Here is a 57,671-nt window from a genome sequence, read left to right on the forward strand (position 1 = left end):
TCTTTCTTTTGGAGTATTTTCATCTATAAGAGTATAAAAGTTTCCACTTCTTGCCACACCCAAAAAAGACACCAAGCACTCTATTGATTTTGATAGTATTATCAATACAGGCTTTCTGCTTACATCATATTCTAATATCTTACTAGCTACTTTTTTGCTTGATATATTAAATTCCAAGTAGCTTATATTTCTATCATCTTTAACAAAAGCTATTTTATCTGGATATAAACTACATGTATTATCTAAAAAATCACAAACACTTGTTATCATCAATTACGCACCATATGCTATTTTAAGCATATTTTGAATACTTTCAAAACTTTCAAAATTACTTTCATCAATAAAATTGGCACTTAGAGGTTTTTTATACAATGCTTCTATTTCATTAACCAACATAACAATATCAAATGAATCTATATGTCCATCTGTTATTAGATTTTTCATATTTTCATTAATATCACTTCTGTCTATCTTAACAAAAAGGTTTTTTATTTTTTCCATGATCAACCTTTATATAATTTTACTATTGTAATAATATTATTTAAAAGCTTATAAATATATATTTATTCTTATTTTTTAATTATTTGATATAAATTTTTTGCTTTATTGTTTATTATATCATTTTCTATAATATCAAAAGCCATAGCTAAATTTACTGTCCTAATTTTTATTCCATAAAAGTAATCTATGCACATAGCTTTATTCTGAATAAAAATATTTTCTAAAGGTTCAATGTTATTAATCACTCCAAGTTCAAGGTTTCTAACATACATATCATATTGTCTTATTTCTGTTTTATTTTCTATGTCAGTATATAAAGCAGTAAAGGTTTTATTAAATCTATAACTTACGTTATTAATTGTTTCTACATAGTGTGAAAAAGTAAAAGAATCTTTCAAAGACATATCTATAATAATTTGTTTTCCGTTTTTCTTGTGTAAAAAACCAAATGGAGAATCACACGAAAAAGAACCCTTATTATTAAGATTTGATAAATAATATGCATATTTTCCATAAACAGCAAATGAATAAATTGGATGCTGTGTTCTTAAAAAATCTTCTCTTTCTAAAGCTATTTTTCCAAGTATGCCCGTTTGACATTTTGATCTTTTTATATCAAACGCAAGCCCTTTACAAAAATCCCAATTAAAGGCATGTATTAATAATGTTCCATCTTTACCTATTTTTTTGATTATGATATCTATTATTTGATTTATAATTTTTATTATTATTTTTTTATTATTATTTTTTTGAATAATTTTTAATAACAAAGATGTTAAATCTCCAGTTAACAATATAATATCACCTTTGTTTATTTTAAGCGAATCTACAAAATATGACACAATCATAGTATTTCCATAAATTTTTTGTTAAAATAATACTATTTTTTTCTTCAAATAATTTAAACTATGATTTAATGTTTATTTATAACTTATTATTTTAAATAGTTAGCAAGTTAACCCTTGCAAAATTTTAAAAACCATTTAAATATTTTTGCGATACAATAAATGATTGCATGCAACATAAAAGACAAGGAAGTATATAAAAATGAATTTAAATAATAAAATGGAACTTATTGCTGAATTGTTAGATTTAAAAACTAGCGATTTTAAATCAGAAACTATTCTAAGCGAACTAGACGAATGGGACTCTATGGCAGCTATATCTTATGTTGTTATGATGGATGAAAAATTTGGAAAAATTATAGATACGAAAGATGTTAAAAATTTCAAAACAATACAAGACATATTAGACAGCATGGAATAGCAATTTTATGCAAACGATTTTTTACGGCAAAAAAATATCAGGCATATTAACTCTTTTGCCAGAAACAGAGTATAGTTTTGAAAAAGATATGGAATTTAATTCGCTATCGCAAAAACAAAACATAAAGCTACAAAAAACTATGGGATATAATAAACATAGGATTTTTAAAGATAACTCATATGTATCAAAAATAGCTGGATTTGGTCTTAACTATATGTTTAAAAAAAACATGCTAAGAAAAGAAGATATATCAGCTATCGTGCTTTCAACTACTACACCAGATTTTTTAATACCACCAACTTCTAATCTTATTATGAACGAAGCAAACTTAGACAATAGTGTATTTTGCATGGACATCAAACAGCAGTGTGCTGGTTTTACAAACGGTCTTTTGCAAGCTTTTATGCTTTTAAATAATATTATAGATGCAAAAAAAAGTAATATTAATAACAGGAGATGTATTATACAAAAAACCAGACAGAAGTAATACATCTAGCTATCCTATGACAGGTGATGCGATATGCATAACAGTGCTTGAAAACACAAGCGAAAAAGAACCTATTTACTTTCATTCCGTAGTAGATGCAAAACTTTATGATGCATTGGTTTTTCCATCTCTTGGTTTTAGAGATTTAACCAACGATGAAAAAGAAAAATTTAGCAGCAAAAAATACGGAAAATGTGATTCTTTAAATTGTTTACATATGGATGGCCAAGAGGTGTTTCAATATGTTATGCATAATGTATCAAAATATATAAATGAGACTATAAATTTTTCTAATTTTAGTAAAGATGAAATAGAGTATTATTTTTTTCATCAACCAAATAAATTTATGGTTGACAAACTAGCTCAAAAATTAGAACTTCCACACGAAAAAGTTCCTAGTAATGTTGTAACTTATTATGGCAATTCAAACAGCTCCACTATACCTGTTTGCATATGTCATAATGCAAAAGATGAATTAACTTATAGCATGAAAAAATGTATGCTGGCTGGCTTTGGCGCAGGACTGACTTATTCTGGAGTTATAATAAATCTTGGAAAATTTGATTTTTGTGAAATGTTAATAACTAAATTTTAATAAAAAATTTATACCTAAAAAATACTTTTAAAGATTATCTATAGTAATTTTTATATTATTTTGATTATATAAATTTAAAACTATAGAATTATTAGTAATTTCATAACTTATAATTTCATACTTATTAGAAAACAAAATAATCTGTGGAAGTGGAATTGTTTTAAAAATTCCAATATTCATAGATCTTAAAAAAGAAGAAATCTTTTTTTTATCCCATGTTAAATCAAGTATGCCATTATTTGGGATATCTTTCTTTTTATGTATGCTTGATAGCATATTACTATCCCAATTATTGCTTATAAAATCATTACTCTGAAGTTTATGCAAACAAAGCTCAAAAGAAGAAATAGCTAATTCATGCTGTTTATACAGCAATTTTCCAGATGTTATATTATCATCCAATATAATCTTTTCCTGAACTATAATATCACCAGTATCAATACCATTGTCAACAAGATGCCAAGTTATACCACTTTCAAAATCGTTTTCATAAACAGACCATATATGTGCCCCCGCGCCTCTATGTCGTGGTAATAAAGAATTATGATAATTTATAATTGTATTTTTATCTATAGCTTCTTCTTTAAATATATAAAAATTATTAGCACTTATAATTAAACTATTTTCCAATTTATTAAAAAAAGAATCGGCTTTAAAACTATCAGTAAATGATATTTTTTGGACATGTTGATTAAAAAAGCTAGATGCTATAGCTAAGCATTTATCGGCCACTCTTCCAATTCCAACAATAAATATATTATTATATTTCATCGCGACACTCTTATCAAATCATTTTCAACTAAAGCTTTTATTATGTATTCAAATTCATTCAGTTTCATGCCATCGCCCATTTTATCCACTATATCGATGGCATCATTTTTGCCATCACAAAATGCTAAAAATTTTCTATAAAAATAAGCTCTATTGTTTTGTATAGCCAAAGAACCTGAATTAAATGTCGGATAAAGACCTCTTTTGCCTAGATTTGGCTCACAAAATACATTTGATATAAACTTTTTATTAAGCTCTAAAGACATAATTATATCTTTCATAGTTTGCAAGCTATTTTCAAGTCCTTTTTGACTTACATAGTTTAAATCATCTTTTGAAGTATGATACTGCTCAAACTCGCCGTATTTTGTCCTACAAATCCCGCAAACAGGCAAATCAACCAAAGGCGAGCAATACTGTCTCTCATCACTACCAGCATCTGAAAAACTAAATTCTTTAAAGTTCTGCTTATCTTTCATTATGTGAAAAGCTACTTTTTCGGCTAGATTGTCCTCACTAGGTGAATGTATAAGCGAATAAGCATCATTATCACCCACACAAGATAAAACAAAACCAGCTTTTACATTTTCTTGCAAGAGCTTTAAATTTCTTGATAGATAAACGATAGAGCCGATGGTCTCAGGTATAAAGACAAATCTATAATTATATTTCAAATCATCTCTTTGCATAAGCCATTTTGCAAGGTAAACACTAACAGCTGGACCACTTAGCTCATTATTTGCCATAGATGGATGACAAAGATATGTTGATATCAAAATTTCTTCTTTTGTATCCCTGCTAGATTTTATCACAAAATCACCATAGTTTAAAACACCATCTTTGTTAAAGCTAGAATCTATAAAAACTCTGTATTTGCCATCTTTTAGCTTTTGTCTTTCATTGTGAGTTATACAAAAACCCCATCTTCTTTTATAATAACTTGTAGTATAGGGTATAGCATCTGGTAAACTTGGTAAAGAGTATAGATGCTCTTCGAGTTCTTTTAGATCTATAACCTTATCTATAGGCTCAGAGTAGTTTAAAACATGTAAATTATTTACTTTAAAGTCACAAATTTTATTACCATCTGGGTCTATTATATAAGCATCATTTATATTCCACTCATCAGGAACAACCCAGTCAAAAACCTCACTACCGCTTTTTATCTCGTATAAATTTACAATGCCACCTAGCTCTTGATTTATTATATCAAGGCTTTTTCTAAATCCTTCTCCGGTTATAGAACGACAAATTGGAAAAAGTTTTTTTATAAGTTCTTGCAATTATTATACCTTTTTTATAACCTCTAAAATCTCTCAAAAAAATGCATCTGTGCTAGTATATTTTCAATATCCATAACATACTCAAGTGCAAATTTATTTAGTTTGCTTTTACTTGTTATATATTTTTTATTGTCATCTTTTAGTGTTATGTTATTGTTTTTTAGATATTTTATAAAATCATCTGCTATATCATGAATAGTGTTTTTGCCATCAAATTTTAACATGATATAAAAATCATATTTTTTGGTATCTATAAAAAGCTCATTAAACTCAGTTGCAAAGCCTATGACAGGATTATCTGTTTTAAAAAAATACCTTATGTATGGTACAAGCTCTGGCTTTAGTCTAGTTTTATTTATCTCATAACGAATAGTTTCGTATGGTTTTGATAAAAATACAGTATTTTTTTTAAGAAGTTCTATAAAACCTAGATATGAGTCTAGTTTTAGCTTTGGGTCTATCAAAGTCAACACATCGGCTAGATTTATACTAGATGGATACATGCTATTAAAAAGCTCATATAGCCAATTGTAAGAATTTGGCATTATCTGTTTTTTCTTGTTTGTGTATATATCATTATCTTTTGTAAAGTGTTCGATGATATGAAGTTTGCTTATCTCATTTACTCCTATATCTTGTTTTAGCTCCTTAAAGGTATCACTATGGACAATAAGACTTTGTCTAAATGCCCTAAAAGTAGCAAAGTCCATAAACTGCTCTTCATCTATCCTATCTTTAAAGTTTTGTTTCATAAACTCATCTGCACATTCACTATCTCCAAGCATTGGAGCAAATATATCATTCATATCAACCTCACACAGATATTCCAAAGAATGTTTTGAAAGATCATTTGCAAAATCTTTAAAATAAAAGGGATTATTTATACTTTCAAGATATTCGTGTGCTATATACGAAGTGTCATATTTTAAAATTTTCTCTATCCACTCTAATGATATTTTTGACTCATTATCATCTTTTTTTAAAAGATAGTCTTTATATACCCGTAACCCTTCTTTGGCTAGACTCAGCTTTTCACTGAGTGTTTGTCCATCTTTTGAAACAAACTGCATATAGTCTTTAACAACTTCTTTAAATTTCCACCCAGGATAGACATTGTAAGATACATAGGCCACTCCATTTTTTGCAAGGTAATCTTTTATAGTTTTTAGTATAGCCTCTTTTACAAAATCAGGTACCCAGCTATATACCCCATGACATATTATATAATCAAACTTTTCATACTTAGATAAAATCTCATCTGCTTTTGTTATATCAGCACATATAAGCTCTAGGTTTTGAAGCTCTAAGCCACCCCCCCCCACTATCTCTTTGCCTTGCTTTATCTGCTCACGACTTAGATCAATGCCTACTATGGTAGCATTTGGATTGTGCAAAGCAAATGGTATGAGATTTCCACCAAAAGAGCATCCTATCTCAAGTATCTTTGCATTTTCTGATGGTTTTGCATCAAGTGATAAAAGCTTAGCACAAGCTTCAAGTTTCAAAGGGGAGCACTGAGGAAATGCAATTGATTTATATGTCATCTCATCATAGGAGGTTGAAAGCTCATCTACTATATCTTGTTGTTTGTCTATGTCTGTCATTTTATATCCTAAAAAATATTTTAGGAATTATACTATAAAAGTATCCCTACCACCAAGAGCAGTAGGGATAAAAGAGTATTTAAAAACTATTGTAATAATTTTAATACGTTTTGTTGAACACTATTAGCTTGACTCATAGCATAAGAGCCTGATTGAGCTAGTATGTTGTATTTTGAGAAGTTTGCTGATTCTGCTGCAAAGTCTACATCTCTTATTTGTGATTCTGCTGATTTAACATTTACTTGTGTTACTGTTATGTTATTTACAGTAGCCACTAGTTGGTTTTGGACAGAACCAAGGTCAGATCTAATGAAGTCTAGTGTTCTTTGAGCTGACTCTGCTATATCCATAACAGCCATAGCACCACGTAGTGTCATAACACCAGCTGATTGAGCAGAGGTCATTTCTGATTTTGTCATTCTTTGAAATCCCATAGCTGCAGCTGTGTCTGATGCTATCTGTCCTTTTATCTCTCTAAGAGAGACAGATTTTTGATTTCCACCAGCGTCACCATTCTGTCCAGCACTAAATGCTACAGAAAATTTACCACTATTATCACCACTACTTATCTTGATATCTCTACCATCAAGACGAACAAGGTTAAGGCGACCGATAAACATGTTTTTACTTAGCGAAATCTTATCTGATACACCTAAACGTGCGCCGATTTTATTCTCACCTGCTTTTGCTCCACCAGAAATTTTTATAGCACGGCCATCACGACTTGTAAGTACTAGCTTACCTTGCGGGTCTATAGATGCTTCTACTCCTGTTTGATCTTTAACAGAGTTTATAGCATTTACAAGAGTTCCGTTTGAGTCATTATCTTTAACTTCAAGATCGCCTATTTTTATGCCGTTTATATTTAATGAGACTATAGATCCAGCAGTAATAGCTTTACTAGCTATAATGGTTACATCAAATGTAGCCCTTACACCTGTTTGATCTGCTACTTTGTTGATGTTTTCAGCTAAAGCACCAATACCTTTACCAAGACCATAAGATAGTTCTGTAGCTGCAACCTTTACATTGTTTATACCATCTACGTTTATAAATGTAAGTGATACTTTGCCAGAAGCAGCTGTAATTAATTTACTACTCTCAAACCTAGTTAAACCTATCTTATCAGATGTAGTAGCACCAATACTAGCTTTTACTGTTTGGTTTGAGTATGCACCTATTTGAAACTCTTTATTTGAGAATGTTCCATTTAGTAGTTGTTGACCGTTAAATGATGTAGAGTTACCTATGTTATCTAGTTCTTCCATAAGTCTTACTATGTCAGCTTGTAGTGCTTGTCTTGATCTTGTAGTTTGACCATCTTGAGCTGCTTGAGTAGCTTTTACTTTGATAGTATCAAGTATTTTAAGCTGTTCATCCATAGCTTTATCAGCTACTTGTATGATACCTATAGCATCATTACCATTTGCTATAGCTTGACCTAAAGCACTTGCTTGTGATCTTAAACTATCTGCAATAGCTAGACCAGAAGCATCATCTGCTGCTGTTTGAATTCTCAAACCTGATGAAAGTCTACCTAGTGAGTTAGCTAAATTTCTGTTGTTACCAACTGCATTAGCATGTGAGTTCATAGCATTAACGTTTGTATTAATTCTAAAGCTCATTATAAATCCTTTTAATGTTTAATTAATAACCTATCCTTATGGTTATTTGATAATTAAATCGGTTCAAAATTTAGAACCTTTAGGGGGGGGGGAGCAAGAAAATGCGAAAAAAATGCAAATTTTTTAGGAATTTTGTGAATTTTTTAAAATTTACATGAGAATTTGTTAAAGATAAAATTAAGTTTGTGAGTTTGTTAAAAATAGTAAGACTTGGCAGATAAAAGTAAAATTAAACTCAAAAATACAACTCGCCATACAAAAGTTATGTATTTTAAGTCTCTTAAAGATTTCTCATAATCTTTAAGGAATTATTAAGTTAAAGTTTATTGTATAGAAATTGTAAGCTCTTTAAGCCCTACCGCCTTAGCATATCTTAAAATCGTGCTAAATTTTGAGTCTATTGATTGTTCAAATCTAGCCAAATTTGACTGTTTCATATTCATCTTTTTGGCAATTTGAGTTTGTGTCATATTACTTTTGATTCTAGCTTTTATAAGTTGTTTTTTTAATTCAAACTCTGGTATCAAAGCTTCATACTCTTTTTTAAACTCTTCATCTTTTATCATCTCGTTAAATACACTATCAAAACTAATTGTTCCCATTTTCAAATTCCTTTAATCTATACTTTGCTATTTGCATTATTGATTTTGGTAGTTTATCTTTTTTCTTAACTACACTTATAAGTATTAAAATTTGTTTTCCTTTTTGATAACAATAAATACTTCGTGCTATACCTTCACTTGATTTTGCTCTTATTTCAAAAAACCCATCCTGTAAACTTTTTGTATGTGGTTCGCCAAGTTGGTTTCCTTGTATTTTTAAAAGCTCAAAGATATGAGTTAATCTAGACCTTATATTTTTAGGTATTCCTAAAAATTCATCAACCGCCTTTTGATTAACAAAGTCTATGCTCCACATACTACTACTTTATAATATTTTTCTTGATTATATCATCAATGATATAAAAAAGTTCTAAAATATATTAGATTTTTAATTTTTGCTAAACAAGATTGTTTGCAGACTTATTTTCTATAAATTCTTACTATTGTTATAATATTTTTTCTAAATCCATATCAAAAAATCTCTACAATCCAGCCTCTTAATCCATGCTATTACTTTTTTATATTTATGTTATAGATAGTGCTTTAAATTTGATTTTATGGATTTGTAATTCTAATTTATTTTATTAAAACCTATAATAATACTTTTAAAACTCATAAATAATAAAAAAGCCAAAAGGTTTACCCCTTTGGCTAAAGATTTATATAAATTAAAACTATTGTAATAATTTTAATACGTTTTGTTGAACACTGTTAGCTTGACTCATAGCATAAGAGCCTGATTGAGCTAGTATGTTGTATTTTGAGAAGTTTGCTGATTCTGCTGCAAAGTCTACATCTCTTATTTGTGATTCTGCTGATTTAACATTTACTTGTGTTACTGTTATGTTATTTACAGTAGCTACTAGTTGGTTTTGAACAGAACCAAGATCAGATCTTATAAAGTCTAGTGTTCTTTGAGCTGACTCAGCTATATCCATAACAGCCATAGCACCACGTAGTGTCATAACACCTGCTGCTTGAGCAGAGGTCATAGCATTACCACTCATTCTATGAAAGCCCATAGCAGCAGCTGTTTTTGAGTTTATCTGACCTTTTATCTCTCTAAGAGATACTGATGCTTCTGCACCACCATTGCTTTCAGTTGTCGCTTTGCTAAATGCCGTAGAAAAAGCACCATTATTTTTACCATTTGCGCCACCACTTATCTTTATATCTCTACCATCAAGACGAACAAGGTTTAAACGACCTATAAAACCTTTACTTAAATCGGAAGCTGGCATATTTTCAGCTTTACCATTATAACCGAACACAGCAGATATTTTACCACCATTATCTCCGCTAGCCGTGGCACTTATAACCCTACCATCTCTACTAGTAAGTCTAAGTCTTCCTTGTGGATCTATAGAAGCTTCTACACCTGTTTGATCTTTAACAGAGTTTATAGCATTTACTAGTGTTCCGTTGCTATCGTTTGCTTTAACTTCAAGGTCACCTATGTTAACACCATTGATTTTAAGATCTTTCATATTTCCATCACGAACAGCCACACCACCGATCCATGTTACATCAAATGAAGCCCTTACACCTGTTTGATCTGCTACTTTGTTGATGTTTTCAGCTAAAGCACCAAGACCTGTTCCAAGACCTGTTGATATAACAGTTCCAGCTACTTTTACATTGTTTATACCATCTACGTTTATAAAGGTAAGTGTTACTTTACCAGCAGCTGTTATAAACTTACTACTCTCAAACCTAGTTAAACCTATCTTATCAGATGTAGTAGCACCAATACTAGCTTTTACTGTTTGGTTTGAGTATGCACCTATTTGAAACTCTTTATTTGAGAATGTTCCATTTAGTAGTTGTTGACCGTTAAATGATGTAGAGTTACCTATGTTATCTAGTTCTTCCATAAGTCTTACTATGTCAGCTTGTAGTGCTTGTCTTGATCTTGTAGTTTGACCATCTTGAGCTGCTTGAGTAGCTTTTACTTTGATAGTATCAAGTATTTTAAGTTGCTCATCCATAGCTTTATCAGCTACTTGTATGATACCTATAGCATCATTACCATTTGCTATAGCTTGACCTAAAGCACTTGCTTGTGATCTTAAGCTATCTGCTATCGCTAGACCAGAAGCATCATCTGCTGCTGTTTGAATTCTCAAACCTGATGAAAGTCTACCTAGTGAGTTAGCTAAGTTTCTGTTGTTACCAACTGCATTAGCATGTGAGTTCATAGCATTAACGTTTGTATTAATTCTAAAGCTCATTATAAATCCTTTTAATGTTTAATTAATAACCTATCCTTATGGTTATTTGATAATTAAATCGGTTCAAAATTTAGAACCTTTAGGGGGGGGGGAGCAAGAAAATGCGAAAAAAATGCAAATTTTTTAGGAATTTTGTGAATTTTTTAAAATTTACATGAGAATTTGTTAAAGATAAAATTAAGTTTGTTTTAAAATGATATTTACAAAATTTAAATACTTTACTTTTTTTATCAAAATATTCAATCTTTTTGCAAATCTTTTTTAGTTTCTTTTAAAACTTTTTGTATGCTTTTTTTAAAATTTGGCAATATTTCACGAATAATTTTTTCTATGATTTCGTTTTCTATGTTGTCATAATCATGCGAAGACCAATTTCTAATACTTCTTATTCCCTTTAAATCTTTTTGATCAAATCTACTTAATGTTTTATACTCTTGTGCTTTTTCCATTTTTTCAAATTGCTGATGAATGACATCAAAGTGTTTCATTATAGCTGGTTTTGCAAGTTTTTCATCTTTTAATGCTTCAACCGTGCCTTTTTCTTCACAAATATCAAATATTTGATCTATTTTTTCTATAGCTAAACACAATCTATATACTACTTTACTAGACAAAAATAGCTCCTTTTGTAATCTTGTTGTTATATAGTCTTTCTTTATTGTAATAATCACAAATATCAACAGATTTGTGAAATTTAGCTGAAATTTTTGCCTTTAATTTTTCTAAATATTCAAGTATACCATAAACATCAAGCCTATCTAGAAAACCTATCTTATCTGCAAAAATAACTATATCAATATCCGAGTTCTCATCTGCATATCCTTTAGCATAGCTTCCAAAAAGTCCTATTTCCTTGATACCATCTTCTTGAAGCTGTGGCTTTATTTGAGCTAAATATTTAAGTATCTCTTCTTTTGTCAAAACAGACATTTTATATCCTTAATTGTTTTTTAAATAATTAAACCCTTTGTTATCTATAATTTACAAGTTTTTCTTAAGTAAAATCTATTTTTGATCAACAAACAATATAATAAATTTTTAGAGATAAAAATAAGCTTATAAAACCATATGATGATAAGAAAAATTTAATTTTTGCTTTTTGTGATATAAATTTTACAGCCAAAACTTTGGCTGTAAAGAGTGATTAAATTACTGAAGTAATTTTAATACGTTTTGTTGAACACTATTAGCTTGACTCATAGCATAAGAGCCTGATTGAGCTAGTATGTTGTATTTTGAGAAGTTTGCTGATTCTGCTGCAAAGTCTACATCTCTTATTTGTGATTCTGCTGATTTAACATTTACTTGTGTTACTGTTATGTTATTTACAGTAGCTACTAGTTGGTTTTGAACAGAACCAAGGTCAGATCTAATAAAGTCTAGTGTTCTTTGAGCTGACTCAGCTATATCCATAACAGCCATAGCACCACGTAGTGTCATAACACCTGCTGCTTGGGCAGAGGTCATAGCGGCTTTAGACATACGTTGAAATCCCATAGCGGCAGCTGTGTCTGATGCTATCTGTCCTTTTATCTCTCTAAGAGAGACAGATTTTTGATTTCCACCACTACCATCAGCAGCAGCAGTAAATGCTACAGAAAATTTACCACTATTATCATCGCTTTTAACTTTTATATCCCTACCATCAAGACGAACAAGGTTAAGGCGACCTATAAACATTTGTGAGCTTAGCGAAATTTTTTCTGATACACCTAAACGTTTACCGATTGCTTTGCCACCATTTGCTCCACCAGAAATTTTTATAGCACGACCATCACGACTTGTCAACACAAGCTTACCTTGTGGATCTATAGATGCTTCTACTCCTGTTTGATCTTTTACAGTATTTATAGCATTTACTAGTGTTCCATTTGAGTCATTATCTTTTACATCAAGGTCACCTATCTTAACACCGTTTATATTTAACGAGACTATAGATCCAGCAGTAATAGCTTTACTAGCTATAATGGTTACATCAAATGTAGCCCTTACACCACTTTGATCTGCTACTTTGTTTATGTTTTCAGCTAAAGCACCGATACCTTTACCAAGACCATAAGATAGTTCTGTTGCTGCAACTTTTACATTGTTTATACCATCAACGTTTATAAATGTTAAGCTAACAGCGCCTTTTCCTGTTGCTGTTATCAGCTTACTACTCTCAAACCTAGTTAAACCTATCTTATCAGATGTAGTAGCACCAATACTTGCTTTTACTGTTTGGTTTGAGTATGCACCTATTTGAAACTCTTTATTTGAGAATGTTCCATTTAGTAGTTGTTGACCGTTAAATGATGTAGAGTTACCTATGTTATCTAGTTCTTCCATAAGTCTTACTATGTCAGCTTGTAGTGCTTGTCTTGATCTTGTTGTTTGACCATCTTGAGCTGCTTGAGTAGCTTTTACTTTGATAGTATCAAGTATTTTAAGTTGCTCATCCATAGCTTTATCAGCTACTTGTATGATACCTATAGCATCATTACCATTTGCTATAGCTTGGCCTAAAGCACTTGCTTGTGATCTTAAACTATCTGCAATAGCTAGACCAGAAGCATCATCTGCTGCTGTTTGAATTCTCAAACCTGATGAAAGTCTACCTAGTGAGTTAGCTAAGTTTCTGTTGTTACCAACTGCATTAGCATGTGAGTTCATAGCATTAACGTTTGTATTAATTCTAAAGCTCATTATAAATCCTTTTAATGTTTAATTAATAACCTATCCTTATGGTTATTTGATAATTAAATCGGTTCAAAATTTAGAACCTTTAGGGGGGGGGAGCAAGAAAATGCGAAAAAAATGCAAATTTTTTGATGATTTTATGGAAAATATCAAAATTTGGTTATTATTTATAATAAAAAATATAAACTAAAACCATCAAGGATTTTTTGAAGCAAAAGAAAAAGTTTACTATAGAAGAACAAATCAAATATATGAAAAGTCTAAACATAAAATTTGATAACAATGAAGATGGGGCAAAAGAATTTTTAACATACAGCAATTATTATTTTAAAGTAAAGTCATTTGCAAAAAATTATAAAAAGATAGATGGAAAATATGCAAATTTGCATTTTGCATATCTTAGAAAATTTAGTATCTTAGATACAGCTTTTAGGGAATTAGTCCTTGAATTGTCGCTTTTATGTGAACATCTAATAAAAGTCTTAATTTGTCGCAGCTGTAGTCAAAACAACAATGATAATGGATATGAAATCGTTAAAGATTATTTTCTTTTAAAAGAAATTCCATCTAATATACAAAAATACGATAAAGATAAAGATAAATTTAGTGTATACTCAAAACCGCTTTTAGATAAATATAGAGATGATATGCCTCTTTGGGTTTTGATAGAGTTATTAAATTTTGGTGAGTTAATTTCATTTTATAAATTCTATAAAGAAAATTATAGTATAGAAAAAATATCAGTTTTTAATTTATATGCAATAAAAAGCTTAAGAAATATTGCCGCACATAATAGTTGTATACTACATACATTAACAATACATCCAATAAAAAACATGAAAATATCCACAAAATTAAGACAATTTTTAAAAGATAAAAAATTATTATCTAGAAATGAAACAGAAATTAAAATTCCATTGATACACGATTTTATTTGTTTGGTTTTAGTATTTTCTAAACTATGTCCAGATACGGAAATGAAAAAAATACTAACTAAAAAAATAAGAATATTTTTCAAAAGATGTAAAGAAAAAACAGAGTATTTTGAAAACGAACCCCTTATAGTAAAAAGATATCTATTTATTAAAAAGGCAACATATATAATTTTAAGAAACAAATAAAGTTTTTTGTGTATAATTACACTAAGGATAAAAATTTATTAACTCGTTGATAGGTTTAGGCGGACGGCTTTTTGCTTGACCGCCTTTTTTTATATCTCTTCATCTTCCATCATCTCATCAAATACACTATCAAAAGTAATTGTTCCCATTTTCAAATTCATTTTACATACCTTGTAAGCTTTTTATAGGATTATTTGCCAGCAAAAAGATATATTTCACTAGCAAGATATAAAATCAAAATGGATTTACTATCATAATCCAAATAATCACAAGCATACAAACAGTAGGAACTTCGTTGTATGCTCTAAAAAACATACCATCTCTTTTACAGGTTTTGTTTTTTAGCTGTTTCATATAGCTACCAAGATGAAAATGATAAGCCGCCATAAGTATAACTATCATAAGCTTTAGATGAATATGTCCTGTTTTAAGCAAGTCGGGCATAGCCAAAAGTATCAAAGCACCAGTAGCAAAAGAACCTATAAGCGCTGGATAGCCTATATACTTATACATCTTATACTCCATCACTTCAACGACCTTTACATACTCAGGGTTGTGGATATTTTCAGCGTGATACACATAAAGTCTTGGCTGATAAAAAAGCATAGCCATCCAAGATATAAAAAATATGTAGTGCAAAAACTTAAAATACAAATAATAATCCGCCATCTTCTCCTCCTATCTAAATAGAATTTCTTTTTTGGCCTCAAGTTCGGCTTTTGTTATCTTGTTTTGTTCGTAAAGTTCATAAAGCTTTTTTAGCTCTTCTTCTTTGTCTTTTAGCTCTAAGTCTTTTTTGAAACTATCTTTTTTTAAGTTTTGTTCTATACAAACACCTATCAAAAACACATCCATAAGCCACCAAATACCCCAGATGATTAAAAATATCCAACCGATAAATATCCAAGCAAAAGCACTTCCGACAAAAAATAGCCCCATCATAAAAAAGCCACTTATAAACTTTCCAAGATAGAGCCTATGTGCGCCAAGCCAACCCACAAAAAACCAAAGAGCATAAGCTATATAAGGGTTATTCATCTTTTTCCTTTTTAATGAAGTTTTTTATAATGATCAAAAATACAGATATGTTTATCATAACATCAGCGAAGTTAAATATCGCAAACTCAAACCACTTATGCCAAAATACATAATCAACCACCGCACCATAAGTAAATCTATCTAATATGTTCGATATCCCAGAGCCAAAAATCATCGCGAAATTTATTAGATTTGATTTTAGGAGTTTTTTCTCATACAAAAGATAGCCAAATAGAGCAAAAATAAGTGCAAGTTGAACAAATTTCAAGTTTTCAGCTAAAAATGCAAACATAGAAAAAGCGACACCGGTATTGTAAGCAAGGACAAGCGAGATATATTCACCGTTAAGCTGATAATTTGTGCTTACAAAAAAGTATTTTATGGCCTGGTCTATAACCAAGATAACAACAAAAACCGATAAAAAAGTATAAATTTGTCTTTTCAAGGCTTATCCGTTTAGGGCTTTTTTGAAAAATGCTTTAACTTCTTGCATTTTTGTATCAACCAATGCTTCGTTTTTGCCTTCAAGCAAAAGCCTGATGACATTTTCTGTCCCAGAATACCTAAAAAGTGTCCTTATAGACTGTGCTTGAAGCTCTTGCTCTAGCTCTTTAAGCCCAGCTATCTCTTCAAGTGGTTTTTTGTCCGTAACTTGAAGGTTGCATAAAATTTGCGGATATGGCTTTAGTTCGCTAAAAATTTTACTTACTTTCTTGCCTTTTTTAAGTATCATAGCAACCACTTGCAAGGCAGTAACCAAGCCATCGCCGGTCTTTGCATAATCATTAAAAATAACGTGTCCGCTTTGTTCGCCTCCAAAGTTTATGCCATTTTCTTTCATCATCTCAAGCACATATTTATCGCCTACATTTGAACGAAGTAGCTTTATGCCATTCGCTTTAAGATAGTCATCCAAAGCTTGATTGCTCATTATAGTTGCTACAAGTGCATTGCCTTTTAGCACCCCTTGCTCTGACAAAAACACGGTCAAAAACCCAAGCAAAGCATCTCCGTGAACTATCTCGCCAAGCTCATCAACAACGACCAATCTATCAGCATCGCCATCAAAAGCAAAGCCTATATCAGCCCTAAGTCTTTGCACCTCACTAGCAAGGTATTCGGGGTGCAATGCACCGCAGTTTTGATTGATATTGATTCCATTTGGCTCATCGTTTAGCACGATAACATCTGCTCCAAGTTCGCTAAATACAGTCGGAGCTACCTTATAAGCCGCACCATTTGCCACATCTAGGACTATCCTCATATTTTTTAATGTTAGCTCTTTTGGAAATGAGTTTTTTATCTGAACGATATATCGACCTATCACGTCATCTATCCTTTTGTTTGCGCCGATTTGTGACATAGTTTTTTGAGCGTTTAGTATCATTTCATCATCAAAATATATATCTTCTATCTGTTTTTCTATATCTTTTGCAAGTTTATCGCCGTTGCTATCAAAAAATTTTATGCCGTTATCATAGTAAGGATTGTGGCTAGCGCTTATCATTATACCAGCATCACATCTCATATCCTCAGTCAAAAATGCGACCGCAGGTGTCGGCATAGGGCCTATCTGAAGGACATTGTACCCAACCGCTGTAAGTCCAGCGACTATAGCTGTTTCTATCATATAGCCACTTTTTCTAGTGTCTTTTCCGACTAATATCGTATTTGTATTTGAATGATCTCTAAAGTAAATTCCGGCTGCCATTGCGAGTTTCATAGCTGTTTGAGCTGATAGCTTTTCTCCGGCTTTTCCTCTGACACCATCTGTTCCAAAAAGTTTCATAATAAATCCTAAAGATTATAAATTTGGTATAGATTTTATCAAAAAAATGATAAAAATAAGGTATTTGTTGTTTGTGAATTTGAGATTTTGAGTGGTAATTGGATATGAATTCGGCTACTACAATATAGTAGTTGTAAGTTATAATTGTCTTTATAAAACATCCTAGCAAAAATTTATTTTAGTAATAAAAAGCTTTCATAATAAGACTTGGTTGACCCATATCTTTATATGATGGATAAGCATATCGTTGTTAAATGTAATAAAAAGAGTGTTTGGTTTTATATTTATTAAGATACGACAAACAAAGATAGTCTATGCTTGTCTTATAAATTTCTTGTTCGAGAAAGACCCCGAACAAGAAAGATAGAAGTTATACTACCCTGATTAATGTTTATTTACAAACTCATCTACAGAATTAACTTCTTGTAATGGCTGAACATTGTCAACACCACCAACATCAGTGTCTGAGTGTGTTGTACTGATTGTTTTTTGAGTTTTATTAGACAATAAATTCTCAACTTTTTGCTCCAGAGTAAGCTCAGAAGCTGGGCTTATCTCAGAAACTTCTGCTTTAAGATCTTGAACTTCTTTAGTTTCAGGCAATACTGTATCTAAAGAATTTTTATCATCATCTAAGCCTACATGTATAGACTTAACCTCATCAATGCTTGGCTTGATAGGTTTATCATCGTTTTTAATGCTATCAAGTTTTGACAAATCCACACTACCACCATCTACATTGCCAAGTAATGTATTTGTAGTTGCAAAAGACTTGGCATCATCTAAGAATTCGATATCTATTTGTTCATAGTCATTTTCAATACCATGAGATGAAGCCATTCTTGGTTGAGGATGAGAAACGATGCTAGAAGCATGCTCATATGAAGCACCATCATAAACATAAGAATTTGTATCGGCATCATAATGAGCATTTTCAGGCACAATAAAGTCATCATTATATACTTTTATATTAAGACCTGTATGCTCTTCTCCCAATGGAACATGGGTTTTATCTGGTGCAATAAAGCCTACTTTAACAGGAGTAGTAGAATATCTATTCATGCCAGACTGAGATATTATAACTTCAATATTATGCTCTCCCTTGCTTCCTAAATCAACATCAAATTCATAATTCTCTTTACCTTTACTAACATAACGACCAACAACTTTTCCATCGATCTTAATAATAGCAGCATTATATGCTTGTCCGAAGTCTACAAACATTTTATTAGCACCATCTGAAGCAAGCAATTTACCAGTAAATTTAAATATAGTATCACGACCATAGTCTAATGTAGGATCGTTATTTTCAACTATATCGTGGATATTAGATTGTTTTTCTAATCCTGCTTTTAAACTATCTTGATAATTATATCGAGGAAGTGTGTTAGGCTTATTTCCATGCATAGCCTCTAGCTTATCTAATTTAAATGTAAAGTTTGGCTTTACTTCATAAGAGCTAGAAACACCGCTTAAATGATATTCTGCATTTGTTATCATGTCAATGTTTGTTAGATTACCATATTTTGTATAATCTTTTGTAGCTCTAAGACCGTCTTTAACTCCGTGAACTTCATAAGCATCATTGTTACCCGTAAAGTAATACTTATATAAATAAACCTCACCTGAAAGTCCTTTGTGAGAATTATCAACTTCTATTTCTTTTTGAGTAGAATCATTATCATTTTGGGTATCTTTTTTGCTGTCAGAAGAATTATCTTTAGTATCATTTTCTTTTTTAGATGGAGGTGTAACTTTGCCATCTGTCTCTTTTTCCACAGATGACTCTTCTTTGTTATTTTCAGAATCCGCCATATGCTTAGTTTCATTCCATTCTGCGTTTTTAAGATCTATATCTTCAAAATTTCCACCTTCGATCTTAATAACTTTTGCATTGATACTGAATTGGTTAGAACCATCATTTTGTTTAATTTCTGAAAGTTTAACTTTTACTATTCCTTCACCTTTTTCATCAAGATCAACTTCTCTTCTTACACCATTATTTAGTTCAATAACTGCTGTTGCCTTATGGTCGGCTTGTGGTGGAACTGAGGTTTTAACAGTAAGTATAACATCACTATTTTCTTTAATGATCTCTTTAGTAATATTAGTATCTTTATCTATAGTGATAGTATTTACTTTTATTTCGTTGATTAGATAATCATCGCCTGTTTTGGGGGCTGAAAATACAACTTTATCAAAGAAAGTATTATTATCTTTACCTTCTGGTCTTAATATCCTTGTTTCATCAACACGATCATTACTATTTTCTCCCTCTATAGTTTGTGTTCCAACTAGTTTGCCTTCTCTATAAAACTCAATTTTTGCACTTTCTTGTGAATTTTTCCAAGCAAATTTAGCTTGAATACTATCAGCTTGGTTATCTAATTTTAGTATAATTTTTTCACTGCCTGTATCGGCTAAATATCCAAGCTCTTTACTGTCTGCACCGCCATCAGAATCAGTTTTATCATAATATCTAGAAGTAATGCCTTCAACCCCAAATCCATCGTGTTCTGTATCTTTTACAGTAGAAATATTAGCTGATTCTCCATATGGACCTTCCGCGGTTAGTGTTATACCTTCTACTTTTTTGTCTGTTACTGTATCCACTGTTATACTTGTTGATTTTGTTATAATGCCTTGCAAAGTAACATTCACTACATCAGAGTCATCATCTAATGTATCTCTAGCATTAGCACCAGCAGAAGTGGTTTTCGCTTCTATTTTTACACTTTCAAACGGATGACCTTCAACTTTAGTAATATTACCATTAAAAGTTTTATGATTTTCCATATCTTTGATTTTACCTATGCCGCTAGCACCATCTATATGAACTTCTTGCGTAGTTCCGTTTACATCAACTGTAACTACAGTGGTATCATTATGTGGAGGATTAGAAGTTGTAACAACCCATTCTACATCTTCTGAATGATTTTCTATCAAATCTTTGATAGTTTCACTATCTACAACTTTTTCTTTATAAACTATTTTGTGAATTAAATAATCATCATTTTCATTTGGTGCTGTAAATTCAGCCTTTTTAAACTCATATCCAGGTGAAAAAGTATATGGCTTATCATTTTCATCAGTACCGCCAGATATATTTTCTTCTGCATGAGTTTTATTTCCATTTATATCATAGTATTGAACCGTGGTTGCATGGTTGTCATCTATACCGTTTTCACCACCTGATATTGTAGCACTTCCTTTCTCTTTACCTTCGGCATCTTTAAATATAATTTTAGCGGTCTCAGATGAGCCATTTCTCCATGCAAATGCTACATCTAGGCTGAATGTTGATTTAGGAAATGTAAATTCTAAAGATTCACCGTGTTGCAACTCTCTTATATCTCCACTAAAGTCACTTTTTTTGACACCATTTTCACCATCCACACCAAATCCGTCGCGTTGATAATCATTATATGTAGAAATTTTTGCATCATGTCCATTGGCACTTGTAGCCTTAACAGTAACACGACCTGAAGAATCTTTTCCAATATTTCCTATTGTTATCTCGGATGATTTTACTAACTCTATAGAAACAGTTGTAGGATCATAATCGTCTACTATTGTAGTGATAGGTCTATCTTTTGTTATTATAATTTTACTACTATTAGCTGATGTGACAGCTACATTAGAAATACCTACATTTATGTTGCTGTCACGATATGGGTTATCACTTCTTGGAGAAGCAACATTTATAGTAGCTTCTGTTTCACCAGCTTCTATAGCAACTGTTCTAGTCATAGTTTTACCATCATTTGTTACAAATTGAAGGTCTACTGTTGTCTTAGTATCTACTGGTCTAGACAAAGTAAATGTATAAGGAATTTGATCTCCTTCCACTTCTGTTTTTGGAGCGGCTATGGTTAATTCGACTGTTGTATCAACATTGCCTGAAATTTTAGCAGTTGTTGTATTATGAGCTTCATCTTGAGCAGTTGCTGTAACAGTATAGTCACCGTCAGCCAAAGGATTTTCTGGAGCAACTGAGAATTGACCATCTTTGACAGTAGCTTTGATAATTTGAGGGTTGTTATCACTATCTACTATTGTTACATCAACAATTGAACCATTAGGTAGATTTGTAACACCTTTAATTGTAGGTGTATTATCATGTATATCATTGGATGTACTTAATGTTAATTCTGGTGGTGTTAAGTCAACTGTTGTTGTATCAACATCACTATAAAATCCTTTTGTTCCATCTGCCGTTTGAATATAAGCTTTTATATTCATAATACCTTCTTTAACACCAGGCAATAAAGCTTCAAATGTTTTATGCTCACCAATTCCTTGATTGTTATAGCCAATTGTGTAATACACTGTCTTAGAAAGTGTATTATCATTATAATCTATAGTTACAAAAACTTTATCTCCAGCAACAACACCATCGGGAACCGTTATGCTTACTTTTGTTTCTGAAGTATCTCCATCATCTGGATGGTTATTTTCTTCTTTATTTAAGATATTATCTTCACCATCGTTTACAAAACGAATTGTTGGAGCAGATACTATTCTGTTTGCTACTATGTTTGTAGCTTCAAATTTATCACCTTCGATACTTACTATATTGGCATCAAATGTTTTAAGGTCTGTTTTGCCTTCTATCTTGCCTATACCGCTATATTCATCTATATGAACTTTTTGTATCACCCCATTTACATTAACATTTACTACAGTAGTATTGTTATGTGGGGGGTTAGATGTTGTAACAACTAATTCTAAATACTCTTCCTTTTGTGAATTTTCTACTTTTGATGAACTATTTAATAAAGTTTCAATATTTTCACTTGTTATATCAACTTTTTCCTTGTAGACTATTTTATTAATTAAATAATCATCACCTTCTCTTGGTGCTGTAAATTTAATTTTACTAAACTCATATCCAGGTGTAAATGTATATAGAGGATCAACTCTATCACTGCCACCAGGAATATTTTTAGGGTCAGTTGTTGGTTTATCGGATTCATCAAAATATTGAACGTTGGCCATACTATTAGCTAAGCCTGACTGACCACCAGATATAAGAGCACTTCCTAATTTAGTGCCATTATCATCATAAAATTCAACTTTTGCATGCTCTTGACCAGCTCTCCAAGATAATGCAACATCTAAACTAAATACTGGTTTTTTAAATCCAAATTCTAAAGACTCGCCTTTTTGTAATTCATCTGGATGACCAGTTGAACCATCGCTATTATGATTTGATATATCACCTTTTACGCCAAAACCTTCAGGATCTATATGATGAGATATACCTTCTCCTATACTATTTTTATTTGTAATATCTACGCCTTGTTCATTTTTAGCTATAACTGTTACTAGGCCATTATTATTAATGTTGCCTGATGTAATTGTAGATACTTTTATTAATCCAAGAGATATATCTGTAACATCATGATCGTCTTTTATATTTGTTGTAACATCTCCAAGCATTACTTTGATATTGCTATCTTTAACACTAGCATTACTTATAACCACATTAGTTTGTGACTCTTTATATACATCATCAGGTCTAAATAAGCTTGTATCTAAATCAATTTTAACACTTGTTTCACCTTTTGGTATAGTAACTTTTACACTTTGTGTTTCTCCATGATCATTATTAAAGTTAACAATTAATGTTTTATCTTCGCTTAAAGGCTTATTGAGAGTTGCTGTATATGTTGTATTATTTCCTTCCGTTATCTCATCCTTGTCAACTACTATATTAATAACCGGATTAGCTATATGCGTAGAATCATTACTTATATTTCCTGCCTTATCAGTAGCAACAACTGACACATCGGTATCATTTTTTATATCTTCGGGATTAATAGTAACCTTGCCCGTATTAGGATCAACATGAACTTTTGAATCATTGCTTATCCAATTTCCATCGCTATCTTTGCTTATTGTTGCGGTTACTGGAGTATTGCCATCTGCTGGGGTGTATGTTATAACGGCTTCTTTGGCATCGCCTGCTTTACCTGTATCTATGTCGATATTTATAGTACCATTTTCATTTTCTGTTACTTTTGGCAATAATGGTGTTGTATCAACATCAACTTGGTCCACTCCTTCTTTTGATTTATTTCCTGCATTGTCAATTACAGTTGCTGTTACTTTTATGGGAGTATTATTTGTTGGAACTTTATCTGAAGGAATAAGAAATTCAATGTCTTTTTCTCCATTTTTGACAATTATAGGAAAATCTTCGCCATTAATTTTAATATTTACTTTTTCGCCTTCTGCCAAAGGTTTATCTAGTGTAATTTTTACCTTAACACCATTATTAGCTTCATTGATATTGATAATATTATTACTATCTAGAATTTCTACTGTTGGTGTATTTGGAGCTGTTGTGTCAACTATTACATTATCAGTTCCTGTTGCACTTTCATTTCCTGCCGGATCAACTACTTTAGCTGAAACAGTTGTTTTTACTCCTTCTGGGAAATCTGATTTTGGATATTCTTTTGTATAACCTTTATTGATTATATCTTCTGTGACAGGAATTTTATCTACTGAACCGTTTGGGTTAGTAATAACTAGTGTGTCTCCAACTTCTGTATTAGCTGGTATATCGATTTTAACAGTAATGGTATCAGTTAATTCTTTAGCGTTTATAAAGCCATCATTATTTACATCTCCTGTAATAGTTACTACTGGAGCGCCACTGTTATTATCACTACCATTTATTTGACCATCTTTGTTACTATCACCTGGGATTACTGTGTCAACACCATAGGCTTTAGTAGCTGTTATTTCGCCTTTATTTCCAGCTTCATCAGTAGCAATAACCTTACCATCAATTATTTTATCACTTTCATTTGCTAATTTTTCACCTGGAATAGAAACAATAAAGTTACCATCTCTATCTACAGTAGTTTCATATGGTGTATTATCTACTGTTATAATTACCTTATCGCCTTCTTTGAATTCTCCTGTTACTTTACCAGTAACTTTAATATTTTCACTTGCTTCTTTTGCATTTAATATATTGTCTGGAGTAATATCATCTATAATTAATTTTGTAGTGTTACCATTTGGAGCTGTACCATCAGTTATATCTGTAGTATCTTCACCTTTATTACCAGCTCCATCAGTAGCTGTTGCAGTAACCTTATCACCTGTTTTAGTTTTTGTTGGATCAACAGGAACTGACCAGTTGCCATCACTGTCTGAAACTGTAGGTATTTTAGTTCCATCTACTAATGTTACTTCTACAGAAGTATTTGGTTCTGTTGTACCTGTGATTGTATTATGATTGTTGCTAATGGCATTTATGGTTACAACAGGAGGAGTAATGTCAGTATTGGTGCTTCTTCCGCCATCTACGCCATTGATATTATTTAAAGCTGCAACTGTAGCAATGTTTCCTAGATCTCCATAATCAGCATGAACATTCGACTCATGTCCGCCTTGTGCAAAAACACTATCATTAAGCTGGCCTGTTCCTTCACCACCATCTCCAGCAGCACTATCGCCACCAGCAGCAGTCTCTTCTAGTTGAGTTAAATCAGCACCACTTAAAATTGCTTGTTGTAAAGAATTAGCATCGGCAATTGCATCATCTCCAAAACTTTGAACCTGAGTAACACTATTATCAAAACTAAGCGTGTCATTGCCTAGTAATGTTATATCCTTATCATCGTTTGTAGATATAGTAACCTTGCTTGATTCGCCTATCGTTTTGATAACTTCACCCAAAACTACTTCATCGCCTACTTGGACAACCCTTTCTTTTCCGGTCGCATCAATTGCGACAACATTTCCTACTAACTGTATTATAATACCTGATGTTGCCATGTAGTATCTCCTTTTCAATATCTATGTTTATAATACTATTAAAAAACAAATGATACCATTGTACTAAAGTACAATAGCTAAAATTTTAAAGAGAATCGGAAGGTTGAGGCTTGCCTAGCAAGAAGCCTTGTGCAAGAGGTATTTTAAATTTCTTAATTTGTTCTAAAATTTCTTCAGAGCTAACATACTCTGCAACAACATTATATCCTTGTTTTGAAGCAAAATTTAATATAGTTTCGACCAAATACTGGGAATTTTTATCATAAGGTAATTTTTTGATAATAGAACCATCTATTTTAATATTATCAATATCAAGTTCTAAAATTCGATAATAGTTTGAATATCCTGAGCCAAAATCATCAATAGAAATTTGAGACCCATGGCCTTTTATGTGTTTGATAAATGAATTTACTATACCATAGTCACTAACCTCTTCGCTTTCTAATATCTCAAAACAAATACGACTAGGATCGGAACACAGTTCTAATTTTTCTTCTAAAAACTCACGAACAGAACTATCTATGATATCTATTCCGGAAAGATTTACAGAAAACATATAATCAGGATATTTTTCTACAAGCAAAAAGGCGCGACTTATAACTTTTTTAGTTATCTGAGTATAAAGCTGCGCTTGCATTGCAATTTCCAAAAATTCTCCAGGATATCTTATCTTTCCATTTTCATCAATAATACGAACCAAAATTTCATAATATGTCGCTTTTTCGCCTATTTTTGATACATCATAGATACCCTGACACTCAACAACTACAGTATCATTTTCAAGCGCATACTCTATAAGTTGAGTTATAGTTTGATTTTTATAATACCTTAATTCTATTGCATCATTTTCTTTATAGGCATATATATCTACAGCCTCTTTTCTTGCTTCTTGGTTGGCAAGAATTGCTTGCATAAGCCTATTTGTTTGCTCTGTATCATTTAAGGAGCTTACGCCTATCACAATCTTTACACCAGGTAAATTTTCTATCTTATTACCAACCTTAACTTCTATAGTATTAAAGCTAAAATAATCCTGTATATAACCTATATCTTTGTCTATATCATCTCCGATATACCACATAAAAAACTCATCATCTTGAAACCTAAAAAGCTCACCTTTAATCTCTGAAGTATCAACACAAAGCTTAAGTGTATTTGCGAAAGCTTTTAGCATTGCTTCAGTTGTATTTGTTTGATAAAAAAAGCGTAAATTATCAAAATTTTTAATATTTATACTAACAACAATACCATCTTTCTTCTCTTCGAGTCTTTCTGTCATCGCAAAATAATTTCCAAAACCAGTGAGTTTGTCTATACCTGATTGTACTTTTAATTGTTCATTTTTTAATTCAAGTTCATAGACCATACGAGTTTCTTTTGTTCTATCCATTTTCAAGCCTATAAAACCAGAAAGTTTATTTTCATATACAAAAGGTAAAAATTTGACTTTTTCGTGTATGTATCGGCCACTTTTAGTTTTACTTACAAGTTCATTGGCGTCCCATTCCTCAAGGTTCATAATACTACTTCTAATATTCTCATAAAATTCATCACCATGCAATGAAGATTTTAGCATGCTCGGATTTTTGCCTATAATCTCACCTGATTTGTATCCACTTGATCTTTCAAACTCTTTATTTACATAAGTTATTTTATTTGAAATATTTGTAAAAATAACCGAACCAAAACTATTATCAACAGCTGTTTTAACCATAGCCAATTCTTTTAAAATCTTGAAATATGACAAACTTTGAAGAGCAATAAAAAACAAAACAAAACAAAATATAGAAAAAGATAAAAGCATAAAAATTTGCAATAAATCAAGAATACGAGCATATTGATGATCATAAGCTATAAGTATATTGTCTAAATAACTAGATAAATTTAAGATAACATTTTGTTGGTGAAGTTCTTTTAGTAATTTTAATGAAAAAAGTATCATTTGTGTTTTTTGCAAAATATCTTTATAATATTTTGTATTTATATCGATATCATTTTTTAAGTTGATTATATCTTGCTCGATCCCCTTGATAGAACGAGTATTAGAAAAATCAACATATTTTAATTTCAAAAATAAAGGTTCGAATTTTTTAAACTCAGAATTTTTATCAAGCATATATTCATACTCAAATAAAAAAGACACGATGCTTGAATTTACATAGTTTAATCTATCTAGCAACTGAAGCTTTTTTAAATATATATTTTGTATAATAGCTATATCATTGTCGTTACCGTATATGTCTGACAAAACAGAAAAGCTATCTACATTTTTTAATTGATCGAGATTTGTTTTAAAATCAGCAAAAACTGTATTAATTTCATCATAATTTGTATTTACTAAGCTATTTTTAAAATAAGCATCTATTTCTTTATTTAAGAGCCTTAAATTCATTATTGCATTTCGCCAAATGCTATTATTTTCAGTTGCTTTACTTAATTTAAAAACAAAAAACGAAGAAATACCAAAAAATACGATAAAAACAAATAATAAAAATCTAATTTTTTGTGTATTCATTTAAGTATCCTTGGATATTCTCCATTTAACGACAATAAAAACTTATAAAGCAAATCTACATCTTTTTTATCAATGTTGTGTATAGATTGTAAATTAACAATATGAATTATTGCATCTTTTAAATATAAAATAGATCCATCTGACATATATGGTGCTGTTCTGGCTATATTTCTTAAAGAAGGGACTTTATATATTTGTTCTTTAAATATCCTTGAACTATCCATATTACTAAAAATTTCTTCATAAGCTCCTATATTTTGCATTAAATTACCGCCTAGATTAATTCCATTATGGCATGCAACACAACCTATATTTTTAAAAAGCTCAAAGCCTATTTTTTCTTCTTCACTTAAAGCATTAGAATCCCCCATCAAAAATCTATCAAATGGAGAATTTACAGACAAAACTGCTCTTTCAAACTCAACCAAAACATCAACTATATTTTCAAATGTAACACCATCTTCATATATCTTTAAAAAGGCTATCCTGTATTCATTTACATTGGAAATTTTTGTTATAATCTCATTTTTATCAACTCCAAGCTCATGCTTAGAAGTTACCGACTTTAAAACTTGATCATATATATTTCTATGGTCTCCATTCCTAAAAAATATATAATTTAAAGCCGCGTTTAATATGCTAGGTGGATTTATTTTATTATTTTGTAAATTAGTTCTTATAGTGCCGCTAAAGTCCCAGTATAAATTATGACAAGTTTCACATGATTTATTTTCGTTGGCGCCCAAACGATTATCAAAAAATATCTTTTTTCCTAAGTTTGCTTTAGCTTCGTTATACAAAATTCCAAGTGAGGGAGCAAATATATCTGCATACAATAAACCAACAAAAAAGAATAAAACCAAAATCTTTTTCATAATATCTCCATAAAGCTTAAGGACTAAATTATACAATTAAAACACAAAAAGAGTTATTAAGCTTTCTATTTTTTCGGAAAATTTATCGTTTTTTGAGTCATTTAGCATATCTAAAACTAAATTTTTATTGTAATTTGCATTATTAATATCCAAATGCCAACATATATTTTCAAACGCCTCATCTTTTGAGCGTATTACATTTCTGCTCTCTCCAAAAATTATTTTTTTAAATTTTATATTATTTTCCATAAGCCATTTTTCAAGCCTAGATGATGAGTTAAAAGCAAAAGGTTTAACGCCAAATCTTTCAAAAAATGGCTCCAAAAGGGTTGATTTTCTTGGTCTTGAAAAGTTCAAATATATCTTAGTATCGGCAATATCGCTAAATTTTTGAAAATCATCATTTTCACCGATAGCCGGGCTCATCGTGCTTATAGCTATATCGTAATGCTCATTTGGTTTAAAATCAACCCAAGAAGAACACAAGGTATCAATGTTTTTTATATTGTGAGTGTTTGCATCTTCTTTTAATATCTCGAGCATATTTAAAGAGCTGTCTACGCCTGTTATGTGATTGCAAATTTTAGCTAGATAAAGTGTCCAAATACCAGTCCCGCAACCTATATCCAATGCATCTTTATCTTTAAAATCAACACCGAAATCTTGCAGATTTAAAAATATAGCCTCATTAAAAATTTCCAATTCCGGTTTATAGCGAGGGTATTTGCTTGATTTTTTATCCCAAAGTTTATCTTTCAAATTAAAATCCTTATGAACATGAATTGCAAATTCCCTTTATAACAGCACTTTTTATACTTTTTGCACCAGATACATTTGGAATTTCTATATTTGTTATTTTATGACAGATATCACAGACAAAATAAGCCTTTGCTTCACTACCAAGCTCATAAAACGCCTTTCTGTCATGTTCGCTTTTTATGACAAGTGAATGCTTTTCAAAAAGCTCAAGACTTCTATACACAGTTGTTTTATTTACTTTTAGCTTTGATAAAATTTCATCGTAAGCTATAGGATGTTCACTTTTGCTTAAAATATCAAGTATCTGAAGTCTAAGTGGAGTAATTCTAATGTTAGTTTTTTTTAAAATATCTAATACTTCCATGTGTAAAATGATAGCCTGAAAAAGCTAAAAAATATATTATTTTAGATTTTATGATATTAAAAGCAATAATATACTAATATTTTCGCCAATTTTAAATCTAAATTCAAAGGAAAAATATGGATATTTCAAAAATAAAAGTTGGCTCAAATCCTGATAAAATAAATGCCGTGATAGAAATCCCTTATGGCTCAAACATAAAATACGAAATAGATAAAGAAAGCGGAGCTGTTGTAGTAGATAGAGTGCTTTACTCAGCTATGTTCTATCCTGCAAACTATGGCTTTGTTCCAAACACACTAGCTGCCGATGGCGACCCTGCTGATATATTAGTTTTAAATGAATACCCTCTACAAGCTGGTAGCGTTATACCGTGCCGTTTAATAGGTGTTTTAGTTATGGAAGATGAAGCTGGTATGGATGAAAAACTACTTGCTGTTCCTGTAAGTAAAATAGATCCTAGATATAACAATATAAAAAGCTATGAAGACTTACCAAAAGCTAGTTTAGATAAGATCAAAAATTTCTTTGAAACTTACAAAATGCTTGAGCCAAACAAATGGGTAAAAGTTAAAGAATTTAAAGATGCTAAAACAGCGCAGGATATACTTCAAAACGCTATAAACGCTTACAAATAATAATCAAAAACGCACTTGTTTAGTGCGTTTTATTTTATTAAATTTGATATCTCTTTAAATTTTGGATGTTTTGAATCCTTTAAAATTTCAAACAATACACTTTGCACACTACTTATCTCAACACCAAGTGTTCTTATATGATTTATAGCTGTTTTTTTATCTTTTTTTGACCTAGATGATGTGCAAGTATCTATCAAAGTAACCTTTTTACCAAGACTTACTAAATCTTTTATAGTTTGCAAAACACAGATATGAGCCTCTATTCCAAAAACTATAAACTCATCAAATTTCATACACTCTTGTTTGATTTTTTCATTTTTTATACAAGAAAACTCTATCTTTTCAAAGGCTGGATTTTTCAAAAACTCACTAAATTTTTCACTAGTTTTACCAAGACCTTTTGGGTATTGCTCTGTTGCGATTAGATTTATATCTAAAATTTCAAGACCCCTTAGCAAAAGCATAGTCTCATCTATCAACTTGTCTGAATTATACATAACATTAAGCAAACTATCTTGCATATCTATCATAATAGCTGTCTTCATAAACTCACCTTTAATTTTTATTTGATAAAAAGTCTATTTGAATTTTACATTTTTATTTTTAAGAAAAATTAAAACTTTTATTGGTAGTATTGGGTAAATAATTTTTTTGAGGTTAATGTGTTAAAAATATTTTTTACGATCGCGATTGGCTTATGTTTTACCTACGCATACAACAATGGCTCCATAGATATGCATGGCGGTAAAGAGCAAAAATATCGTGGTTTTTCTACTAATCAAAAAATGGATACAAACAAAACTATACAAAGATAAATCGTTTGTGACATAATCGATACTTTAAAGTGTAAGGAAAATTATAAAATATGCAATTAAATTTTAAATTAAACTGTTTATTGGCATTTCGCGAATTTTTAGTTTATCACCATAAATCACTAGAGTTTAGAGCCAAAGTCTTTGCAGCAATAATAGGCTCTAAATTTGATCCTAGTGAAGATGACTTTGTAATGCTTTATGATATTGCTAATGAGATTTATTCAGACGATGAAACAAGAAAAACATTTTTGGTTAAAGCCACAAAAGAGTATGTAGCAAAGGTAAAAACTAAAGATAGACTTACACTAGACTCGCTTTTAATGAGCATAGACAGAGATTTAAAAACACACAAAAGATATGCGAAAAAGATAGACTTTGCACACCTAAGAAGACTTATGAGTGGGTGTGAACATGAAATGCTTATACAACAAAGAGTTTATGAATTTCTTATAAGCGAAGTTAAGAGGTATCTACATATCATTTAGTTTTTATAGCTAAGCGCTACTTATTTTATATAAAACAACCCCTAAAAGGGGTCGTTTATCTAGACATTAAAACTTATAAGAAAGTCCTACAGTTCCATTGTAGTATTTTGATTCTGATTTAGCTTTTACGCCAAAGTTTATATTTGTAGATAGATTATCAGTTAGTTTCATCTCTGCACCTGTTTTAAGTGTAAAGAATGTATGCTTATCTTTTTTAGATGCATATTTGATATTTTCTGTTGAGTTTACAAATGCTAGTTCTGTATCTTTCATACTTTTACGTAACTCTTTTTGGATACCTGGAGTTATGTATAAGAAGTTACCGTTTGCTATGTATTTTCTAAACTCTACTGCTGCTTTAGCTGATAGTGTTTTTACAGTAGTTCCTTTAAAGCTTACAGGAACTTTACCAGTTTCTTTAAAGCCTTTAGTACTTACATGGCTATATTCTAAACCAATCATTGGTTTCATAAAAGAGTTGTTGTTTGTATCAAATATATGACCATAATCAATACTTGCATCAAAGAATTTAGTATTATATTTACCATTAGCATCAAAGTCTGGGTTTGTAGTTACTTTTCTATCTAGTTTGTTTTTACCTTTACCATAAGATACTTTAGCATCTATTTCGTTTTGATCAATATACATTCTAGTATAAGCACCAAAGTGGTAGTTATCTGATTTGGTTGTTAGTGTATTGCTTGATGACTTAGCATTAGTATATCCAGCATATCCACCAATTATCATATTATCAAATGCTTTATCATAACCTAGCATAAATCCATAAGTATTTGTATTTGCTTGAGATTTTAATTTAGCTTTACCACCCATGATATTTCCCCATAGGTTACTGTCATAGTTAAATCTATTTGTATACTCTTTTACTACACTTGAAAGAGTATCTGCATTATCTGCAAATTTATTATCACTTAGATTTTTTATAGCATAAGCTAAAGCTAAATCATCATTTAATGGATTGCTTAGTTTAGCAAGTCTTGAGTTTGTAGCCAATCCAGTATTTGATATTATAGCATCTATAGTATCGATATTGTTAAAGCCACTGGTAATATCTTCTAAAGATTTGTTTAACACTTTACCTAACATAGCTATATCTTCAGCATCATAGTCTTCTTCTATAATACCAGAAAGTTTTTTATCATCTTTAACATTTAATAAAGATGATACTGTTTGAGCTTCATTGTTATTTAATTCATTAGCTGTTACTATAGCTTCAGTTAAAAGCTTTTTATCTGCATCTTTAAAATTATCTTTTTTTAAAGCTTCTTCTGCATACTTATCTGCAATTTTTTTTACTTCTTTGTTTATAAAATCTTGTAGTTTTAAATATGAAGACTCATCTAATGGTTTATTGGTTTTCTTGTATTTTCCTAACGGTTTATCATCACCACCTTTAAATACTATCCTATTTCCCTCTAACTCAGCTATTTTTTCACCATCAAGATAAACTTCATTTTTTTTGACATCAATAGCAAAAAGACAATCGTTTGTGTTATCTTTGCAGGTATCTTTACCATTTTTAGGTATAAAAACACCTTTTTTATCTTTGTTGATCACATCAAAATATTCAGTTAATTTAGTAGCATGACTATGTAATTCTTTAAGTGATGGATTTCCCTTGTCGTCATAAAAATCCTTTGGAAATTTAGAACTATAGTTTTTAAAAAGATAACTACCAGCATCTACACTTTTTAAACTATCTTTAAAAGCTTTAACCTCTTTAACAATATTATCTTTCACGTCTTTTATGGTAAGATAATCTTGCTTCTCTTTATTTGCATCTGCAAAAGCACCTGTAGCGATAATAGCACCTAATAATGTGCTACATGCAATCTTTGAAATTTTCATTTTTTCTCCTTTTATATAGATTATATCTATATTTAATATGCATTTATAGATATAAAAACTATATTTTACCCCCCCCCCCTATTAAAATAAGCTAAATATTTGATATAAATTTGTATGTTTTATAAGATTAGTGTTGTTTATGTATTGTGTGATAACCACAACCCTTGGTTAGAGTTGTGGTTTGTGTAATTAAAACTTATAAGAAAGTCCTACAGTTCCATTGTAGTATTTTGATTCTGATTTAGCTTTTACGCCAAAGTTTATATTTGTAGATAGATTATCAGTTAGTTTCATCTCTGCACCTGTTTTAAGTGTAAAGAATGTATGCTTATCTTTTTTAGATGCATATTTGATATTTTCTGTTGAGTTTACAAATGCTAGTTCTGTATCTTTCATACTTTTACGTAACTCTTTTTGGATACCTGGAGTTATGTATAAGAAGTTACCGTTTGCTATGTATTTTCTAAACTCTACTGCTGCTTTAGCTGATAGTGTTTTTACAGTAGTTCCTTTAAAGCTTACAGGAACTTTACCAGTTTCTTTAAAGCCTTTAGTACTTACATGGCTATATTCTAAACCAATCATTGGTTTCATAAAAGAGTTGTTGTTTGTATCAAATATATGACCATAATCAATACTTGCATCAAAGAATTTAGTATTATATTTACCATTAGCATCAAAGTCTGGGTTTGTAGTTACTTTTCTATCTAGTTTGTTTTTACCTTTACCATAAGATACTTTAGCATCTATTTCGTTTTGATCAATATACATTCTAGTATAAGCACCAAAGTGGTAGTTATCTGATTTGGTTGTTAGTGTATTGCTTGATGACTTAGCATTAGTATATCCAGCATATCCACCAATTATCATATTATCAAATGCTTTATCATAACCTAGCATAAATCCATAAGTATTTGTATTTGCTTGAGATTTTAATTTAGCTTTACCACCCATGATATTTCCCCATAGGTTACTGTCATAGTTAAATCTATTTGTATACTCTTTTACTACACTTGAAAGAGTATCTGCATTATCTGCAAATTTATTATCACTTAGATTTTTTATAGCATAAGCTAAAGCTAAATCATCATTTAATGGATTGCTTAGTTTAGCAAGTCTTGAGTTTGTAGCCAATCCAGTATTTGATATTATAGCATCTATAGTATCGATATTGTTAAAGCCACTGGTAATATCTTCTAAAGATTTGTTTAACACTTTACCTAACATAGCTATATCTTCAGCATCATAGTCTTCTTCTATAATACCAGAAAGTTTTTTATCATCTTTAACATTTAATAAAGATGATACTGTTTGAGCTTCATTGTTATTTAATTCATTAGCTGTTACTATAGCTTCAGTTAAAAGCTTTTTATCTGCATCTTTAAAATTATCTTTTTTTAAAGCTTCTTCTGCATACTTATCTGCAATTTTTTTTACTTCTTTGTTTATAAAATCTTGTAGTTTTAAATATGAAGACTCATCTAATGGTTTATTGGTTTTCTTGTATTTTCCTAACGGTTTATCATCACCACCTTTAAATACTATCCTATTTCCCTCTAACTCAGCTATTTTTTCACCATCAAGATAAACTTCATTTTTTTTGACATCAATAGCAAAAAGACAATCGTTTGTGTTATCTTTGCAGGTATCTTTACCATTTTTAGGTATAAAAACACCTTTTTTATCTTTGTTGATCACATCAAAATATTCAGTTAATTTAGTAGCATGACTATGTAATTCTTTAAGTGATGGATTTCCCTTGTCGTCATAAAAATCCTTTGGAAATTTAGAACTATAGTTTTTAAAAAGATAACTACCAGCATCTACACTTTTTAAACTATCTTTAAAAGCTTTAACCTCTTTAACAATATTATCTTTCACGTCTTTTATGGTAAGATAATCTTGCTTCTCTTTATTTGCATCTGCAAAAGCACCTGTAGCGATAATAGCACCTAATAATGTGCTACATGCAATCTTTGAAATTTTCATTTTTTCTCCTTTTATATAGATTATATCTATATTTAATATGCATTTATAGATATAAAAACTATATTTTACCCCCCCCCTATTAAAATAAGCTAAATATTTGATATAAATTTGTATGTTTTATAAGATTAGTGTTGTTTATGTATTGTGTGATAACCACAACCCTTGGTTAGAGTTGTGGTTTGTGTAATTAAAACTTATAAGAAAGTCCTACAGTTCCATTGTAGTATTTTGATTCTGATTTAGCTTTTACGCCAAAGTTTATATTTGTAGATAGATTATCAGTTAGTTTCATCTCTGCACCTGTTTTAAGTGTAAAGAATGTATGCTTATCTTTTTTAGATGCATATTTGATATTTTCTGTTGAGTTTACAAATGCTAGTTCTGTATCTTTCATACTTTTACGTAACTCTTTTTGGATACCTGGAGTTATGTATAAGAAGTTACCGTTTGCTATGTATTTTCTAAACTCTACTGCTGCTTTAGCTGATAGTGTTTTTACAGTAGTTCCTTTAAAGCTTACAGGAACTTTACCAGTTTCTTTAAAGCCTTTAGTACTTACATGGCTATATTCTAAACCAATCATTGGTTTCATAAAAGAGTTGTTGTTTGTATCAAATATATGACCATAATCAATACTTGCATCAAAGAATTTAGTATTATATTTACCATTAGCATCAAAGTCTGGGTTTGTAGTTACTTTTCTATCTAGTTTGTTTTTACCTTTACCATAAGATACTTTAGCATCTATTTCGTTTTGATCAATATACATTCTAGTATAAGCACCAAAGTGGTAGTTATCTGATTTGGTTGTTAGTGTATTGCTTGATGACTTAGCATTAGTATATCCAGCATATCCACCAATTATCATATTATCAAATGCTTTATCATAACCTAGCATAAATCCATAAGTATTTGTATTTGCTTGAGATTTTAATTTAGCTTTACCACCCATGATATTTCCCCATAGGTTGCTGTCATAGTTAAATCTATTTGTATACTCTTTTACTACACTTGAAAGAGTATCTGCATTATCTGCAAATTTATTATCACTTAGATTTTTTATAGCATAAGCTAATGCTAGATCATCATTTAATGGATTGCTTAGTTTAGCAAGTCTTGAGTTTATAGCTGAACCAACACTTGATAAAAGTGTATCTACTGTTTTATTGTCTTTAAACTCTTTTGAAACTTCTTCTAATGTGCTATTTATATTTTTAGCTAAAGTAGCTATGTCTTTGGCTTTAACATTAAGTAGTAAATTCTCAACCTCTTTATTATTAACAACAGATAATAAAGATGATGTTGTTTGAGCTTCATCTTTGTTTAGTTCTAAATTTTTATCACTTGATATAGCTTCTGCTCTATCTTTTTTGGCTTTTTCTAGTTTTTTATCTAGTTCTGCTATTATTTTAGCTTTTGCTTCTGGATTTTTTGCTTTACGAGCTAGTTCTTGGGCTTCTTTTAGTTCTTTTTCGGCTTGTTCTAGTTTTGGTTGTAGTTCTTTTAGTTTTTGTTCGGCTTCTTTTTTGGCTTGTTCTAGTGCTTTTTCAGCTTTTTCTAATTCTTCGGTTTTTTGTTGTGCTAATTGTGCTTGTTTTTCTGATTCCTTAGTTTTTTCTGTGATTATTTTTTCTTTTTCTGTTTCAATTTGCTTTTGTCTTTCAAATTCTTGTTGTTGTTTTTCAAATTCTTGTTGTTGTTTTTCAAATTCTTGTTGTTTTTTATTTTCTAAACTTTGTTGTTTTTTAATTTCTTGTTCAAAACTTACTATTTCTTCTACTTTTTTTTGAATTTCATTTTTGATAGTAATTATTGTTTCAAGCATAGACTTAATCGAATCTGTTTCATTTTTTAGATCTTCTATTAATTTTCTCAAACCTTTTTTATTATCTTCTTTACCACCAATAATTTCATTTAATTTATTTGTTTTTTCTTGTTCTGTTTCAAGTTTGTTAAGCTTTGATTTATTAACCAAACCTATTTTAGACAGAGTTTCCAATAATTTTATTTTTTCATTATTTTTATTACCATTTAAATCACCAGCTAATTGTTTTAGTTTATCATCAGTATATCCATTTTCGCCTTTTAAAATTTCAATGGCATTATTAAGGTCATTTTTTGAACCTTTAAAAGTTTCTTTGGTTAATTCTTGTAAAATATCTTTTAATTCTGTTTGATTTTTAATTTTACTGTTTATTCCATTTTTTCCAAATACTTTTTCTTCAGCTTCTTTTTTAATCTTTTCATTTCGATCTTTTAAATTTTCAGCTACTTTTTTTTCTTTTTCAATTTGTATTATTTCTGTTTCAGCTTTTTGTCTTTCTTTTTCAATTTTTTCTTTTGCTTGTTGTGCTTGTTGTGCTTGTTGTAAGGCTTTATTTTTTATATTTTCAGCTACTTTTTTTTCTTGTTCTGCTTGTTGTTTTAATTTTTCTGCTTCATTTCTTGCTTGTTCTGCTTGTTGTTTTTCTTTTTCAATTTTTTCTTTAGCTTGTTCTGCTTCTAATCTTGCATTTTTTGCTTGCTGTTTAGCTTGCTCAATTTGTTGTTTTTCTTGCTTAAATTTATCAAGAAATCCATCTTTACTAGCTTCTTCTAATTCTTTAATTTGGTTTTGGTTTTGGTTTTGTATATTATTTATTTCATCCAAAGATGAACTACCATAAACATTTATCGTCATCATTGCACCTATAATAGTTGCACTAGCAATCATCGAAATTTTCAACTTTTTCTCCTTAAGTAAAATTTAGCTAGGTATTTTACCCCCCCCATATTAAAATAAGATAAATATTTGGTATAAATTTGTATGTTTTATAATGTTTTATAAGATTAGTGTTGTTTATGTATTGTGTGATAACCACAACCCTTGGTTAGAGTTGTGGTTTGTAGTTTAGTTGTGTTCTTAGAACTTGTATTTAAGTCCTACAGTTCCATCAAAGTATTGTTGTTTTGATTTAGCTTTTACGCCAAAGTTTACGTTTGTAGATAAAGCATCTGTTAGTTTTAATTCTGCACCTGTTTTAAGTGTAACAAATCTTCCTTTTTTATCATCTGCTTTTAGTTTGATGTCTTTGTTTGAACCTATAAATCTAGCTACAGGATCTTTTACATCTTTGTATACTTCTGCTTCAAATCCTGGAGTTATATATAGGTAGTTTCCATTGTCTACATATTTTCTAAATTCTAAACCTAGTTTAGCATTTAAAGATTTTGAAGTAACACCATTAAATGATAATGCTAGATCTCCACTTTCTTTGAAAGCTTTTGATTTAGAGTGAGAATAATCTAATCCTACTAATGGTTTCATAAACAAGCTATCGCTTAGATCTATAACATAACCATAATCAACTGCTAATGATGTATATGTTGTATCATATTTACCGTTTTGAGTTAATACATTACCATTGCTTTTTACATATCTATCAATTTTGTTTTTAGCTTTACCAAATGATACTCTTGTATCTATTTCACTATTGTCTATATATGTTCTACCATATAGACCAAATTGATAGTTGCTTGCTTTTGTGTTGATTAGGCTAGAATCAGCTTTTGATTTAGCAAGAGTCATATATCCACCTACTATTGTGTTATCAAATGCTCTATCATAACCTATACTAAAGCCATGTAGTTCTGGATTAGAACTATCTTTTACTTTACCTTTTGCACCTATAACATTTGCCCATATATTGTTATCATTGTTAAATCTATCTGTATATGATTTTATTACAGATGATACACTATCACCATTATCAGCAAATTTATCATTGCTTAGTTTATTTATAGCAGATGCTAATGCTAAGTCTTCATTGAATGGATTGCTTAGTTTAGCAAGTCTTGTTTGTGTTGATAGTTGATTACTAAAATTAACCATATCTAGATTAGATACTTTACCTATTTCGTTTGTTGCTGATTGGATTGAGGTTTCGTTGGCTTTTACGAAAGATAGTATATTTGCAGTATCTTGTGTTAGATAATTTGCTATGTTATCATTTGAAGTAGCCGCATCAGTCATACTTAAAATGATATCTTTACTCATAGATGACAAATAAACTCTAGGATCTTGCAAAAATGTCTTTGCTTTTAGATCGTATCTAGCTTGGATAGAAGCCAGTTTTATCTGTGCATTTAAGGCTTTTTTTACAAGTTCTATCCCACTAGCACCAGCTACTAGCACATCTATCGCATCTTTTATAGCGCCAGAACCATCATCACTCAATACTTTGTTATCTATATTTGTAGCTGCAAAATCTAACATTTTTTTAAGCTCACTATCGTTTTTAACAACTATATTAGATTTTTTCAACAACCAAATAGCCTCTTTAAATTTAGCTATTTGTGCCATTTCACCATCTGTTTTTTGTCTGCTTTCTAATGCGATTTTGGGATTAAAATTACCCATCTTTAGCTCTAATAGCAAATGACTTGCTTTTTGTAAGTTGTCGTATTGAGCTAAAATTCCTTCCGGTGTGTCTTTTATATGAATTTTTTTATCATTAATACCTTTCTTATTATATTTATAAACTTGTTGTTTTAATGTTTTATCGCCTTGTTTGATTAACCCAGCTTTTAACTCATAAATAGCTTCTTTTATCTTTAAAATCACACTTGGTTGTTCTTTCATAAACGCATCACTTTGTAAATTATCATAAATAATACTCAAATTTACAGCTGCGTCAAGAGCAAAAAGAGTAGTAGTGTCAAATCTATCAATGTATTTTGTTTTTAAATCATTACCATTGTTAAGATTATCCACATCTTTAATCAACTTTTTGAGATTTTCTATGCTATCTGCGGTATTTATATCTGATATCGTTTTACCATTTGCGAGTTCAATACCTGCATTAGCTAACGATTTAGCCAAAGCTTTAGCCTCAGATATATACTTATCATCTGATAACTTATCTAATTTTACCAAGTCATAATAAACTTGCATTAATTGTGATAAATTATCGGCCTTAAGCTTATTTCCACCAGAATCACCATTTGAACCTAAATGAAGTTTGGATCTTATCTGATCACCTGTTATCTTAAAAGAATTTGCCTTAATGCTTTCGTTCATGATTTTTAGATACTTTAAGACAATATCGGAATTTAGCCTATCATCAACGATACTTGAATCCATTGAATCAAATTTTGGTTGTTCATTATAGTAACTCAATATAGCATATTTGGTTAGTTTTTCAAAGACTAATTGTTCTCTTTTTTGCAAGTCATTTGCTACATATTCTTTTAATGATTTTAAAAGAGCTGTAACTTTTTCTTTGTTTGCAATAGAAAAAACATTATCAAAACCATTCTTTTCAGGACTAACAGTCGCAGTAGATGGAACTAAATTTGCACCCTTATGACTATCAATAAATATACTGACAGTTCCACCTTGTGATATTGAAATTTTATATCCATTTGGATTTGATATATCCGTTATATCTGATATTAGTTTCTTTTTATCAGTTACGCCAGGATTGTCAGCTACATAAAAAGCACCTAGACTCGATATGTCATAAATTAACTCTGTTATTTCTTTTGCGTTAGTTGCAGTATTTTCGCCATAAGTGGCAAACTTTGAGTAGTCTATCTGATAAAAATCATTTATGATTTTATCTAATTTTTTACTATACCTTTTGGCTTTATCTTTAAGATTTTCTGAATCTTTAAAATCACTTTTAAGATCAGCAAAAGCACCTTGTGTTAAAACTACAGCGATCAGAGTCGCACTAGTAATAATCGAAATGTTGAATTTTATCTCCTTTGTAAAAATTATTTGGACTTGTATTTTACTACTGGATTTATTAAAGTAAAATAAAAATTACATAAATTTCTCATTTTTATGTAATTTTATTTCTACTTATATTAATGTCTTTTTGAAATCATAATATAAAAAATAATTTTCTACCAAAAATAGGAAAAAAATATTTTTCAGTATTTGATTTTAAGTCCTAAAAGGCTAAAATACACAAAAATTCAAAAGAGAAAATATGAAAATAACACTTTTAACACACACACCATTAAATGTATGCTCACATGCTATAAGAACTTGTTGGCAGAGCTTTGAGAGAGGTGATAATGGTGGCGAAAAAGACATAGAGCTGATAGATAGAGTAGGAAATAAGTTTAAACACGCTTCAACCTTGGAGCATATACACTATACATTTTATATACAAGATATATCTAGGGCGTTATTGCAAGAGCTATCAAGACATAGAATGGCCAGCCTATCTGTAAAATCAACAAGATACACACTAAAAGAGCTAAAAAACGAAAACCCTTTTATACAAGATGATAAATTTGATTATGAAAATGCACAAAGATATATAGTTTTGACACAAAATGAACTAATCGACAATGCAAGCATAAAAGCACTTGAAAACCTAAGACATATCTTATCAACCACTACGACAAGTCTTGATATAGTAAAATACTGCCTACCTGAATGTTACAAAACAGAGCTTACTTGGAGTATAAATGCTAGAGCCTTGCAAAACTTCATATCACTAAGAAGTTCTAAAGCGGCACTTTGGGAGATAAGACAGCTTGCAAACGAAATATATAAAGCTATCCCACAAGAGCATAAATTTATATTTCAAGATTGTATTCACAAAGAGCAATAAAGATGGTTTTATAGCCATCTTTGTATGGCTTATTTCAAATTTTAGCTATCAAGATAAAAGTTTCTTTTTATTTATCTCGTTTTTAAAACCCCAAATTCCACGAGCTGTGATTATCTCTTTTTTATCAAGATTTGATATCATCATCTCTTCATTATTGCCAAGTCTTTGGGACACTTCGCCAAATGGAGATATAAGCATACTATCGCCGTAAAAGTTCCAGCTCTCATCTATGTTTTTGTTTTTATAATGCCCTATTCTATTTGCTCTTAATATATAGACATTGTTTGTAAAGGCTCGCATTTTTAAAAGTTCACACCATCTTTCGTTTGTCTCAAAGGTGCAAGCTGTAGGTATCAGTAAAACATCTACATTTTTTTTCATCATATAGACAAAACTAGCATCAAAATGTGCCTCATAACCAAACATCACACCAAATTTCAAATCATCAAATTTAAAAGTAGCATAGTTTAATTTATCTTTAAACTCATTTTTAAAAAATTTTGCCTCATTCCAGTGAGAGTATTGCATTAAAAATTGTTGTTCATAAAATTTAGTTTGAGACTGTGAAATCTTTGCAATAACCTTATATATATCCTTACCACGCACTAAAACAAGTGGAGCGATGATGGTTATATCGTATTTTTTTGCTAAATTTATAAGGGATTCTTTTCTATCTTCGCTCTGTTTTTTTATCATGCTAATTGGCATATTTTCAAGCTCTTTAAAAAAGCTATTTAAAACATATTCGCCAAGTAAAATCAAACTAACGCCATTATCCTTACAAACCTTAAGATAATAATCAAGCCTAGCCTCGCTTAAAGCAAGGGTGGGAAGTTGCAATACCGCTATCTTAGTCATCTTGTACTTGTGTGATGCTAAGTTTTGCATCTTCTAGTATCTTTTGTGCTTCATCAAGTAGCTTTTTGCCATCTTTACATAGTTTTACACTATCTTGAAGTGCAACATCTTCACTGTTTAGAGTCTTTAAAATTTCTTCTGCTTTTTTTATCTTATCTTCAAAGCTTTGAGCTTGATTATCCATATCTTTCCTTTTGTGGATTAAAAGATAAAGCCATCAAAAAATGGCTTTAAGATTTTAGTTTACTTTGTAGTTTGGTGCTTCTTGAGTTATAACAACATCGTGAACGTGGCTCTCTTTTAGCCCTGCACTTGTTATCTCAACAAACTCAGCCTTTTGTTGTAAGGTAGGTATATCCTTAGCTCCAACATAACCCATAGAGCTTCTAAGACCGCCTATAAGCTGATGTATAACATCTTTCATGCTACCAGTAAATGGCACTCTACCCTCTATACCCTCAGGAACTAGCTTCTCACTTGCTGTACCTTCTTGGAAATATCTATCAGAGCTACCCCTTGTCATAGCACCTATAGAACCCATACCTCTATAAGCCTTGTATTGTCTTCCTTGATATGTGATAACCTCGCCCGGACTTTCTTCACAACCAGCAAGCAAACTACCAGCCATAATACAACTAGCGCCAGCCGCAAGAGCTTTTGATATATCACCAGAATACTTAATACCACCATCTGCAATGATAGGTATACCGTATTTTGCAGCTTCTATAGCACAATCATCTATAGCTGTTATTTGTGGAACACCAACACCAGCTACTATCCTTGTAGTGCATATAGAACCAGGTCCTATACCTACTTTGATGCCATCAGCACCAGCTTCTGCTAGATCTTTTACTGCGGCTGGATTTGCTATATTTCCAACAACAACATCAACATCAAATTTTTGTTTTATTTGCTTTAATGTATCAATAATACCTTTTGAGTGTCCGTGAGCTGAATCCATAACGATAACATCAACACCAGCCTTAACCAAAGCCTCAACTCTATCTAGCTGACCAACACCAACAGCTGCTGCCACACGCAAACGACCATAATTATCTTTGTTTGCATTTGGATACTCTTTGCGTTTTTTAAGGTCTTTTATGGTTATAAGCCCATCAAGTCTTCCATCTTCATCTATGATAGGAAGTTTTTCTACTCTATTTTGACTAAATATCTTTTCTGCATCATCAAGTGTACAACCTTTTTTTGCTGTTATCAAAGGTGCTTTTGTCATGCGCTCTTTTACTAATTTTGTAGTATCTGTTTCAAATCTTAAGTCTCTATTTGTCAAAATTCCTATAAGTTTACGGTCTTTATCTATAACAGGAACACCTGAGATATGAAGCTCTGACATTAAATTTAAAGCATCTGCCACAGTTGCATCTGGGGTTATAAAAATAGGGTCTATAATAACACCACTTTCACTTTTTTTAACCCTTTTTACCTCTTTTGCTTGAGTCTGAATATCCATATTTTTGTGTATAACGCCTATACCACCAAGTCTTGCCATCATTATAGCAGCTCTATGTTCCGTAACTGTGTCCATAGCAGCAGATACAATAGGTATATTTAATGATATGTTTTTGCTAAATTTTGTTTTTATATCAACTTGTTTTGGCAATACCTCAGAATACTGAGGCACAAGCAACACATCTTCAAATGTAAGAGCTTTTTTTATTATCTTCAATTCTTATCCTTTTATTATATTTTCTAAACTTAATGCACCATCCATAAGAGTTTGTTCATCCCAAGCTTTAGCTATTAGCTGTGCGCTTATACTTAGATTGTTTTGCGCTTTGCTTACAGGAACTGATACAGCTGGAAGCCCCGCCAAATTCACGCTTATGGTATAAATATCACTCAAATATGCACTCAAAGGATCTTTTATCTGCCCAAATTTAAAAGCTGTGCTAGGAGCAATAGGCATAAAAATAAGATCGTTTTCTTTTAAAATTTCTTCATATTGTGCTTTTATATGAGCCCTTGCTTTTTGAGCCTTTATATAATAAGCATCATAATAACCACTACTTAAAACAAAGGTTCCAAGTAAAATTCTTCTCTTTACCTCTTCACCAAAACCTTCACTTCTTGAGTTTATATATAGCTCTTTTAGATTTTTTGAATCGGCTCTTCTGCCATATCTTATACCATCATATCTGCTTAAATTTGCACTAGCTTCGGCAGTTGCTATTATATAGTATGTTGCTACATCATATTTTGAGTCTTCTAAATTTCTATAAGTTATATTGTGTCCGTGAGATTTTAACTTTTCTATCGTTTTTAAAAGTGCGGTTTTATTCTCTTCGTCTGCATTTTCAACATAATTTTTAATAACACATATATTTAATTTTTTGTTTGGATCTAGCTTGTCACTTATGGTTTCAAACTCTACATTAGCACTCGTACTATCCATCTTATCATAACCAGCTATAGCATCATACAATATAGCTGCATCTTCTACATTTTGAGTTATAGGGCCTATTTGATCTAAGCTACTTGAATAAGCAGCCAAACCATATCTACTTACCCTGCCGTATGTAGGTTTAAAGCCGACACAACCACAAAAAGCAGCTGGTTGGCGGATACTACCGCCAGTATCACTACCAAGTGCAGCTATAGCCAAACCACCGGCAACAGCGGCAGCAGAGCCACCACTTGAACCACCGGGAACATGAGCATGATTTAAAGGATTTAATGTTTTACCATAAAATGAACTTTCAGTCGTGCTACCCATAGCAAACTCATCCATATTTGTCCTGCCAAATGGCGACATATTGTGTTCGATAAGTTTATTTATAGCAGTAGCATTATATGGCGATACATATCCTTGCAATATATTAGATGCACAAGTTACGCTCCAGCCTTTTACTTGTATGTTGTCTTTTATGGCTACCGGTATACCTTCGCCAAATTTAGCCAAAGGTAGATCCGCTAACTGTTCTACATAAGCGCCTAGCTGTTTTTCTTTTTTTATCTTTTCTTCAAGCTCGATTCTTAAATTTTTAATCTCTTCGCCTGATAGTTTTAAAGCATCTTTTAAACTTATCACTTTTTATCCTTAAATTTATTAACCAAAACTATGCCTATTGCTGTAACAACAAGTATAACGACAATACTTACAACAATTATACTAAAAGGTATTTGTTCAGTTAGCACTAGCTAAAACCTCTTTACATCTTGGGCAAACATCGCCTTCGCTTGAAGCGTTAAATTTCCAACATCTTGGACACTTATGCTCTTTATTTAAAACAATTTTAAATTTATTATCATCTATACCAAACTCACATAATGCCTCAGTATCATCAAAAGGTAAAACCCTACTAACCATATAAAAATCACTTATGTCTTTATTGTCTAGGCTTAAAATTTGATCAGATGTTGTTTGTAGATTTAATTCAAGAGTTGATTTTATCTTTTTATCTTTTTTCAAAGAGTCAATCATTTCAAAAAACTTCTGTCTGCTACTCAACATAAGCTCATCTTCAACCTTAAAGTCAAACTCCATAGGTGTATTTATAAGGTCAAAACCATCGGTATAATCTTGCTTGATTATCTTTGGCGCATACTCCATAACCTCATCTACTGTATATGTCAAGGTAGGCGCTAAAAGTGGCAATAAAGAGCGAGTTATGATAGCCATTGCACTTTGTGCTGAACGTCTAGTTGATGAGTTTTTATCATCACAATAAAGTCTATCTTTACAAACATCAAGATAAATACCACTCAAATCAGCAGACAAGAAATTTAAAAGTATATTAAATCCTTTTGAAAAATCATACTGCTGAAAACAAGCACTAGCTTCATCAAAAGCTCTTTTTGCCTTACCAAGTATCCACTTGTCCAAAAGACCAAAATCAGCATTAATCTCATCTAAATCATTTACGTTAGCGAGTAAAAATCTTATTGTGTTTCTTATTTTTCTATACTGCTCACTAACTTGTTTTAAGATATTGTCGCTTATTTTAAGATCACTTGAATAATCACTCAAACTAACCCAAAGGCGTAAAATTTCAACACCATAAGTCTTTATAACATCTTGTGGAGCTACGACATTACCTCTACTTTTACTCATCTTCTCACCCTTGTGATCAACGGTAAATCCGTGAGTAAGGACAGATTTGTAAGGTGCATGAGAATTTACAGCTGTGCTAACAAGTAATGAACTTTGAAACCAACCACGATGTTGATCTGAACCCTCTAAATACATACTTGAAGGATAGCTACCAGCATCATATCTTTTGCTATTTAAAACAGCTTGCCAAGTAGAACCGCTATCAAACCAAACATCAAGTATATCCATAACTTTTTCTAATTTTTCAGGATTGTATTTTGTATCAGATGGAAGTAACTGGGCTATACTCAAATCCCACCAAGCATCTGCGCCTTTTTTCTCAAAAATATCAGCAACATTACTTAACACATCAGCATCAAATATAGGCTCTTTTGTATCCTTGTCTCTAAAAAATGCTATAGGCACACCCCAATCCCTTTGGCGAGATATACACCAATCAGGACGATTTTCAATCATTGTTCCTATTCTTTTTATACCAACTGCTGGATAAAATTTGATATTGTTTAGCTCTTGCCTTGCTACGCTTCTTAGGCTTTTGCCATCTAGTTTTTTATCATCCATAGAGATAAACCACTGCTTGGTAGCTCTATAAATAACAGGTTTTTTCGTTCTCCAACAAAATGGATATGAGTGAACAAACTTAGATACATTTAGCAAGCTATCGCCTAAAAGTTCTAAAATTCTCTCATTTGCTTTAAAGATATGCATACCTATGAGTTCATCAGGATCTTTCAACAAGCCTTTTACTTTTAGAGTATTGTCATATTTTCCCTCTTCATCAACAGGCATAATAACCTCTATGCCGTATCTTAAACATACATAATAGTCATCCTCGCCGTGACCCGGTGCTGTATGAACTAAACCGGTTCCGCCATCCATACTAACATGCTCAGCAAGTAAAAGTTTACTATCTCTATCATTTAAAGGATTTATAGCATTTAGTCCTTCTAGGATTTGTGCTTTAAACTCTTTCTTTATTTCGCCTTTTGTTATGCCTATATTTACCAAATTTTCAAGTAAAGGCTTAGCAAATATTAAATCTTCACTAGTTACAACATATGTTTCATCTGGGTTTAAACATATAGCTTGGTTTGCTGGTAATGTCCAAGGAGTAGTTGTCCATATAACAGCACTTGCTTTATCTACACCAAGCTTAGCTGAAGCTTCATCGCCGAGTTTAAAAGCAACATAGATAGAATAATCCTCTTTATCTTCATACTCAACCTCAGCTTCAGCAAGTGCTGACCTAGCCGCCCAGCTCCAATAAACAGGCTTGCTTCTTTCTACTAAAAGTCCTTTTTTTGCTATCTCGCAAAGCGCTCTGTATATATCAGCCTCAAACTCAAATTTCATAGTTAAGTAAGGATTATCAAAATCTCCGATAATACCAAGCGATTTAAACTCTTCGCTTTGAATTTTTACAAACTCACTAGCATAAGCTCTACATAGCTCTCTAATCTTAGTCTTGCTTAAAGTTTTTTTCTTATCACCAAGATTTTTCTCAACTTGTTGTTCTATAGGAAGTCCGTGACAGTCCCAGCCCGGAACATATCTAATATCCTCGCCAAAATAATAGTGTGTTTTTGTGATAATATCTTTTAAAATTTTATTTAAAGCGTGTCCTATATGCAAATGACCATTTGCATAAGGAGGTCCATCGTGAATACTAAAACTAGAAGTTGCGTTTTTGCGTTTTTGCTTCATCTTTTCATAAACATCTCTTTTTCCATACCAAGAACTTATCCTATCAGGCTCATTTTGTGGTAAGTTTGCCCGCATAGGAAAATCAGTAGCAGGAAGTAAAAGCGTATCTTTATAATCCATCTTTATACCCCTAAAGTTAAATTTGCAAATTCTATCTAAAACTCTGTTATATAGGGCTTAAAAAAATTTATTTTTTATTTTTTATTTGATATAATAGATCAAAATTAAAAGGTAAAATTTATGAAACATAAAATGCTTATAGTTGGCGATGATTTGCGTGTAAATAAAGAACATTTAAGTTATATTTATGATAGCTATGAGGAACATTTTGGTGAAATCGGGGATATAAATTTTGTATCAAAAAGCGATAATGAGATACTTTTTATAGTTGAAAATTTGATAAAAGACCAAGACTCTCTTTGTATTTTTGCTTCATATGAGAGTTATGATTTTATGGCAAAGATACTAGCGACTCTTAGTTCTGATGTTCTTGAACTAACCGAACAAAACACAATAGCCACAAAAAATGCACTAGATAGCTCTAATGGTAGCTTTGTGATAGAACTAAACAACACGAAAATAAATCTAATACAAGCAAATCCAACCGAAAAAATGGCAGAAATTTTGATAAAAAAACCTGAAAATATATCATTTTTTAACCTATTTGATATAGATAAAGAGAGTGCAAAAATTTTACTTGAACCGCTTGCAAAACCGTATAAAGTCCAAATTTATCTAAGTGAAATTTTACCAAATTTAACGATAGTAAAAACAAAAGCCGAAAAATTTGGAAGCATAGATGGCTTCAAACAAAGTGTAAAAAATCTCTTTTCACAAAAGATGATAGATGATAAAGATATAGTTAAATTCATCGCAAAAAAACTAATAGAAAAAGACATAAAAATAAGCTTTGCAGAGTCTTGTACGGCTGGAATGTGTGCTTGTAGGCTTGGCGATTATGATGGAGTTTCTCAAGTATTTGAAGGCTCAATTGTAAGCTATGCAAATAGGATAAAAAACTCTTGGCTTGGAGTAAGTGATGAAGTCTTAGACACTTATGGAGCAGTTAGCGAAGAGTGTGTTAGAGCTATGCTTAGTGGTGTTATAAGGTCATCAGAATCTGACTTTAGTATAGCTATAAGCGGGATAGCTGGACCAAATGGGGGCAGTGATTCAAAACCAGTAGGGACAGTTTTTGTCGGTGTACTTCACAAAGATGGCACGAGTATGGTTGAAAGGCTACTGCTAAAAGGCGATAGAAATTATATAAGAGAGCAAAGTATGCTTAGTGCTTTTTTGATGGTCATTAAACTAAAGCCTGATATGTTTTTAGGCAAATAAATGCATATAAATTTACAAGATGTTAAGATAGAACAAGGCTGGAAAGATAGCTTAAAAGATGAATTTTTAAGCCCCTATTTTGCTAAAATAAAGCAAAGCTTGATAGAAGCAAAAAAGCAAAACAAAGTATATCCGCCAAGTAAGCTTATATTTAATGCTTTTAATCTAACTCCATTTGATAATGTAAAAGTAGTTATTTTAGGGCAAGACCCTTATCACAGACCAAATCAAGCAATGGGGCTTAGCTTTTCTGTGCCAAAAGGCGAAAAGATACCGCCTAGCCTTGTTAATGTTTACAAAGAAATTTATGATGATTTGGGTATCAAGCAACCAAACTCAGGCGATCTTAGCAAATGGGCAAGGCAGGGTGTACTACTTCTGAACTCAACCCTTAGTGTAAATGAAGGAATGCCAAATTCTCACTCAAACTTTGGTTGGCAAATTTTTACAGATGCCGTTATAAAAAAGCTAAGCGATACAAAAGATGGGCTGGTTTTTTTGCTATGGGGAAATTATGCAAAGATAAAGTCAAATTTAATAGACAAAGATAGACATTTAGTACTTTTTGCACCTCACCCAAGCCCTCTTGCTCGTGGTGGATTTTTTGGTTGCAAACACTTTTCAAAAACAAATACTTATCTTATTAGGCAAGGCAAAGAGCCTATTGATTGGAGTGTTGAATAGTTTTTGTTTGATGAGAGTTTTATAAATTTCAAATTTTTACAAAAATTTAATTTTTTATTGCAAAATATATAACACTTTGGGTAATAAACTTGGCTGCAAGATGACTTTTATAATTTTAAAATCATCCCTGATCATTAAAAATTTTTACTAAAATTAAACACCTTTAACTTATAAATTCAAATGTTTGTATGCATATTTTTAATATAAATTTTTAATATCCGTAACTATATTATTTTTTATTTAGCAATCTAATGCATTAAAATTTATGTTTATAATATCTTGTAAATTTTACGGATGTCCTTATAAAAAGCTAAGAGATAAAAAGATGGATTGGTCTTTTTGCTTTAGGAAAATCATACAAAGATAAAATCAAATTTAATAAACAAAAACAAGTACATTAGATTTTATCATCTAAATCATCTTGGTCGTGATTTATTTTTATGTATAATTTGCAATGAGAAAAAATTGTATATTGTTTATAAATTAATATTTAAATATAAAAATACTTAGAGAGAATAAAAAGAGAGTTAATAATAATTTTAAAAATTTATAGAGGAAAAAATCCTCTATAAATTAAGCAGCTGGATATACAGAAACTTTTTTTCTGTTTTTATCTTTTCTTTCGAATTTAACATATCCATCTATCAAAGCAAATATTGTATGATCTTTACCTAAACCAACATTGCTACCAGCGTGAGTAGCTGTTCCTCTTTGACGAATTATGATATTTCCAGCTCTAACAAATTCTCCACCGAACTTCTTAACACCTAAGCGGCGACCGATAGAATCTCGGTTGTTTTGGGTTGAACCTTGACCTTTTTTGTGTGCCATATCTTATCTCCTTAGGCTGCTATGCTTATTACTTTAACGCGTGTGTATTGTCTTCTAAAACCACGCTTTAATTTTGAGTCTTTTCTTCTGCGTTTTTTGTAGATAATAACTTTTTTGTCTTTACCTAAATTAACAACTTCTAAGACAACTTTTGCACCCTTAACAAACGGCGCACCTACCTTAACATCACCATCATTTACAGCCAATACGTCTGTAATCTCGATGCTGTCTTTTGCATTAGCTTCAAAACGATCCAAGTTTAGGTACTGACCTTCGCTAACCCTGTATTGTTTTCCACCGTGTTTTATAATAGCATATTTTGACATTGCTATCCCTTCTATATGTGGTAGTTACCAAAAAGCACTTTTACTAAGAAAAGATTTTGGGAGCTCTATTGGTTATTTTAAGGGGTTGATTTTACTAAAAAATTTATAAATTTAAGATTAATTTTTATTTTAAAAAGAAATTTCAGGAGAAAAAATCTCCCGAAAAATTAATAATCAAGTTCTGGAACAGATGTGGTTTTTGTAGAGGCTGGCAATATAGGATAATCTATCTTAGGAGCATCTCCTGTCAAAGATTTTAAAAATATTGCTATATCTTTAGCTTCATTGTCTTTTATATCAATGCCTAGCTGAACACTGCCCATAATTTTAACAGCTTCTTCTAGTGACCATACTACACCATTATGAAAATAAGGTGCTGTTAATTCTATATTTCTCAAAGTTGGAGTTTTTACAAGTCCGTTTTTATCACCTTTAAAATCACCAATATTAGAAAACTCATATTTATTTGCAACTTCAAATGGTTGCAAGGTTCCACCTAAATTCACGCCATCATGACAACTAGCACAACCTTTATCTATAAAAGTCTTTAAACCCTTTTTTTCCATATCATTAAGAGCTTTATTGTCGCCTTCTAAAAATTTATCAAACTTAGAAGGAGTAATAAGACTACGTTCAAAAATACCAATAGCTGCTGCTACCAAATCAAACTTTATTTCGCTATTAAAAGCTTTCTTAAAATCATATACATAAGCCGGAATTGATTTTAATCTTTGTTCTATAAGCTTAGGTGTTGAAGCCATCTCAACCGATGCTAGCAAAGGACCTTTAGCTTGCGCTGTTAAATGAGCTGCTCTTCCATCCCAAAACTGAACTGAGTTAAATACCGAGTTAAATACAGTTGGAGAATTTACATGTGAAGGGTTTGGCATCCATTTATGTCCAGTTGAAGCAGGCACTCCATCAACGCCACCAAGACTTAAATTGTGACAAGTATTACAGCTAATTATACCTGATTTTGATAATCTAGGATCAAAATAAAGCTTTTTTCCAAGCTCATATGCATCTACTGAAAATGGATACTCTTTAGAATCCGGAGCAATATCATTTATAAGCTGTTCTAACGCATTTTTATCTGAAGGTATAGACTTCAAACCAGACTCTAAAGCAAGTGTTCTTAAATCATCTGCAAACGAAGATGAGAGTAAAAAAATACAGGTAAAAAACACATTTTTAATTTTCATTTAAACTCCTTGAAATATAATTTTAGCCTGCAATAATAAAATATAAATTATTAAAAGACAATAAATTTATATAAATAAATTTTATTATTGTTTTAACTTCGTTTAAACTTAGCTATAATAACAAAAAAATAAATTAATTTAGATAGGGCATAATGGCTGGGGAAGATCAAGAAAAAACAGAAGAAGCCACCTCCAAAAAAATCGAAGACGCAAAAAAGGACGGAAATGTCCCTAAAAGTCAAGATATAAGTGGTTTTATAACTCTTATAGTAGCTATTGGTGTGTTATTACCCATGCTTGGAGTTATGAAAAATCAAGTTGTATCGCTTTATAATTATTATCAAAGCTTAATAGGAACAGAGATAACCCTAAAAGTCGCACACCAAATAACGATAAACACACTTTTTAGAATGTTACTTATGGTGCTTCCTATTTGTATTTGTGTAGCAATAGCAGGTGTTTTAGCCTCTGTAATGCAGTTTGGATTTATTTTTACGACCAAACCAATCACACCTGATTTAAATAAAATAAATCCAATAAAAGGCCTAAAAAATCTATTTTCTTTAAAAAAAGTAATAGACTCTATAAAGATAATTGTTAAGGTTTCAGCTGTTTTTGGAATCGCATTTTACTTTTTTTTACAATTTATCAAAGAGCTTCCAAAAACACTATTTTTTACGATGTTTGATCAGTTATCTTGGTTAAAAGAAAAAATGCTTATCTTAATTGGAGTTATGCTTATAGTTTTGCTTGCTATAGCACTTATTGATCTTTTAATAGTAAGGTTTCAATACTTTAAAGATTTAAGAATGAGCAAACAAGAGGTAAAAGATGAATACAAACAAATGGAGGGTGATCCGCAAGTAAAAGCAAGGATAAGAAGAGCTCAAATGGAAGCCGGAAGAAAGCGCATGATGCAACAAGTCCCGCAAGCAGATGTTGTTATCACAAACCCAACCCACTATGCGATAGCTCTCAGATATGACAGAACAAAAGAAGATGCACCGGTGGTTTTAGCAAAAGGTGTTGATATGATGGCTTTGCAAATACGAAAAATAGCAACTGAAAATGGTGTTGAGATAGTAGAAAACCCGCCACTAGCAAGAGAGCTTTACAAGCTTTGTGATGTAGATGAAATGATACCGGCAAATATGTTTAAAGCGGTTGCAGAAGTGCTTAGCTTTGTTTATATGGGAAATGAGAAAAAATTTAAAGGCAGAATGGGCTAAATTCCTTTTTTTGGGATTATTATCTCGCTTTTTGAACCATTTACACTATGATATATTGTAGTGCCGTATTTTGTGGCATAGTATTTAAGCAACAAATGTTGCAAAACTGGCTCTGTTGAGTTTATATTTTTTGTTTTAAACCAAGCATTATTTGTTATTGCTATGATTATTTTTGGATTGTTTTTATAAATTTTATCTGTCGTAGCCTCATAACAAATAGCATTTCGCACCAAAACACCACCTATTTCATAATCACTTACATCACCAGCTGGCTTAAAGTCACTTGCTCCGTTAAAAAAGTTTTTATTTATAAAATCACGCATAAAATTTGGAAGTGGAATTTCCTCCCCAAAAGGAACCAAAACATATTTATCAATCTTTCGCATTTTCCCATCATCAAAGATATATGTTGAGTTGTGAGCTTGTCTATTTTCATACGATAATGCACCGGCTACGATGGTTATATTTTTAGACAATTTTTTAAGCTCTAAAATAAGCTCTTTTTCAAAATTCATAAAAGTGGCAAAGGCATTTTCAGGCATAATAATAAGCTTTTTATTATCTCTTATAGCTGAGTTTATAAGCTTTAAATTTTCGTTTATAAAATCATTTTTATATCTTTTATCCCATTTTTTATCTTGCGGTATATTTGTTTGAACCAACTGTATATCAAAAGGTAAAAAATTTGGTTTTTTTGTATCAATTTGAACAGCAAATATCAAAGGAATTAAAAATAAAAGTTTATAAAATTTATTAAATCTCAAAAAATAAGCTGACAAAAATATACAAATCAAGCCTTTTGTGCTTGGTTCAAACACGCCCAAAACCAAAGTCGCTTCTAAATTAAACCAATTAAAACCAAAAGGATGAATATAACTTATCAAAAAAATCATTACAGCTCTTAAAAAAACAAAACTTGGAAAACTTGCTATAAGAAATATGAATCCATAAACAATACCTACAGAGATTATAACGATAGGAATCATATAAGTCATTTCATAATAAATAAAACTAAAACCTATCCAATAAAACCACAAAATTCCCACAAAAAAACCAGTTAAAAAAAAGCCAATTCTATCTGTATTTATCAGTAGATGAATCCCTAAAATAGTCAAGAAAGGAGAAATAAAATTTAAAATTTCATAATCAAAAATAGCTAAAAAGATAAAATTTGAAATTAAAAAAGCACTTACAAAGGCTTTTATTATAATTTTAGTGGTAAAATATTGCTTTAAAAATTTTCTATTAAGGAACAAAAATGCAGGAACAAAATTTATTAACCTCATTATTACCTCTTGTCGCGATTTTTGCGATTTTTTATTTTTTGGTTATCAGACCACAACAAAAGCAACAAAAGCAACACGCCGAGATGATTTCAAACCTAGCAAAAGGTGATAAAATAATAACAAATGGTGGCTTAATATGTGAAGTCATAAAACCTGAAGAGGATTTTATCAAAGTAAAACTTAACGATGACGTAATAGTTCGTCTTTCAAGAGATTTTGTAGCTAAAAAGATCGAAGCCTAACAATGCGAAGTGGTAAAGTAACGTATAGGCTTATTATATTTTTAATAGCCCTTATTTTTGGTATTACTTTTTCAATTCCATCTTTTTTGCAAACAGATAAAGGGGCTAAGATAAATCTTGGTCTTGACTTACAAGGTGGTTTGCATATGCTTTTGGGGGTTGAAACAGAAGTTGCAATACACTCAAAGATAAAATCAATAGCAGGCAGTATAAATTATTATGCTAAAAAAGAGGATATTTTACTTGATAAGCTAAGAACAAAAGATGAAAATATAGAATTTTCGCTCATAGATGCTGATGAGACTCAAAACATAGACGCAATGTTAAAAACAATCAAAGGCATCGTAGTTGAGAAAAAAGACCTTCATTATACACTTAGTCTAAGCGATGAAGAAAAAGCAGCAACGATAGAATATGCTATAGCTCAAGCTGTTGAAACAATAAGAAACAGACTTGATCAATTTGGACTAGCTGAACCTACTGTTGCAAGACAGGGAAGTGATAAAATTTTAGTAGAATTACCCGGCATAAAAACATCAGAAGATGAGCAAAGAGCTAGGGACTTGATAGCAAAAGCAGCACATTTACAACTTATGGCAGTTGATGACAAAAGACAAGATAGAGCCTTAAGTATGAGCAAAACAGAAGCTGAAAGCTATGGAGATATAATCTATCCGGATTCAAAAAACAGCAATATAAAATATGTATTAAAAAGCATACCTATACTTGATGGCTCTATGCTTACAGATGCTAGAGTGGCTTTTTCTCAACAAAACAATATGCCTATTATTAATTTCTCTTTAAATTCAGAAGGTGCTAGAATATTTGGTGATTTCACCGGCTCAAATGTAGGAAATAGACTAGCAATAGTCCTTGATGGAAAGGTATATTCAGCGCCTGTTATAAACGAAAGAATAGGTGGAGGAAGTGGTCAAATAAGCGGTGGTTTTACAGTTGAAGAGGCTCACGATGTAGCAATAGCACTTAGAAGTGGGGCTTTACTTGCGCCTGTAAAAATGCTAGAAAAAAGAAGTATAGGACCATCTCTTGGTGCCGAAAGTATCCAAAAAAGTATGATAGCCTTAATGGGAGCTTCGCTACTTATAGTATTGTTTATGATTGTTTATTATGGTTTTTCGGGTGTTCTTGCAAATATAGCACTGATTGCAAATATAATAATACTTGTAGCTATTATGGCGCTATTTGGAGCTACATTAACACTTCCTGGTATGGCAGGTATAGTCCTTACGATAGGTATGGCTGTGGATGCGAATGTTATAATAAATGAGCGTATAAGAGAGCTTTTAAGAGATGGGGCTAGTATAAAAGTAAGTGTTCAAAAAGGCTATGAAAATGCTATGAGTGCTATCGTAGATGCAAACATAACAACACTTATAACAGTTGTAGCACTATATGCTTATGGAACAGGACCAGTAAAAGGCTTTGCTGTTACTATGAGTATTGGTATATTGGTTTCAATGCTAACAGCCATTCTCGGAACACACGGATTTTTTGACTTTTTGATGGACAAGATAGAAAAAAGCAAAAGCACAAGACTTTGGTTTGGTTACAAACGAGACTAAAATAGATATAAAA

General features: G+C 31.0%; 50 protein-coding genes (1 of these 50 running past the window's edge). 14 read left to right on the forward strand and 36 right to left on the reverse strand.

Annotated elements, in window-relative coordinates:
• From CPIN18021_RS08400 to CPIN18021_RS08410, 3 genes are all read right to left on the reverse strand, one after another.
• Nucleotides 1–270, reverse strand: partial view of an amino acid adenylation domain-containing protein gene (locus CPIN18021_RS08400; protein ID WP_078424889.1) — the 5' end (the start) only. Its footprint begins 1,215 nt before the window's first position; only the first 270 of its 1,485 coding nucleotides appear in the window; the start codon lies at nt 268–270; its stop codon lies off the left edge, out of view.
• 3 nt (nt 271–273) lie between these two features.
• Nucleotides 274–501 (reverse strand): acyl carrier protein, encoded by a 228-nt coding sequence (locus CPIN18021_RS08405; RefSeq protein ID WP_078423945.1) that lies wholly within the window; start codon nt 499–501, stop codon nt 274–276.
• Nucleotides 502–569: 68 nt separating this feature from the next.
• The gene (locus CPIN18021_RS08410; RefSeq protein ID WP_078423946.1) at nt 570–1,349 is read right to left on the reverse strand and encodes an AAC(3) family N-acetyltransferase; all 780 of its coding nucleotides are present in this window, start codon (nt 1,347–1,349) and stop codon (nt 570–572) included.
• A 199-nt stretch (nt 1,350–1,548) separates the two neighbouring features.
• Here CPIN18021_RS08410 and CPIN18021_RS08415 point away from each other — a divergent pair, with 199 nt between their 5' ends.
• Genes CPIN18021_RS08415 through CPIN18021_RS08425 form a run of 3 tightly spaced genes read left to right on the forward strand, consistent with a single transcriptional unit; the run spans nt 1,549 to nt 2,849 of the window.
• On the forward strand, nt 1,549–1,767 hold the full coding sequence (locus CPIN18021_RS08415) for an acyl carrier protein (RefSeq protein ID WP_078423947.1): 219 nt from the start codon (nt 1,549–1,551) through the stop codon (nt 1,765–1,767).
• A gap of 7 nt (nt 1,768–1,774) precedes the next feature.
• Nucleotides 1,775–2,254 (forward strand): hypothetical protein, encoded by a 480-nt coding sequence (locus tag CPIN18021_RS08420; RefSeq protein ID WP_078424824.1) that lies wholly within the window; start codon nt 1,775–1,777, stop codon nt 2,252–2,254.
• Nucleotides 2,193–2,849, forward strand: a complete 657-nt coding sequence (locus CPIN18021_RS08425; protein ID WP_078424825.1) for a 3-oxoacyl-[acyl-carrier-protein] synthase III C-terminal domain-containing protein — start codon at nt 2,193–2,195, stop codon at nt 2,847–2,849. The genes CPIN18021_RS08420 and CPIN18021_RS08425 overlap by 62 nt, the downstream gene beginning before the upstream one ends.
• 27 nt (nt 2,850–2,876) lie before the next feature.
• Here CPIN18021_RS08425 and CPIN18021_RS08430 read toward each other — a convergent pair whose 3' ends face one another.
• From CPIN18021_RS08430 to CPIN18021_RS08475, 10 genes are all read right to left on the reverse strand, one after another.
• Nucleotides 2,877–3,620 (reverse strand): formyltransferase family protein, encoded by a 744-nt coding sequence (locus CPIN18021_RS08430; RefSeq protein ID WP_078423949.1) that lies wholly within the window; start codon nt 3,618–3,620, stop codon nt 2,877–2,879.
• A complete protein-coding gene (locus CPIN18021_RS08435; protein WP_078423950.1) occupies nt 3,617–4,903 on the reverse strand; it encodes a DUF4910 domain-containing protein in 1,287 nt (428 codons plus the stop codon). Before CPIN18021_RS08435 ends, CPIN18021_RS08430 begins: the two co-directional genes overlap by 4 nt.
• Nucleotides 4,904–4,926: 23 nt before the next feature.
• Nucleotides 4,927–6,507: a class I SAM-dependent methyltransferase gene (locus CPIN18021_RS08440; protein WP_078424826.1), complete on the reverse strand. Its 1,581-nt coding sequence runs from the start codon at nt 6,505–6,507 to the stop codon at nt 4,927–4,929.
• A gap of 86 nt (nt 6,508–6,593) precedes the next feature.
• The gene (locus CPIN18021_RS08445) at nt 6,594–8,132 is read right to left on the reverse strand and encodes a flagellin B (protein ID WP_078424827.1); all 1,539 of its coding nucleotides are present in this window, start codon (nt 8,130–8,132) and stop codon (nt 6,594–6,596) included.
• Between the two features lie 323 nt (nt 8,133–8,455).
• A complete protein-coding gene (locus CPIN18021_RS08450; RefSeq protein WP_078423953.1) occupies nt 8,456–8,734 on the reverse strand; it encodes a helix-turn-helix domain-containing protein in 279 nt (92 codons plus the stop codon).
• Complete coding sequence (locus CPIN18021_RS08455) at nt 8,721–9,050, reverse strand: type II toxin-antitoxin system RelE/ParE family toxin (protein WP_078424828.1); 330 nt, start codon at nt 9,048–9,050, stop codon at nt 8,721–8,723. The genes CPIN18021_RS08450 and CPIN18021_RS08455 overlap by 14 nt, the downstream gene beginning before the upstream one ends.
• A 358-nt stretch (nt 9,051–9,408) precedes the next feature.
• Nucleotides 9,409–10,965: a flagellin B gene (locus CPIN18021_RS08460; RefSeq protein ID WP_078424829.1), complete on the reverse strand. Its 1,557-nt coding sequence runs from the start codon at nt 10,963–10,965 to the stop codon at nt 9,409–9,411.
• 239 nt (nt 10,966–11,204) lie between these two features.
• A complete protein-coding gene (locus tag CPIN18021_RS08465) occupies nt 11,205–11,579 on the reverse strand; it encodes a HepT-like ribonuclease domain-containing protein (protein ID WP_226995980.1) in 375 nt (124 codons plus the stop codon).
• Nucleotides 11,572–11,895 (reverse strand): nucleotidyltransferase family protein, encoded by a 324-nt coding sequence (locus tag CPIN18021_RS08470; protein ID WP_069638327.1) that lies wholly within the window; start codon nt 11,893–11,895, stop codon nt 11,572–11,574. Before CPIN18021_RS08470 ends, CPIN18021_RS08465 begins: the two co-directional genes overlap by 8 nt.
• A gap of 219 nt (nt 11,896–12,114) precedes the next feature.
• On the reverse strand, nt 12,115–13,650 hold the full coding sequence (locus tag CPIN18021_RS08475; RefSeq protein WP_078424830.1) for a flagellin B: 1,536 nt from the start codon (nt 13,648–13,650) through the stop codon (nt 12,115–12,117).
• 200 nt (nt 13,651–13,850) lie between these two features.
• Between CPIN18021_RS08475 and CPIN18021_RS08480 the strand changes: the two genes are divergently transcribed.
• Nucleotides 13,851–14,765, forward strand: coding sequence for an Abi family protein (locus tag CPIN18021_RS08480; RefSeq protein ID WP_078424831.1), 915 nt, complete (start codon nt 13,851–13,853; stop codon nt 14,763–14,765).
• Between the two features lie 234 nt (nt 14,766–14,999).
• On the opposite strand, the gene hemJ is transcribed toward CPIN18021_RS08480, so the two are convergent.
• The 9 genes from hemJ to CPIN18021_RS08525 form a co-directional block, all read right to left on the reverse strand.
• Nucleotides 15,000–15,434, reverse strand: a complete 435-nt coding sequence (hemJ, locus tag CPIN18021_RS08485) for a protoporphyrinogen oxidase HemJ (RefSeq protein ID WP_078423957.1) — start codon at nt 15,432–15,434, stop codon at nt 15,000–15,002.
• A 9-nt stretch (nt 15,435–15,443) separates the two neighbouring features.
• The gene (locus CPIN18021_RS08490) at nt 15,444–15,803 is read right to left on the reverse strand and encodes an NINE protein (protein WP_078406276.1); all 360 of its coding nucleotides are present in this window, start codon (nt 15,801–15,803) and stop codon (nt 15,444–15,446) included.
• Nucleotides 15,796–16,248, reverse strand: a complete 453-nt coding sequence (lspA, locus tag CPIN18021_RS08495; RefSeq protein ID WP_078423958.1) for a signal peptidase II — start codon at nt 16,246–16,248, stop codon at nt 15,796–15,798. The genes CPIN18021_RS08490 and lspA overlap by 8 nt, the downstream gene beginning before the upstream one ends.
• 3 nt (nt 16,249–16,251) lie before the next feature.
• The gene (gene glmM / locus CPIN18021_RS08500; RefSeq protein WP_078424832.1) at nt 16,252–17,592 is read right to left on the reverse strand and encodes a phosphoglucosamine mutase; all 1,341 of its coding nucleotides are present in this window, start codon (nt 17,590–17,592) and stop codon (nt 16,252–16,254) included.
• A gap of 384 nt (nt 17,593–17,976) precedes the next feature.
• Entirely contained in the window at nt 17,977–25,389 is a 7,413-nt protein-coding gene (locus CPIN18021_RS08505; protein WP_078424833.1) for a retention module-containing protein, read from the reverse strand.
• An 85-nt stretch (nt 25,390–25,474) separates the two neighbouring features.
• A complete protein-coding gene (locus CPIN18021_RS08510) occupies nt 25,475–27,904 on the reverse strand; it encodes an EAL domain-containing protein (protein WP_078423961.1) in 2,430 nt (809 codons plus the stop codon).
• A complete protein-coding gene (locus tag CPIN18021_RS08515) occupies nt 27,901–28,779 on the reverse strand; it encodes a cytochrome-c peroxidase (protein ID WP_078424834.1) in 879 nt (292 codons plus the stop codon). The genes CPIN18021_RS08510 and CPIN18021_RS08515 overlap by 4 nt, the downstream gene beginning before the upstream one ends.
• A gap of 36 nt (nt 28,780–28,815) precedes the next feature.
• Nucleotides 28,816–29,538, reverse strand: a complete 723-nt coding sequence (locus CPIN18021_RS08520; protein WP_078424835.1) for a class I SAM-dependent methyltransferase — start codon at nt 29,536–29,538, stop codon at nt 28,816–28,818.
• 10 nt (nt 29,539–29,548) lie between these two features.
• Entirely contained in the window at nt 29,549–29,902 is a 354-nt protein-coding gene (locus CPIN18021_RS08525) for a Fur family transcriptional regulator (RefSeq protein WP_078423964.1), read from the reverse strand.
• Between the two features lie 116 nt (nt 29,903–30,018).
• Between CPIN18021_RS08525 and ppa the strand changes: the two genes are divergently transcribed.
• Nucleotides 30,019–30,537: an inorganic diphosphatase gene (gene ppa / locus CPIN18021_RS08530; RefSeq protein WP_078423965.1), complete on the forward strand. Its 519-nt coding sequence runs from the start codon at nt 30,019–30,021 to the stop codon at nt 30,535–30,537.
• Between the two features lie 29 nt (nt 30,538–30,566).
• Here the strand turns inward: ppa and CPIN18021_RS08535 are convergent, their stop codons facing one another.
• A complete protein-coding gene (locus tag CPIN18021_RS08535; protein WP_078423966.1) occupies nt 30,567–31,082 on the reverse strand; it encodes an isochorismatase family protein in 516 nt (171 codons plus the stop codon).
• A gap of 117 nt (nt 31,083–31,199) precedes the next feature.
• On the opposite strand from CPIN18021_RS08535, the gene CPIN18021_RS08940 reads away from it, so the two are divergent.
• Both CPIN18021_RS08940 and CPIN18021_RS08540 read left to right on the forward strand, forming a co-directional pair.
• A complete protein-coding gene (locus tag CPIN18021_RS08940; protein ID WP_157886677.1) occupies nt 31,200–31,352 on the forward strand; it encodes a hypothetical protein in 153 nt (50 codons plus the stop codon).
• Between the two features lie 50 nt (nt 31,353–31,402).
• A complete protein-coding gene (locus tag CPIN18021_RS08540) occupies nt 31,403–31,837 on the forward strand; it encodes a hypothetical protein (protein ID WP_078424836.1) in 435 nt (144 codons plus the stop codon).
• A gap of 66 nt (nt 31,838–31,903) precedes the next feature.
• Here CPIN18021_RS08540 and CPIN18021_RS08545 read toward each other — a convergent pair whose 3' ends face one another.
• From CPIN18021_RS08545 to CPIN18021_RS08560, 4 genes are all read right to left on the reverse strand, one after another.
• A complete protein-coding gene (locus CPIN18021_RS08545) occupies nt 31,904–33,703 on the reverse strand; it encodes an autotransporter outer membrane beta-barrel domain-containing protein (protein WP_078424837.1) in 1,800 nt (599 codons plus the stop codon).
• Nucleotides 33,704–33,892: 189 nt separating this feature from the next.
• Nucleotides 33,893–35,692: an autotransporter outer membrane beta-barrel domain-containing protein gene (locus tag CPIN18021_RS08550; protein ID WP_078424837.1), complete on the reverse strand. Its 1,800-nt coding sequence runs from the start codon at nt 35,690–35,692 to the stop codon at nt 33,893–33,895.
• Between the two features lie 187 nt (nt 35,693–35,879).
• Complete coding sequence (locus CPIN18021_RS08555; protein WP_078424838.1) at nt 35,880–38,417, reverse strand: autotransporter outer membrane beta-barrel domain-containing protein; 2,538 nt, start codon at nt 38,415–38,417, stop codon at nt 35,880–35,882.
• Between the two features lie 177 nt (nt 38,418–38,594).
• Entirely contained in the window at nt 38,595–40,850 is a 2,256-nt protein-coding gene (locus CPIN18021_RS08560; RefSeq protein ID WP_162273644.1) for an autotransporter outer membrane beta-barrel domain-containing protein, read from the reverse strand.
• Nucleotides 40,851–40,860: 10 nt separating this feature from the next.
• On the opposite strand from CPIN18021_RS08560, the gene CPIN18021_RS08960 reads away from it, so the two are divergent.
• Together CPIN18021_RS08960 and thyX are read left to right on the forward strand one after the other, a co-directional pair.
• On the forward strand, nt 40,861–41,040 hold the full coding sequence (locus CPIN18021_RS08960) for a hypothetical protein (protein ID WP_157886679.1): 180 nt from the start codon (nt 40,861–40,863) through the stop codon (nt 41,038–41,040).
• A gap of 627 nt (nt 41,041–41,667) precedes the next feature.
• Nucleotides 41,668–42,300 carry an FAD-dependent thymidylate synthase gene (gene thyX, locus CPIN18021_RS08565; protein ID WP_078424840.1) on the forward strand — a complete coding sequence of 211 codons (633 nt, stop codon included), beginning with the start codon at nt 41,668–41,670 and terminating at the stop codon, nt 42,298–42,300.
• A gap of 48 nt (nt 42,301–42,348) precedes the next feature.
• On the opposite strand, the gene CPIN18021_RS08570 is transcribed toward thyX, so the two are convergent.
• The 5 genes from CPIN18021_RS08570 to ileS all read right to left on the reverse strand — a co-directional run bounded on the left by CPIN18021_RS08570 (nt 42,349) and on the right by ileS (nt 49,054).
• On the reverse strand, nt 42,349–43,158 hold the full coding sequence (locus CPIN18021_RS08570; RefSeq protein WP_078424841.1) for a carbon-nitrogen hydrolase family protein: 810 nt from the start codon (nt 43,156–43,158) through the stop codon (nt 42,349–42,351).
• Complete coding sequence (xseB, locus tag CPIN18021_RS08575) at nt 43,151–43,342, reverse strand: exodeoxyribonuclease VII small subunit (RefSeq protein WP_069637123.1); 192 nt, start codon at nt 43,340–43,342, stop codon at nt 43,151–43,153. The genes CPIN18021_RS08570 and xseB overlap by 8 nt, the downstream gene beginning before the upstream one ends.
• 54 nt (nt 43,343–43,396) lie before the next feature.
• Nucleotides 43,397–44,845, reverse strand: a complete 1,449-nt coding sequence (gene guaB, locus CPIN18021_RS08580) for an IMP dehydrogenase (RefSeq protein ID WP_078423973.1) — start codon at nt 44,843–44,845, stop codon at nt 43,397–43,399.
• A gap of 3 nt (nt 44,846–44,848) precedes the next feature.
• Nucleotides 44,849–46,207, reverse strand: coding sequence for an Asp-tRNA(Asn)/Glu-tRNA(Gln) amidotransferase subunit GatA (gene gatA / locus CPIN18021_RS08585; protein ID WP_078424842.1), 1,359 nt, complete (start codon nt 46,205–46,207; stop codon nt 44,849–44,851).
• Between the two features lie 96 nt (nt 46,208–46,303).
• Nucleotides 46,304–49,054 (reverse strand): isoleucine--tRNA ligase, encoded by a 2,751-nt coding sequence (gene ileS / locus CPIN18021_RS08590; protein WP_078423975.1) that lies wholly within the window; start codon nt 49,052–49,054, stop codon nt 46,304–46,306.
• Between the two features lie 120 nt (nt 49,055–49,174).
• Between ileS and CPIN18021_RS08595 the strand changes: the two genes are divergently transcribed.
• On the forward strand, nt 49,175–50,275 hold the full coding sequence (locus CPIN18021_RS08595) for a CinA family protein (protein ID WP_078423976.1): 1,101 nt from the start codon (nt 49,175–49,177) through the stop codon (nt 50,273–50,275).
• Nucleotides 50,276–50,959 carry a uracil-DNA glycosylase gene (gene ung, locus CPIN18021_RS08600; protein ID WP_078423977.1) on the forward strand — a complete coding sequence of 228 codons (684 nt, stop codon included), beginning with the start codon at nt 50,276–50,278 and terminating at the stop codon, nt 50,957–50,959.
• A 573-nt stretch (nt 50,960–51,532) separates the two neighbouring features.
• On the opposite strand, the gene rpmA is transcribed toward ung, so the two are convergent.
• The 3 genes from rpmA to CPIN18021_RS08615 form a co-directional block, all read right to left on the reverse strand.
• On the reverse strand, nt 51,533–51,790 hold the full coding sequence (rpmA, locus tag CPIN18021_RS08605) for a 50S ribosomal protein L27 (RefSeq protein ID WP_034968623.1): 258 nt from the start codon (nt 51,788–51,790) through the stop codon (nt 51,533–51,535).
• A gap of 11 nt (nt 51,791–51,801) precedes the next feature.
• Nucleotides 51,802–52,116, reverse strand: coding sequence for a 50S ribosomal protein L21 (gene rplU, locus CPIN18021_RS08610; protein ID WP_069633407.1), 315 nt, complete (start codon nt 52,114–52,116; stop codon nt 51,802–51,804).
• 167 nt (nt 52,117–52,283) lie between these two features.
• Nucleotides 52,284–53,318: a cytochrome-c peroxidase gene (locus tag CPIN18021_RS08615; RefSeq protein WP_078424843.1), complete on the reverse strand. Its 1,035-nt coding sequence runs from the start codon at nt 53,316–53,318 to the stop codon at nt 52,284–52,286.
• 152 nt (nt 53,319–53,470) lie between these two features.
• Between CPIN18021_RS08615 and flhB the strand changes: the two genes are divergently transcribed.
• A complete protein-coding gene (gene flhB, locus CPIN18021_RS08620) occupies nt 53,471–54,547 on the forward strand; it encodes a flagellar biosynthesis protein FlhB (RefSeq protein ID WP_078423979.1) in 1,077 nt (358 codons plus the stop codon).
• On the opposite strand, the gene CPIN18021_RS08625 is transcribed toward flhB, so the two are convergent.
• Nucleotides 54,544–55,833 carry an apolipoprotein N-acyltransferase gene (locus CPIN18021_RS08625; RefSeq protein WP_078423980.1) on the reverse strand — a complete coding sequence of 430 codons (1,290 nt, stop codon included), beginning with the start codon at nt 55,831–55,833 and terminating at the stop codon, nt 54,544–54,546. The genes flhB and CPIN18021_RS08625 overlap by 4 nt on opposite strands.
• Between CPIN18021_RS08625 and yajC the strand changes: the two genes are divergently transcribed.
• Nucleotides 55,806–56,075, forward strand: a complete 270-nt coding sequence (gene yajC / locus CPIN18021_RS08630; RefSeq protein WP_078423981.1) for a preprotein translocase subunit YajC — start codon at nt 55,806–55,808, stop codon at nt 56,073–56,075. The two genes, CPIN18021_RS08625 and yajC, sit on opposite strands and share 28 nt — an antisense overlap.
• A gap of 2 nt (nt 56,076–56,077) precedes the next feature.
• The gene (gene secD, locus CPIN18021_RS08635; RefSeq protein ID WP_078423982.1) at nt 56,078–57,658 is read left to right on the forward strand and encodes a protein translocase subunit SecD; all 1,581 of its coding nucleotides are present in this window, start codon (nt 56,078–56,080) and stop codon (nt 57,656–57,658) included.
• The last annotated feature ends 13 nt before the right edge of the window (nt 57,659–57,671 follow it).

This window comes from Campylobacter pinnipediorum subsp. caledonicus (assembly GCF_002022005.1).
Lineage (GTDB): Bacteria > Campylobacterota > Campylobacteria > Campylobacterales > Campylobacteraceae > Campylobacter_A > Campylobacter_A caledonicus.

Coding starts and splice junctions, on each gene's coding strand:
- CPIN18021_RS08405 (WP_078423945.1), bottom strand. CDS start 501: ATGGAAAAAATAAAAAACCTTTTTGTTAAGATAGACAGAAGTGATATT.
- CPIN18021_RS08410 (WP_078423946.1), bottom strand. CDS start 1,349: ATGATTGTGTCATATTTTGTAGATTCGCTTAAAATAAACAAAGGTGAT.
- CPIN18021_RS08415 (WP_078423947.1), top strand. CDS start 1,549: ATGAATTTAAATAATAAAATGGAACTTATTGCTGAATTGTTAGATTTA.
- CPIN18021_RS08420 (WP_078424824.1), top strand. CDS start 1,775: ATGCAAACGATTTTTTACGGCAAAAAAATATCAGGCATATTAACTCTT.
- CPIN18021_RS08425 (WP_078424825.1), top strand. CDS start 2,193: ATGCAAAAAAAAGTAATATTAATAACAGGAGATGTATTATACAAAAAA.
- CPIN18021_RS08430 (WP_078423949.1), bottom strand. CDS start 3,620: ATGAAATATAATAATATATTTATTGTTGGAATTGGAAGAGTGGCCGAT.
- CPIN18021_RS08440 (WP_078424826.1), bottom strand. CDS start 6,507: ATGACAGACATAGACAAACAACAAGATATAGTAGATGAGCTTTCAACC.
- CPIN18021_RS08445 (WP_078424827.1), bottom strand. CDS start 8,132: ATGAGCTTTAGAATTAATACAAACGTTAATGCTATGAACTCACATGCT.
- CPIN18021_RS08450 (WP_078423953.1), bottom strand. CDS start 8,734: ATGGGAACAATTAGTTTTGATAGTGTATTTAACGAGATGATAAAAGAT.
- CPIN18021_RS08455 (WP_078424828.1), bottom strand. CDS start 9,050: ATGTGGAGCATAGACTTTGTTAATCAAAAGGCGGTTGATGAATTTTTA.
- CPIN18021_RS08460 (WP_078424829.1), bottom strand. CDS start 10,965: ATGAGCTTTAGAATTAATACAAACGTTAATGCTATGAACTCACATGCT.
- CPIN18021_RS08470 (WP_069638327.1), bottom strand. CDS start 11,895: ATGTCTGTTTTGACAAAAGAAGAGATACTTAAATATTTAGCTCAAATA.
- CPIN18021_RS08475 (WP_078424830.1), bottom strand. CDS start 13,650: ATGAGCTTTAGAATTAATACAAACGTTAATGCTATGAACTCACATGCT.
- hemJ (WP_078423957.1), bottom strand. CDS start 15,434: ATGGCGGATTATTATTTGTATTTTAAGTTTTTGCACTACATATTTTTT.
- CPIN18021_RS08490 (WP_078406276.1), bottom strand. CDS start 15,803: ATGAATAACCCTTATATAGCTTATGCTCTTTGGTTTTTTGTGGGTTGG.
- glmM (WP_078424832.1), bottom strand. CDS start 17,592: ATGAAACTTTTTGGAACAGATGGTGTCAGAGGAAAAGCCGGAGAAAAG.
- CPIN18021_RS08505 (WP_078424833.1), bottom strand. CDS start 25,389: ATGGCAACATCAGGTATTATAATACAGTTAGTAGGAAATGTTGTCGCA.
- CPIN18021_RS08510 (WP_078423961.1), bottom strand. CDS start 27,904: ATGAATACACAAAAAATTAGATTTTTATTATTTGTTTTTATCGTATTT.
- CPIN18021_RS08515 (WP_078424834.1), bottom strand. CDS start 28,779: ATGAAAAAGATTTTGGTTTTATTCTTTTTTGTTGGTTTATTGTATGCA.
- CPIN18021_RS08525 (WP_078423964.1), bottom strand. CDS start 29,902: ATGGAAGTATTAGATATTTTAAAAAAAACTAACATTAGAATTACTCCA.
- ppa (WP_078423965.1), top strand. CDS start 30,019: ATGGATATTTCAAAAATAAAAGTTGGCTCAAATCCTGATAAAATAAAT.
- CPIN18021_RS08535 (WP_078423966.1), bottom strand. CDS start 31,082: ATGAAGACAGCTATTATGATAGATATGCAAGATAGTTTGCTTAATGTT.
- CPIN18021_RS08540 (WP_078424836.1), top strand. CDS start 31,403: ATGCAATTAAATTTTAAATTAAACTGTTTATTGGCATTTCGCGAATTT.
- CPIN18021_RS08545 (WP_078424837.1), bottom strand. CDS start 33,703: ATGAAAATTTCAAAGATTGCATGTAGCACATTATTAGGTGCTATTATC.
- CPIN18021_RS08550 (WP_078424837.1), bottom strand. CDS start 35,692: ATGAAAATTTCAAAGATTGCATGTAGCACATTATTAGGTGCTATTATC.
- thyX (WP_078424840.1), top strand. CDS start 41,668: ATGAAAATAACACTTTTAACACACACACCATTAAATGTATGCTCACAT.
- CPIN18021_RS08570 (WP_078424841.1), bottom strand. CDS start 43,158: ATGACTAAGATAGCGGTATTGCAACTTCCCACCCTTGCTTTAAGCGAG.
- xseB (WP_069637123.1), bottom strand. CDS start 43,342: ATGGATAATCAAGCTCAAAGCTTTGAAGATAAGATAAAAAAAGCAGAA.
- ileS (WP_078423975.1), bottom strand. CDS start 49,054: ATGGATTATAAAGATACGCTTTTACTTCCTGCTACTGATTTTCCTATG.
- CPIN18021_RS08595 (WP_078423976.1), top strand. CDS start 49,175: ATGAAACATAAAATGCTTATAGTTGGCGATGATTTGCGTGTAAATAAA.
- ung (WP_078423977.1), top strand. CDS start 50,276: ATGCATATAAATTTACAAGATGTTAAGATAGAACAAGGCTGGAAAGAT.
- rpmA (WP_034968623.1), bottom strand. CDS start 51,790: ATGGCACACAAAAAAGGTCAAGGTTCAACCCAAAACAACCGAGATTCT.
- rplU (WP_069633407.1), bottom strand. CDS start 52,116: ATGTCAAAATATGCTATTATAAAACACGGTGGAAAACAATACAGGGTT.
- CPIN18021_RS08615 (WP_078424843.1), bottom strand. CDS start 53,318: ATGAAAATTAAAAATGTGTTTTTTACCTGTATTTTTTTACTCTCATCT.
- flhB (WP_078423979.1), top strand. CDS start 53,471: ATGGCTGGGGAAGATCAAGAAAAAACAGAAGAAGCCACCTCCAAAAAA.
- yajC (WP_078423981.1), top strand. CDS start 55,806: ATGCAGGAACAAAATTTATTAACCTCATTATTACCTCTTGTCGCGATT.
- CPIN18021_RS08625 (WP_078423980.1), bottom strand. CDS start 55,833: ATGAGGTTAATAAATTTTGTTCCTGCATTTTTGTTCCTTAATAGAAAA.
- secD (WP_078423982.1), top strand. CDS start 56,078: ATGCGAAGTGGTAAAGTAACGTATAGGCTTATTATATTTTTAATAGCC.